The organism is Lentzea nigeriaca (assembly GCF_016907955.1).
Classification (GTDB): Bacteria; Actinomycetota; Actinomycetes; order Mycobacteriales; family Pseudonocardiaceae; genus Lentzea; species Lentzea nigeriaca.
Genome location: NZ_JAFBCX010000008.1, coordinates 224486 through 279579, shown reverse-complemented (window position 1 = coordinate 279579; position 55094 = coordinate 224486). Strand labels below are relative to the sequence as shown.

The following is a 55094-nucleotide window of genomic DNA, read 5'->3' as shown; positions in this document are numbered from 1 at the left end:
CGCCAAGCTCTGCGACCGCGTCGGCATCGTCGACCACGGCAAGCTGCTCACGCTCGACACTCCGGTCGAGCTCACGAAGAGCCTGCCGGGCAGCAACACCGTCAGCGTCACGGTGGGGCTGAACGGGCACGAGCCCGCCAAGATCACCCAAGGTTTGTCCGAATTGGACGGTGTGCGGCGGGTCGAGGACGTGAACAACATGTTCCGCGTCTACACCGACGCCGACACCGCGGTCACGCTGCCCGCGGTGCTGAACATCCTCAGAGACCTCGACGTCGTCGTCAGCGACGTCGCGATCGGCAAGCCCAGCCTGGAAGACGTCTTCATCCACCTGACCGGCAGGGAGCTGCGGTGAGCCAGATCAGGACGTTCCAGGCGATCCTGTGGCGCGACGTCTTCGTCACGGGACGCGAGCTGCCGAGCTTCCTCGCGCAGGTGATCATCCAGCCGTTCTTCATCCTCTTCATCTTCGCGAAGGTGCTGGGGGACATCGGCTACGTGCAGAACGACTTCGCGCAGGTGCTGCTGCCCGGCATCATCGCGATGAACGGGTTCCTCGGCGCGCTGCAGAACACCACCCTGCCGCTGGTGCTCGACTTCTCGTGGACGCGGGAGATCGAGGACCGGCTCCTCGCGCCGATCTCCATCCCGCTCGTCGCGGTCGAGAAGATCGTGTTCGGTGCGATCCGCGGGTTCTTCGCGGCGGTGCTGATGGTGCCGGTCGGGTTCGTGATGCTCGACGTCTCCTGGGCGTGGGAAGGCATTCCCGGCGCGCTCCTGGTGATCATCCTCGGCTGCCTGGCCGGTGGCAGCGTCGGCATGGTCATCGGCACGTCGGTGCCCGCGCGCCGGGTCAACGTGATGTTCGCGGTGATCCTGACCCCGTTGCTGTTCACGGGTTCGTCGCAGTTCCCGTGGCGCTCGCTGAGCGACGATCTGCTGTGGTTCAAGGTGATCTGCGCGCTCAACCCGCTGACGTACGTGAGCGAGGGCATGCGGGCGGAGCTGGTGCCGAACGTGCCGCACATCCCGTTGCCGATCGTGTTGGTGGTGCTCGTGATCGCGATCGCGGGCTTCGGCGGACTCGGTCTGCGCGGCTTCATGAAACGGGCCCTGGACTGATGCGAAACGGCCCCGCGCAACGAAGCGCGGGGCCGTTCCACTCACGACACTGCTATGAGGCGTAGTCCTCCAGCATCTCGGTGACGAGAGCCGCGATCGGCGAACGCTCCGAGCGGGTCAGGGTGACGTGCGCGAAGAGCGGGTGGCCCTTCAGCTTCTCGATCACCGCCGCCACGCCGTCGTGCCGGCCCACCCGCAGGTTGTCGCGCTGCGCAACGTCGTGCGTCAGCACCACCCGCGAGTTGCTGCCCAGGCGGGACAGCACGGTCAGCAACACGTTGCGCTCCAGCGACTGCGCCTCGTCCACGATCACGAAGGAGTCGTGCAGCGAGCGGCCGCGGATGTGGGTGAGCGGCAGGACCTCGAGCATCCCGCGGTCCAGCACCTCCTCCAGCACCGCCTGGCTCACCAGCGCGCCGAGGGTGTCGAACACCGCCTGCGCCCACGGCCCCATCTTCTCGTTCTCGGTGCCCGGCAGGTAGCCGAGCTCCTGGCCACCGACCGCGTAGAGCGGCCGGAACACCACGACCTTGCGGTGCTGCCTGCGTTCCATCACCGCTTCGAGGCCCGCGCACAACGCGAGAGCCGACTTGCCGGTGCCCGCACGTCCGCCCAGCGAGACGATGCCGACATCGGCGTCCAGCAACAGGTCCAGCGCGATCCGCTGTTCGGCGGACCGGCCGTGCAGTCCGAAGGCCTCCCGATCTCCGCGCACCAGCCTGATCTGCTTGTCCGCGGTCACCCGGCCCAGAGCGCTCGACGTGCCCGCCAGCAACCGGAGTCCGGTGTGGCAGGGCAGTTCCGCGATGTGCTCCAGGTCCTCGTACTGGGTGGGGTCGACGACGTTCTCCTTGAACAGGCTGTCCACCAGGGACTGCGGAACGTCCAGATCGGACATTCCCGTCCAGCCTGACAGGGTGACGTCGTGCGCCCGATATTCCTCCGCCTTGAGCCCGACCGATCCGGCCTTGACTCGAAGCGGCATGTCCTTGGTCACCAGGGTGACGTTTCGCCCCTCAGCAGCGAGATTGAGGGAGCAAGCGAGGATTCGGGCGTCGTTGGAGTCCGTTCGGAAACCTGATGGCAACACCTCCGGGTCGGAGTGGTTGAGCTCGACGTGCAAGGTGCCTCCCAGATCCCCGATGGGGATCGGCGAATCGAGGCGACCATGCCGCAAGCGCAGGTCGTCGAGCAGACGCAGTGCTTCCCTCGCGAACCAGCCCAGTTCGGGGTGGTGGCGCTTGCCCTCCAGCTCGCTGATCACCACGAGCGGGAGCACGACCTCGTGCTCCGCGAACCTGGTGGGGGCGAGAGGATCGGACAGCAGGACCGACGTGTCCAGCACATATGTCGAGATGGCTGGGGCGGCGGACTTGCGCCTGGGGGAGGAACTGCGCGATGAGCCTGAGGAACGGCTCGCGGGACGTCGTGCGTTCACGGCAACTCCCTCACGAACGCGGCACCCGCGTCCGCTCCTCGCTGGGCCAGGCACAACCCTGATTGATCGTCTTGCCATCCGCCGGTGTGGCGTCAGGCAGGTCGACCACGAGGGCCGGGTGCCGGCCCCCTCGCGACGTTGTCTGCCACGATCAGAGCCTCCCTGCGCGGTCCGCAGTGGTCGCGTCCCGCCGCTTCCGAAGTTACCTTCGGAAGTACCCCGTCTGCATGAAGCCACACAGGTGAATCCCGACTTGTCATCTGCCGGAAAACAGCCCGAAACGTGACCACAGCCGTGTTTTCGCTGGTCAGATGCCATTTTCCTGGGTGTTTCGAGCCAGCCACGAGAGACCGTCCCGCACCTGGCTTTCGAGTGATTTCGGCACCAGGGGCTCGTCGAGAAGCCTGAGGTAGCGGGCGTCGAGCGACTCGCCGGGCGCGCGGACGTCGAGCCACGCCCGCACAAGGCGCACTCCTTCGACGTACGTGGTCGTGTACGCGCGCCACAGCGGGTCTGCCAGAAAACGAACCATCTGCCGTGCGCGACGCTCCGGCACCAGCAGCCACCTGCGAAGATGCGCAACCACGTCATCCTGATCCGCACCACGATCGTGTAGCAGCAGAGCGGCGTCCTGGCGCACGGTGAGCAGGCCGGACGCCGCTGATTCGACCTTTTCGGACAGTTCGCCGTCCATCTGCATCCCGAGGTCGCGGAAGATCTGTTCGGTCCACACGCCCCAGCCCGGCCCGACCACCGCGTGCAGGCCGAGGTCCGCCATACCCTCGGCCATCAGGCACTGCGGCGTGTTGATCAGGAAGATCGACTGCTCGGCGTGGCCGCGCTTGGCGATGAGGCCCGCGTCCTTGCGGCAGTGCTCGGTGTGGTGGCCCGGATACGACTCGTGCGCGACCAGGTGCGGGAGGTTCGACATGCGGTGGTTCAGGTCGGCGTTGATCGCGACGCGGGAGCGGTAGCCGCCGAGGTAGTAGTTGAAGCCGCTCCACGGCTTGTTCGTGACGATCTGGTACTCGACGATCTCCTGCTCCGGCAGCGCGTACCTGTGCCGCACACGGTCCCTCAGGGCGCTGGAGAGGGCGTGCACGGCGCCCTGGAGCCTGCGTGCGGGCACCTCCTCGGCCGTGCGGAAGGCGTGGAGGCGTTCTGGCAGCGAACCGGCTCCTGGGAGCAGCGCGTCGATGTTGCGGTGGGCCTGCGCGTACGCGTCCTCGTCGCCGGGGCGGATGCGGACCTGGAAGTACTGCTCGACCTCGTCGACGAACGAGATGCGCTCGCCGGCGAGCTTGCGCGCGGTGCACTCCAACGCGGTGAGGTGCCCGTCGAGGAACTGTTTGCGCTGGTCGGCGAGGTCGGTGTTGCCGAGCTCCCGCCGCAGCTGCCGCGCGTGGTCCGCCAGCGCCTTGGGGGCGAGCCGCGGCTCGTTGTCCACGGCGCGACTCAGCGCGGGGTCGCCCGTGAACGAGTCGACGAACCCGGACACGAGGCGCCCGAGCCGCAGCCCAAGAACCAGATATCCGCGCACGAGCTCATTGGCGTCCATGAGTCGGAGAGCGTAGAGCGTCTACCACGGTGCCTTACCTGCGACCGAATGGTGAATCGAAGATCACCTGATGGGGGAATGTTGTTGATCTTGATGTCACACAATGGGGTAATGGGGGACGCCGATCGAGATCAACGGCGATAGGTTTCCGCCCGGAGACCCCACCCTCCGGAGATCCCCGAAGACTCCGGAAATGACGGGGATAACCCGACATGAAGGAGAATGACGTGAAGAAGGCTTGTGCCGCGGTTGCCGCCGCAGCTGCGCTGTCGCTCGCGTTCGCCCCGGCCGCCATGGCCGGCGAGGGCCACGGTGGACACCACTGGAAGAACGGCCCGCTGCTGGTTGCCCTGAACGGCAACAACCTCAACGGCACGATCGGTGCCTGCGGCAACAACGTCGGTGTCTTCGGCGGTGCCGTGCCGATCAACTCGCCGTCGATCACCGAGACCTGCGCCGCCGGCGGCATCGTCGACGAGGGCTGATCTCCCTCATTTGCACCACGTCTGGGGACGTCATTCATGGCGTCCCCAGACGCGTTTTTGCGACACACACACTTTCAAGGAGAGAAATCGTGCTGAAGAAGGCAGGCGCCGTTTTCGGCGCGGCGGCGAGCTTCCTGATGGTTGCCAGCTCCCCGGCGATGGCCGTGAACCACGACTGGGAGAACGCCCCGCTGCTGATCGTCGGCAACGCCAACAACCTCAACCTCGTTGGCGGCGCGTGCGGCAACAACGTCGGTGTCTTCGGCGGTGCCGTGCCGATCAACTCGCCGTCGATCACCGAGACCTGCGCCGCCGGCGGCATCGAGGACGGCGTCGAGTGGGGCCACGACGGCGAGTGATCTCGTCTTCGCTCTGACGCACAGGGGCGCTCACCTCCGAGGTGAGCGCCCCTGTGCGTCAGCTTCCGTACCTGCGGTGGCGCTTGGCGTACTCGCGCATGGCGCGCAGGAAGTCGGTGCGCCGGAAGCCGGGCCAGTAGGCCTCGCAGAACCAGAACTCCGAGTGCGCCGACTGCCACAGCATGAACCCGGAAAGCCGCTGCTCACCGGACGTGCGGATGATCAGGTCCGGATCCGGCTGCCCGGACGTGTAGAGGTGCTCCGCGATGTGGTCGACGTCGAGCACCTCGGCCAGCTCCTCGATGGTGCCGCCGCGCTCGGCGTGCGCCTGCAGGAGCTTGCGGACCGCGTCCGCGATCTCCTGCCTGCCTCCGTACGCCACCGCGACGTTGACCTGGATGCCGGTGCGGTCCTTGGTGCGCGCCGCGGCGTTCGTGAGCCGCTCGGCGTGCTCGGGCGGCAACATGTCGATGGCACCGACGTGCCGGACGCGCCACGGCTTGCCGTCCTCGGCGAGCTCGTCGGTGATGTCGGCGATGATGTCGAGCAACGGAGCCAGCTCTTCGGTGGGCCGGTTCAGGTTGTCGGTGCTGAGCATCCAGAGCGTGACGACCTCGACCCCCGCGTCACCGCACCAGTCGAGCAGCTCGAGGATCTTGCGCGCACCGGCCCGGTGCCCGTGCGCGACGTCCGTGAACCCGGCCTCGCGCGCCCACCGCCGGTTGCCGTCGAGGACGACGCCGACGTGTTTGGGCACCTGTGTCCCGCTCAGCTCGCGACGGAGAATCCACTCGTAGAGGTGGATGGCGACGTCTTTCACACGGGTGCGGAGTGCCACGTCCGAACAGCGTACGCCGTGCAAGCTTCATCACTGATCCGCGGTCGGTAACCTACGGTCGCGTAACCTAGGGTCCTGTGACCACTGCGACCATTCCTCCACAGCCCGGACTGCGGCCGCGCCTTCGTGGGTGGCTGCACTTCTGGTCCTTCATCACCTCGGTGGCGACCGGCGCGACACTGATCGCGCTGGCGGCGTCCACAGTGTCCGGCCTGGCCGCCCTGGCCACCTCGGTCTACGGAGCCACCGTTCTCGGCCTGTTCGGCGTTTCAGCGCTCTACCACCGCGTCACGTGGAAGTCGGACCGCGTGCGCACGTGGATGAAGCGCCTCGACCACTCGATGATCTTCGTGTTCATCGCGGGCACGTACACACCGTTCGCCTTGCTGGCGATGAATCCCGGCACCGGGCACGTGGTGCTGTGGGTGGTGTGGACCGGGGCGCTGGCCGGCGTGACGCTGAAGCTGGCCTGGCCGCACGCGCCGCGGTGGCTCGGGGTGCCGATCTACATCGCGCTGGGCTGGGTGGCGGTGTTCGTGCTGCCCGAACTGTTGCACCACGCCGGAGTGGCGGCGCTCGTGCTGCTGTTGGTGGGTGGGGCGCTCTACACCGTTGGGGCGGTCTTCTACGCGACCCGGTGGCCGAATCCCTGGCCGCAGGTGTTCGGCTATCACGAGTTCTTCCACGCCGCGACCGTGGTGGCGGCGATCTGCCACTACATCGCCATCTGGCTCGCGATGTACTCCTGAAATCCCGGTCGCCGAGGCGTGATCCTCGGCGACCGGATTCGGCTCAACGGCCGCCGCGGGCCATCCGCAGCACGTCCAGGGCCTCGTCCAGCTGCTCCTCGGTCAGCTTCGACGGCACGTGCCCGCGCTCCAGCACGACGGCGCGGATGGTCTTGCGCTCCTTCAACGACTGCTTGGCGATCGACGCAGCCTCCTCGTAGCCGAGGTAGCGGTTCAGCGGCGTGACGATCGAGGGTGACGACTCCGCGTACTCGCGCATCTGGTCGGCCTGGGCCTCGGTGCCCGCCAGCACCTTGTCGGCCAGCAGGCGGGCCACGGCGGCGAGCAGGCGGGACGACTCCAGGACGTTGCGGGCGATGACCGGGAGCATCACGTTGAGCTGGAAGTTGCCCTGGGAGCCGGCGAAGGCCACGGCGGCGTCGTTGCCGATGACCTGGGCCACCACCATCATCGTGGCTTCGGAGATCACCGGGTTGACCTTGCCCGGCATGATCGAGCTGCCCGGCTGCAGGTCGGGCAGGGCCAGTTCGCCCAGGCCCGTGCGGGGGCCGGAGCCGAGCCAGCGGAGGTCGTTGGCGATCTTGAACAACGCCACGGCGCATGCGCGGAGCTGGCCGGAGATCTCGACCACGCCGTCCTGGGTGGCCTGGGCCTCGAAGTGGTCGCGGGCCTCTACCAGGGGAAGACCGGTCGCGGCGGCCAGTTCGGCGGCCACGCGAGCGCCGAAGTCGGCTGGAGCGTTCAGGCCCGAGCCGACCGCGGTGCCGCCGATCGGCAGTTCGGCCAGGCGTGGCACGGAGGACTGGAGGCGTTCCGCGGAGTAGCGGACCTGGGACGCCCAGGCGCCCGCTTCCTGGCCCAGCGTGATGGGCACGGCGTCCATCAGGTGCGTGCGGCCGGACTTGACCAGGTCGGCCCATTCCGTGGCCTTCGACGACAGGACCTGTTCGAGGTGTTCCAGCGCCGGGATGACGTCCGTCACGACGGCCTCGGTGGCGGCCACACGCAGGGTCGTGGGGAAGGTGTCGTTGGACGACTGCGAGGCGTTGACGTGGTCGTTCGGGTGGACGTCGCGGCCCAGTGCGCGGGTGGCCAGGGTGGCGATGACCTCGTTGGCGTTCATGTTCGACGACGTGCCCGAACCGGTTTGGAAGACGTCGACCGGGAAGTGGGCGTCCCACTGGCCGGCGGCCACCTCGTCGGCGGCGGAGGCGATGGCCGCGGCGAGGTCGGCGTCGAGGACGCCCAGCTGGGCGTTCACTCGGGCGGCGGCGGCCTTGAGGAGGCCGAGGGCCCTGATCTGGGCGCGTTCCAGGCCTCGACCGGAAATCGGGAAGTTCTCGACCGCGCGTTGTGTTTGGGCGCGCCACAATGCGTCGATCGGCACGCGGACCTCACCCATCGTGTCGTGCTCGACGCGGTACTCCTGTTCAGACATGCTTCCGAGTCTCTATGGTCGATCACAGCACTGCCACCCACCACTGGCAGAAGGGCACCACTCATGGAGCTTGACGTCGACCTCCTCGTCGTGGGCGCCGGCCCGACGGGGTTGTTCGCCGCGTACTACGCAGGCTTCCGGGAACTCAAGGTCGCGCTCGTCGACGCGCTGCCCGAACCGGGCGGCCAGGTCACCGCGATGTATCCGGAGAAGATGATTTTCGACGTGGCCGGCTTTCCCGCGATCCGCGGGCGCGACCTCGTCAACGGTCTGGTGGAGCAGGCAGGGCAGTACAAGCCGACCTACCTGCTCGGGCGCCAGGCGCGCACGCTGGAGTCCACTGAGGACGGTCTGGTGGTCGGTCTCGCGGACGGCAGCACGATCAGGACCGGTGCGGTGCTGATCACGGCGGGCATGGGTGAGTTCAACCCGCGGCCGCTGCCCGCAGGCGACGGCTGGCTGGGGCGCGGCATGGTGCACTTCGTGCCGGTGCTGGCCGAACACGCCGGGCAGCACGTCGTGATCGTGGGCGGCGGCGACTCGGCGTTCGACTGGGCGCTCGCACTGCACCCGCTCGCCGCGAGTGTCACGTTGGTGCACCGCAGGGCCAACTTCCGCGCGCACGCCGCGACCGTGCGGCAGGTGCGGGAGCTCGGGGTCGAGATCATCACCGACGCCGAGGTGCTGGAGTTGCGGGGCGACCCTCTGTCCGAAGTGGACGTCAAGGTCAAGGGTGAGGACGTGAAGACGTTGCCCGCGCAGACGGTTGTCGCGGCGCTCGGGTTCACGGCCGACCTCGGGCCGATCGAGTCGTGGGGGCTCGAGCTCGACCACCGCGCGGTGGTCGTCGACACCACGATGAAGACCAGGCTCGACCGGGTCTACGCGGCGGGGGACGTCGCGCAGTACCCCGGCAAGGTCAAGCTCATCGCGACCGGGTTCGGGGAGGCGGCGACGGCGGTCAACAACATCGCGGTCGCGCTCAACCCGTCGGCCCACCTCTTCCCAGGGCATTCCAGCAACGCCGGCTGACCAGGGCCTGGCAGGATCCGCGAGCATGGGGAGACCTCTGGCCGTGCTCGCGGCCTGCCTGCTGCTGGCCGGATGTTCGCCTGCCCCGACGAGAGCGGTCCGGCTCGGGGATTCCGGGCTGCCGGAGATCGTCGACACCTCCTGCGACTCGCGCATGCTCACGCTGGTCGAGATCCGGGCGATGAACGCCGACGACGTGATCGACGAGCGGGACACGGTGGTCTGGCGGATCGAGTTCGCAGAACCCAGGCAGCACTACAAGATCACCATTGGCCGACTGCCGGAAGGCGCCGAGGAGAAGGTCGCGTGGCAGCCGCCCGCCGACGATCAGCGCCTCGAAGTGCACCTGCAGAACGGCGACCTGTTCGAACCGGGAGCCGGCTTCACGCTCGACCAGGTGAAGGACCGGAAGGTCGTGCTCGGGTACCAGGCCTTCACGGCCGAGGAGTTCGCCAAGAAGCACCGCAGCTGCTAGCCGAAAGCCGTAGAATGGGCTCAAACGGGTTGTGTGTGTCAGGGGGACGCGCAGCGATACAACCCTTGGGGGCTTTCGTGATTCACGTTTACTGGGCCGACGTGGTGCGCGGCACGCCCTGGTGGGCGGGGCCGGTCACGCGGGAGAGGCCGCGCATCGTCTACTGGCAGCCGTTGTCCGATCTCGTCGAGCGGCGGGTCAACGCGGAGGTCGACACGTCGGGGTGGGGCTCCGACGTGCTGGTCGAGCTCACCGTGCCGAGCCGTCTGACCTCGGACATCGCGGTGATGCCGGGGTATGCCGTGGTGCGGCTGGCGTTGCCCGACGTGCTCAACAGCAGCCGGGACGTCGAGCTGGTCGTGGCCGCGCTCGAGGACGGGGTGCACGCCGCGGTCGAGCGGGTCGCGCGACGGCTGGACGTCACCTACGCGCGAGTCGAAGCAGAGCCGAAGAGCCTTGAGCATCCGCTGCGGCTGAGCACGCTGGCCGGGCGGTTCGGCGGGACGATCGCGCTCGTGTCGCCACGCACCTCGTCGGACGAGTTCATGGCTTTGCTGCCGGCGGAGGAAGTCCGGTGGGAGGGGCACGACGGCTGGCGGATCGTCCGGGTGACGAAGGAGTCCTCCGGCAGGCCTGTGTCCGATGTGGACTTCAGCGCGGTGGACGTGCCCGTGGTGCTGGACAACCTGTCCGCCGACGCGGGCAACGCGCTCATCGTCGTGGGCAAGGAGTTCGAGCGGCTCACCGGATGGCTGCCCACGGGTCTCGCAGGGCGCGTGTCCGTGATGGGACGCGACGACGGGTGCTGGTGGGCAGCCATCGGTTAGGGCAGCACCTGGACCTTCTCGCCGATCGCCAGGTTGTCGTAGAACACCAGCGACGCGTCGACGTTCAGCCGGACGCAGCCGTGCGACTGGATCCTGATGTCACCCTGGTGGAACGCGATGCCGGTCGTCGTGAAGTACACGGCGTTCGGCATCGGGCCGTTGTAGGGGACGCTCCAGTCGTTCTTCACCTTGCGCAGCACCGAGAACGTGCCGACCGGGGTCTCGTAGCCCGGCTTGCCGTGGCTGACCGGCACCGGGCCGTAGCTCGTCTTGCCGTTGTACACGAGCCATGCGGTGTTGGAGTGCTTCTCCAGGCACGCTCCGTTGTAGACGGTGCACCCCGCCTGCGCCTGCGCGGGGACCGCGAAACCGAGGGTCAGGAGCACCGTCGCGATGAGAACTCGCATCTCACATCACCCCTCGGTAGTGGAGTAACCACTACCCGGTGATCTGAATCATCTGCTTATGCGACCACCTGAACCGTCTCGCCGATCGAGAGGGTCTGGAAGTAGTGCTTCGCCGCCTGCGGGTCCAGGTGGATGCAGCCGTGCGACGGGACGGTCAGCGAGCCCTCGTGGAACGCGATGCCGCTGTTGGTGAAGTACGTCGACCACGGCATGGCCGCGTTGTACGGGCGGCTCCACTCGTCCTTCACCTTGCGCAGCACCGGGAACTTGCCGACCGGGGTCTCGTAACCCTTGCGGCCGCTGGTGATCTGCACGGGACCGTAGACGATCTTGTCGCCGCGCACGATCCACGACTGGTTGGTGGAGAGCTTGATGCACGCGCCGTCGCTGATGTCACACGGCGTCGGCTTCACGACCGGAGCGGGAGGCGGTGGCGGCGGCGGGGGAGGAGTCTCCGACGACGGCGCGGGCGAAGACGAAGGCGCGGAAGACGGGGAAGCAGAAGAAGACGGGGGAGCAGAAGACGATGACGACGAAGGTGGTGGCGCTGTTGGAGTTTCCGCGTGCACGGCCCCTTGTGCACACCCCGCCACCGACAACAACGCGATCGCCGCGAGCAGCATCCGCATCGCGCACCCCCTCAGTGATTCATCCTGTGCCGAAGTAGACGGCGGGAGGATCACTCAGGTTGCAACGCGGAGGGCCCGCCTCCCATAACGGTTGGGAGACGGGCCCTCGGAATGCGTTTACCGGACTACAGGCCACCGACGTTCGTGCTGACCCAGGAGCGGTAGTACGCGACGTCCACGTAGATGGACGGCGCGGTCGCGCAGGTCGCGCCGCCACCGGAGCGGCTGGTCGCGCCGATGAGCTCCCAGCGGCCGTTCACGGACTTCACCTGTGGGCCACCCGAGTCGCCGTAGCAGGCGCCCTTGTTGCCACCGGTGTTGTTCGTGCAGATCTCCGACGCGGCGCTGATGCCGGAGCAACGGCTGTCCGCGACGATCGACGTGTTGAGCTCCTGCAGGGTGATCGGAGCGCTGCCACAGCCGCGGGTCGGGCAGGTCTGGCCCCAGCCGATGATGCGGGTGGCGGTGCCGACCGGGCCGGACGCCGTCGACACCGGAGCGGGCGTCTGGGACACCGACGTGCCGAGCTGCAGCAGCGCGAGGTCGGCGGACGGGTGCGTGATGATCCGCGAACCGCGTGCCGTCGAGCCACCGCTGGTGCGGTTGGTGGTGCCCACCCGCGCGGTGATCGACGACGCGGACGAGCCCTGGACGCAGTGCTTCGCCGTGACGACCCAGTTGGCCTTGACCAGCGTGCCACCGCAGAAGTGGCTGCCATTGCTCTGCAGGGAGACCATCCAGGAGTAGACCTGGGTGGCGTTGGTCCCGCCGACGATCATCGTGCCCATGTCGCCATCGGCGGTCGGTGCGGGAGCCGCGGTGGCCGCGGCGGCCGAGGCGAGCAGGGCGCCGGCGGCCACGGCGATTGCGGAGAACAACGAACGTGCCCTCATCGTTGAGCTTCCTTCCTGAACCCGGCGCAGGGTTGCCGGGGTCAGTTCGGAAACTAGGGACGAAAGTCACTCCGTCACTAGGGTCACTCGTCTGGTTACCCAGTGTTCACAATTCACCTTTTACGGCAGCGGCTGCTGCACGTCCTCCGGCAGGTCGAAGTCGACCGAGGCGTATTCGCGCAGCTTGTGAAGGCTGTGGAAGCCGTCGATCATGCGGACGGTGCCGGACTTCGATCGCATGACGATGGACTGCGTGGTGCAGCCACCTGCCCGATAGTGCACACCGCGCAGAAGGTCGCCGTCGGTCACGCCCGTGGCGCAGAAGAAGACGTTGTCGCCCGCCACGAGGTCGTTCGTCGTGAGCACGCGGGACAGGTCGTGGCCCGCGCCGATCGCCTTCTCGCGCTCCTCGTCGTCCTTGGGCCACAGCCGGCCCTGGATGGCGCCACCTACGCACTTCAGCGCCGCCGCCGCGATGATGCCCTCCGGCGTGCCACCGATGCCCACGAGCATGTCCACACCCGACGTGGGACGTGCCGCCGCGATCGCGCCCGCGACGTCGCCGTCGGAGATGAAGTGGATGCGGGCGCCGGCCTTGCGCACCTCCTGCACGATCGACTCGTGCCGCGGGCGGTCCAGGATGCACACGTTCACGTCCGAGACGTCGCTGTGCTTGGCCTTCGCGACCCGGCGGATGTTCTCCACGAGCGGCGCGGTGATGTCGATGACGTCGGCCGCCTCCGGGCCCACGGCGAGCTTCTCCATGTAGAACACGGCGGACGGGTCGAACATCGCTCCGCGCTCGGCCACGGCCAGCACGGCCAGCGCGTTCGGCATGCCCTTGGACATGAGCGTGGTGCCGTCGATCGGGTCGACGGCGACGTCGCACTCGGGGCCTTCGCCGTTGCCGACCTCCTCGCCGTTGTACAGCATGGGCGCCTCGTCCTTCTCGCCCTCGCCGATCACGACGACACCGCGCATCGAGACGGTGTGGATCAGCTTGCGCATCGCGTCGACCGCGGCGCCGTCACCACCGTTCTTGTCGCCACGCCCCACCCACCGGCCGGCGGCCATGGCCGCGGCCTCGGTGACGCGCACGAGCTCCAATGCCAGGTTCCGGTCGGGGGCTTCGCGACGTCGTTCCGCGGGGGTGTTCACCATTGCGCGCCTCCATGCGACTACTCAGCGTGCCGGATTTTGTGATCGGCAACTGAATCCTTGCACGGGATCACGCCTCGGAAACGTCCTCCTCGACCACAGCGAGAGCTGCATCGATTCGCTCACGCGCACCGGCGAGATGCTGCTCACACGTCTTGGCGAGCGCCTCACCGCGTTCCCACAGCGCGAGTGAGTCCTCCAGCGACAGACCGCCGGCCTCCAGCTTGCGGACCACCTCGACCAGTTCGTCACGGGCGGCTTCGTAACCCAGAGGAGTTTCATTCTGGGTGGTTTCCGAACTCACGCGGATTGGCTCCTCAGACGGCTCAACACGGTCGCGACGGCCAGGTCGTAGCCGACCAGCGCCTCCGCGAACTCCTCGCCGTCACCCTCTCGCACCGCCTCGTCGATGAGCGCCTCGGCCTCCGCGACGCGCCGGTACTGCACGGTGCCCGCCGTGGCCTCGCTCAGGTCGTGCAACGTGAGGATCAGCGTGCGGCGGCTCGGCGTGTCGCAGTCGCCCACCAACGCCGTCCAGCACTCCGCCGCGGCCCTGTTCGCCGCCTCAGCCTTCGTCCGCAGCCCCGAGGCGCACTCGCCGGCCGCCTCCATGGTGAGGGGCAGGAACACGGCATCACGCATCATCGGTACCTCCCCCTTCCACCCTGGTCACGACTGCTTCCACTGCTCCGTCAACGACGCGTACCCGCAGCTGTGTTCCGCTGGGGGCGTCCGTCACAGACCGCACCACTCCGTCGGGTCCGTCAGGTGTGACGAGTTGCACAACGGCGTATCCGCGGGCCAGCGTGGCGGCTGGTCCGAGGGTCGTCAAGCGGGCTTTCGTCCCTGAAAGGTGGACGTCTTCCCGATCGAGACGTTGCGTGACGGCCCTACGGCCCTGGTCGCGAAGACGATTCACTTCTTCTGCGCGTCGTTCGAGCGGACCGTACGGATCCGAAAGTACTGGTCGGGAGCGCAGGGAGTCGAGCAGTTTGCGTTCCCGGTCGACCCAGCCGTGCAGCGCGCGCCGCCCGCGATCGCGCATCTGGCGGACGCGTTCACTCTCTTCGGCGACATCCGGAACCACCCGTTTGCCCGCGTCGGTCGGCGTCGAACAGCGCAGGTCCGCGACGTGGTCGAGGAGCGGGGTGTCGGGCTCGTGGCCGATCGCGGACAGCACCGGCGTGCGGCACGCGGACACCGCCCGGCACAGCGCCTCGTCGGAGAACGGCAGCAGGTCCTCCACGCTGCCGCCGCCGCGGGCGATGATGATGACGTCGCACTCGGGGTCGCGTTCCAAAGTGGACAGCGCCGTCATCACCTGGGTGACCGCCATCGGGCCCTGCACGGCGACGTTGATGACGCGGAAGTGCGCTGCGGGCCAACGGTTCCGTGCGTTCGTCAGCACGTCCCGCTCCGCCGCCGACGCGCGACCGGTGATGAGACCGATCTTGTTCGGCAGGAACGGCGGGCGGCGCTTGCGGCGCGGGTCGAACAGACCCTCCGCGTGCAGCAGCTTGCGCAGGCGCTCGATGCGGGCGAGCAGCTCACCGATGCCGACCGCGCGGATCTCGTCCGCGCGCAACGACAGCGTGCCCCGGTTCGGGTAGAAGCTGATCTTCCCGTGCACGATCACGCGGCTGCCCTCGTTCAGCTGCAGCTCGCGGATCATCCCGGCGTTGCAGGTGATCGACATCGACATGTCGACGCTCGGGTCGCGCAGCGTCAGGAACGCCGTCGAGCTGCGCGCGTTGAGCTGCGTGACCTGGCCCTCGACCCAGACGTCTCCGAGCCGGTTGATCCAGTCGAGCAGCTTGCGGGCGACCGTCCGCACCGGCCACGGGTTCTCCGGCGTGGACTTTCCCTCGCTCACTGTGCCGGATCATTTGGACGCTTGACCGTGGCGATCCGCCGGTTGAGCATGCCCACGAACTCAGGCCGTGACTCGTGCGCCTTCTCGTAGTTCAGCAGCTCCTCCAGCTGCTCGACGCTCAGGTTGCGCAGGCGGGCGCGCAGCTGCGCGATCGACAGCTCGTCGTAGCTCGGGAGGAAATCCGGAACCTCGGCGATCGCGCGCTCTTCCTCTTCCCACGGGTCGTCCACCCCGACCTCGGTGGTGACCGGCGTCTCGTCCTCGTCGAACGTCGCCCACTCCGGTTCTTCCTCCGCGGGCCTCAGTCCGGAGAGGACGTCGTCACCTTTGATGGCGAGTTCGGTCACATGCTGCTGCACTCGCATGGACAACTGCATGGCCTCGCTGACCACCGTGAGGGGGAGTCCGGCGAGCTGCTGCGGCAGCTTGCGCGCCTGTTCGAGGGCGGTCGCCGCGAGTCCGGCGGCGACGCGGACACCCAGAGGCAGTGGCTTCATGGTCGTAAGCCTGCCGCAACTGCGCGCTGAATGCACTGGCCTGCGCCCTGGGTACCCTGATGGCATGCCCAAGCGAGTCCTGTTGGCGAAGCCGCGTGGTTACTGCGCGGGCGTTGATCGTGCCGTCGAGACGGTCGAGCGCGCTCTCGAGCAGTACGGCGCCCCCGTCTACGTGCGCAAGGAGATCGTCCACAACAAGTACGTCGTGGAGACCCTGTCCGACCGCGGTGCCATCTTCGTCAACGAGACCGACGAGGTTCCTGAGGGCGCACTCGTGGTGTTCTCAGCACACGGCGTGTCGCCTGCCGTGCACGAGGAGGCGGCGCAGCGGTCGTTGCGCACCATCGACGCCACGTGCCCGCTGGTGACCAAGGTGCACAAGGAAGCCGTGCGCTTCGCCAAGGAGGACTACGACATCCTCCTGATCGGCCACGAGGGCCACGAGGAGGTCGAGGGCACCGCCGGTGAGGCCCCCGACCACGTGCAGCTCGTCGACACCGCCGAGGACGCCGCGAAGGTCGAGGTGCGCGACCCGTCGAAGGTCATCTGGCTGTCGCAGACGACGCTCTCGGTCGACGAGACCATGGTGCGGGTCCGGCAGCTCAAGGAGCGCTTCCCGGAGATGCAGGACCCGCCGTCCGACGACATCTGCTACGCCACGTCGAACCGCCAGACCGCGGTGAAGACGATGGCGCCGTCGTGCGACCTGGTGCTCGTCGTGGGCTCGAAGAACTCCTCCAACTCGGTCCGGCTGGTCGAGGTCGCGCTGCAGAACGGCGCCAAGGCCTCGTACCTGATCGACTACGCCAAGGAGGTCGACCTGGCGTGGCTCGAAGGCGTCGAGACCGTCGGCGTCACGTCGGGCGCGTCGGTGCCGGACATCCTGGTGATGGAGCTGCTGAAGTTCCTCGAGTCGCACGGCTTCGGCGAGGTCGAGGAGATCACGACGGCCAACGAGAAGATCGCCTTCGCGCTGCCGCGTGAGCTCCGCAAGGACCTCGTCCGCTGACGGATCTGCTCCAGGGCCCGGTCCACGTCGAGGCCCCACACCGCGACCCGGCCGGCACCCGCTGACACCAGCGAGGTGCCGTCCGGCCGCCACGCCAGGTGCGTGACCGGTTGGCTGTGCCCGCGCAGCGCCGCCCAGAGCGTGCGCGAACCCGGGTCCCACACGATGACGTCCCGGTCCCGGCCGCCGCTCGCGAGCCGGGACGAGTCAGGGCTGAACTCCAGCGCGCACACGGCCTGGGTGTGGCCTCGCAGTTCGCCGGTCTGCTGCCACGTCGAGGTGTCCCAGAGCGCGATCACGCCGCTGTCGTCACCGGTCGCGAGCAGCTTGCGGTCCGGCGAGACCGCCACGTGCGCACGGGGCTCTTGTGCGGGCTCTGCAACGCCAGGCAAGCCCGCCGATCAGCGTGGGCTGGGCCGCGTCGGAGGCCTGCCACACGCCGTCCGGCACCTCGCCGCCGATCGAGTTCGCGGGTCCGATCACGAACAACGATCAACTGGCGCTAGCGGTCCTCGCGTGGGGGCCTCGGCCTGCGCTGGCCTGCCGGACGTTCGCCGCGGGCCGCGCCTTCCGGCCGTGGACGGCGTGCCGGCGCTCCCTCGGGACGCGGGCGACGGGCCGGGGCGCCTTCCGGACGGGGACGGCGCGGACGGTCCTCCGCGGCCTCCTCGCGGGCGGGCTTGCGGGCCGCGGGCTTGCTGCGGGCCTTCAGCTCGGCCTTGGCCTCGCGGACCTCGTCCTTGGACGGCCGGTTCGGGTTCTTCTGGATGAAGATCCGCACGATGCCCAGCACGACCGTGACGCCGGTGGTGATCGCCATGACCGGGAAGCTGTCGATCAGCGGCTTGCCCAGACCGAGCGCCATGGAGGACAGACCGCCCTTCTGCACACCCCCGGTGAGCAGCACGAGCGTCGGCACGGTGGCGGCGAGGACGAGCGGCGGCTGCACCATCGGCGCGAACAGGCTGCGGCGCTGGACCAGCAGGATCCCGGCGAGCGCGCCGACGAAGAACACCGCGTTGAACGTCCAGCCGACGGTCTTGCTGGAGTTGATGTCGATGAACGCGCCGATGAACGCCGGGATCAGGGAGCACAGGATCGCGGCCCACCACGGGATGCCCTTGAACGACCCGAAGATGGCCTTGTAGTTCCACGGAACGGCGTCATGGTCCTCGACGTCGTCGAGGGCAGCCGAACGGTCGCGCACGTCACTCACGCCGCACACGGTAGCCGTTCGGCCATTCGGTGTTCGTCAGTCCGCTGCTTTCTCACCAAGAAGCAACCTGTTGGCACGCTCCGTGCGTTTTATGCGGACTGTTCGTCCGCCCTTCGGACGAGAGGCAGGGGCGTGGGGGTGGCGGAGGCCTCGGTCAGCGGTTCGACACTCGCCCGGAAACCCTCCAGGGCGTCCAGCTCGCGACGCCGCGCACTCAGGAAGCGCTGCAGGTGGGTCGTGGAGAGGTTGACGGCCTCGATGGCGGTGTCGGCGGCCCGGTTCGCGCGGCCCGCCTGCAGCCTGACCTGCTCCACGTCGTCGGCCAGCGCTCGTTCGGTGACCGCGAACATGGCACTCGACGCGATCACCGCGAACCCGGTGGGGCCGCACAGGAAGACCCGCCGGTCCAGCAGCCAGCGCAGCAGTTCGGGGTCGGTGTCCAGGGCGGCGACGACGGCGCCGTCGTTGGGCACGAACATGATCGTGCCGTAGATCGCGTCGGCCCAGCGCTGGTAGCCCTTGCCCGCCAGCTCGGCCGCGCGGGAGCGGATGTTGCGGACGTGGACCCGCAGCGCGTCCTGACGTTCCTGTGGATCGTCCGTTTCGACCGCTTCCGCCCACGTTGCCATGGACATCTTCGAGTCGACCGGGACCATGCGGCCGCCACCGACGTTCAGCACCATGTCCGGTCGCACGGCGCCACCGCCGGCCACGTCGGTCTGCAGTGTGTAGTGGAGGTTCTCCCTCAGGCCGAGTGCGCGCGCTGTTTCGACGAGAACCTGTTCGCCGAGCTCGCCGCGGCCGCTGACGCTGGAGAACGCCACCTCGTACCGCTGCAGGGCCTGCTGCTGCGCGTCGTAGCGCGCGCGTTCGGCGGTGATGGCCTGCAGCGCCTCGTCGGTGCGGCGGACGCTGTCCTGGTAGAGGCGGTAGACGAACACCAGCGCCCCGGCACAGACGAGCGCCAGGACGAGCGAGGCGGTGATGATCACTGCGGTCACGGCACCGATCATGCTCCCCCAGAGATGTTGAACTCGATCGGGTGACACGCCGGGAACCCTCCCGGAGTTTTGTCGGACCCCGTCTCTACGGTTGGTGCCATGCGGATCCTGCACACCTCCGACTGGCACGTGGGGCGCACCTTCCACGGCCGCGACCTGCTCGTCGAGCAGGAGTCGGTGCTGAGCGGCCTCGCTGACCTGGTGTCTTCCGAGAAGGTCGACGTCGTGGTCATCTCCGGCGACCTCTACGACCGCGCGGTGCCGTCCGCCGACGCGGTGGCGTTGTGCGCGCGGGTGCTGATGCGGATCCGCGCGGCCGGGGCGCGGATCGTGATCACGCCGGGCAACCATGACTCGGCGGCGCGGATCGGCGTGTTCGGGGAGTTCGCGGCGGCGGGCGGGCTCTTCCTGCGCACGCAGATCTCGTTGCTGGACAAGCCGGTCGAGCTGGAGGACGAGCACGGACCCGTCGCGGTGTACGGGATTCCGTTCCTGGAGCCGGAACCCGCGCGGCACGTCCTCGGGATCGCGGACAAGGGGCATGCGCCCGTGCTCGGCGAGGCGATGCGGCGGATCCGGGCCGATCTTGCCGGGCGCGGGGCGCGGTCGGTGGTGCTGGCGCACGCCTTCGTGACCGGTGGTGCGCCGTCGGAGTCCGAGCGCACCATCGCCGTCGGTGGCGTGCAGGACGTGTCGATGCAGGTGTTCTCGGGTGTCGACTACGTAGCTCTCGGACATCTGCACGGGCCGCAGACCCTGGCGGAGAACCTGCGTTATTCGGGAAGTCCGCTGGCGTACTCGTTCTCCGAGGCGCGCCACCGCAAGTCGGTGTGGCTGGTGGAGCTGGACGCGGGCGGGCTCGTCGGCGTCGAACGGCGTGAGCTGCCGGTGCCGCGTCAGCTCGCGACGGTGACGGGAACGCTCGCCGACGTGCTGGAAGATCCGGCGCACACACCGCTGGAAGACCACTTCCTGTCCGTCGTGCTGACCGACCAGGTGCGGCCGATGGACGCGTTGCGGCAGCTGCAGAAGCGGTTCGAGCACGCGGTGCACGTGGAGTGGCGGCCGGAGCAGGGCCCGCAGCACACCATGACCTACGCGGACCGGGTGCGTGGCCGCACAGACGAGGAAGTGGCCTGCTGCTTCGTGTCCGACGCCCGCGGCTCCGAGCCGACCGCCGCGGAGATGGCATTGCTGCGTGAGGCTTTCGCTTCGGTGGCGAGGGAGCAGGAGCAATGAGACTGCACCGCCTGGAGCTGACGGCGTTCGGGCCCTACCCGAAGCCCGAGACCGTCGACTTCGACGAACTGGGCGCCGACGGCCTGTTCCTGCTGCACGGCGACACGGGCGCGGGCAAGACGACGCTGCTCGACGCGGTGGCGTTCGCCCTGTTCGGCCGCGTGCCGGGCGCGCGCGGCGACGTGAAGAAGCTGCGCTGCGAGTACGCCGACCCCGAAGTCCCCACGTCGGTGTCGCTCGAACTGACGGTGCAGAGCCGCCGGTTCCGCATCGTGCGTTCACCGGAGTTCGACCGCCCGAAGAAACGCGGCGGCGGCTACACCACCCAGCCGGCGAAGTGCTCGCTGACGTGGCTCGAAGGCTGGGACGGCGAGGGAATCACCCGCATCGACGACGTGGCCCGTGCCGTCGAAGACCTGCTGGGCATGTCTTACGAGCAGTTCTTCCAGGTGGTCCTGCTGCCGCAGGGCGAGTTCGCTCGTTTTCTGCGCTCCGACACGGCGGAACGCGAGGTGCTGCTCGAAAAGCTCTTCGGGACCGAGCGCTTCCTCGACGTGGAGAAGTGGTTCCGCGACAAGCGCGTGGCGGCCGGTCGGGTGCTGGAGGAACGCCGTCAGGGCGCGTCCGAGCTGATGCACCGCGTCGCCGAGGCGGCCTCGGAGGAACCGTCGTCCGAGCCGGGTTGGCTGGAATCGGTGCTGGAGCGGCTCTCCCAGGCCGTGCGGGAGGCCGAGGAGCTGTCGGTGGAGACGGCGGGCGTGGCCGACGGCGCCGACGCGCTGCTGGCTCAGGCGCGCGTGCAGGCCGACCAGATCCGCCGCGTCCGCGAGGCCCGCGACATGCTGGCCCGCGTGGAGGCCGCCGACTCGGCGTCGTGGTTCGCCGAACGTGACGCCGCCCGTCGCGCGATGCCCGTCAAGCCGGCGTTCAACGAGATCGCCAAGCTCCAGCAGTCGTACGAGTTCGCGGTCCGTGACGAGACCCGTGCCGCGGAAGCCTTGGCGTGCTTGGGTTATTCCGGCTCGTCGTTGCGGGAGGACGCCGAGCGCTGCCGCGAGGAGGCGGGCGGCCTGGCCGAACTGGCGGCAGAGGCGGAACGCCAGAAGGCCGACGAGCGCAGGCTTTCCGAGCTCAAGCACGCCTCGCACCAGGTGGAGCGCCGCCTGCTCGCGCTGAACGCCGAACTGGAGGTGCTCCCCGAACGCCTGGCCCAGTGCCGTGCCCAGCTGGACGCCGCCGCGGAGGCGTCCGCACGGTTGGAGTCCCTGAAGGCTCGCGCGGATGCGGCGGAGGCGTTGCCCGGCGCCACGGAAGCGTTGGAGCGCACGAAGAACGAACTGCGCCAGGCGATCGACGTTCACCAGAAGGCGAAGGACGTGCTGCAGCAGGTCCGCCACCAACGCCTCGAGAACATGGCCATCGAGCTGGCGGCGGCCCTGCAACGCGGCAAGCCCTGCGCCGTCTGCGGGTCTCCGAGTCACCCCGCGCCGGCGCAGCCGATGCTGGGCGGCGTCGACGCGGCCGACGAGGAAGAGGCCGCCCGCGACGAGCAGACCGCACTGGACCGCCGCAACGAGGCCGAACGAGCCGCCCACGCCGCCGAGCTGCGCATCCAGGCCTGCTGGGAGGCCCTGGGGTCGGAGGAGCCGGCCGTCGCGCTGGCCGAGTACCGCGCGGCGGTGGAACTGGCCCGCACGCGGTCGCAGCGGCAGAACGAGTTCGTCGGCCTGGAGGCCAAGACCCGCGATCTGGGGTCGGAGAAGGAGAAGGTCGAACAGGACCTGGTCAGGCTGCGCACCGAGCACACGTCTCTCGTTGCCGTGGTCGAGGATCGCGGTGCCCGGCTGGAGAAGGCGCGCGGCGAGCACGAGGACGTGCTGACGCGCCGCGATCACCTGTTGCGCCTGGCGAAGGCGTTGGTGGAGCTGGCCGATCGGCGTTCGGCGCGGGACAGCGCGCTCGCCAGGGTCGAGGAACAGCAGGCTTCGGTCGCGGCGTTGGCGGCCGAGGCGGGCTTCCCGGACGTCGAGGCGGCGCTCGCGGCTGCCAGGCCCGCGGCGGCGTTGCAGGCGTTGGACGATCGGATCGCTGCCTGGGAACGCGCGCGTGCCAGTGCCATGGCGACGCTGGAGGAACTGGCCGAGGTCGATCCGGCCTCCGCCGTGGACCTGAACGAGGTCACCGCCGCGGCCTCCGCTGCGCGGGCGGCTGCCTCGGAGGCGGCCACTCGGCTGGCGAGGGCCCGTGCGGCGTTGGAGCGGGTCGGTGAGCTGGCGGCCCGGTTGCGCGCCGAGTGGAAGTCGTTGGAGCCGTTGGAGGCTGCGTACGCGGAGCTGGACGGGCTCACCGACGTGATCAACGGGCGTGGGCAGAACTCCAAGAAGATGACGCTGCGGTCGTATGTGCTCGCGGCTCGGCTCGAAGAGGTCGCTGTCGCTGCTTCCGCTCGGCTGCATCGGATGAGTCAGGGGCGGTACAGCTTCGTGCACTCCGACTCGGCCGGGGCTCGGGGGACTCGGGGTGGGCTCAGTCTCGACGTGCTGGACGACTACTCGGGGCGGGCTAGGCCTGCCAAGACGTTGTCGGGTGGGGAGTCGTTCCTTGCCTCGTTGTCGCTGGCGCTTGGGTTGGCTGATGTGGTGGCCAACGAGACCGGTGGGGCGTTGCTGGACACGCTGTTCGTGGATGAAGGGTTTGGGACGCTCGACTCGGACACGTTGGACATCGTGATGAACACGTTGGACGAGTTGCGGGCTGGAGGGAGGGTTGTCGGGCTGGTGTCGCATGTGGAGGAACTGCGGCAGCGGATCCCTACCCGGTTGAGGGTTCGGAAGGCTCGGACCGGGTCCACGCTCGAGGTTTCGCTGGGCTGACGGTGGTCTGGTTCGGTGGACGGGTGCCGGTTTCCAGCGCTGGGGTCGGTGATGCGGGTTGGTCGCGTTCCAGCGTGGTTGCGTTTGTGCGATCGGGTTCCGGAAATCACCGCTACCCAGTGGGGCAGAGGTCTGTACGGCTCGCTTGGCATCGCGGTTGGGACGGCTCGGTTCGCATCGCCACGCGGGGTGCTTCGCCTTCGGCCAGGGCGCGTTCCGAGGGTGGTGGCGCGGTTTGTCGCATGTGGACGAACCAGGTGGTCGGCTCTAATCTCGTTCTGTGCTGTCCCACGTGGAAATCAACGCGCGTGTCACTGTCGCTTCCAGTGCCCAGTTCGTGTGGTCGAACCGGCTCGAGTACTCCCATGATTGCTTCGTGTGTCGTCGGGTGGGGCGGACCGTTGCGTTGCATCACGGTGCGACTCATGGGGTCTGCCACTCGTCTCGGCGGCAGTTGGAGTGGCAGGACGACCTGGACGATTTCGGAGTGCACCCCGCGCCGGTCAGGATCACCGGGTTCGACACCGGGTCTGATGGTGAGGTTGACGTGCTTCGGTGTCGGCTGTCGTTCTGGTGGTCGCCGTTCGCTGACCTCAAGCGGCCCAGTGAGCACGGGAGTGAGCTCGGGGTGCGGCGGCCTTGGGTTCGCGTGCACTACCGCGTGGGATGTCACACGTGTCGTGACTCTGGGGTGGACGACTGGTTTGGCGAGCAGAAGTCCTTCCAGACCAACACGGTGTGGCCGGTCACCGGCTCGTGTCCGCACTGCCGGACCGAGCTGGTGACGATGGCCGGGCCGCCGGAGATCAACCTGGTTTAGGCCTCTTCGTGGGCCAGCAGCCAGCGCTTGACCGCCAGGCCCCAGCGGAAGCCGCCGAGGTCGCCGCCGATGCGGATCACGCGATGGCACGGCACGAAGAGCGCTGCCGAGTTGCGGGCGCAGGCCGATGCCGCGGCGCGGACCGCTGCTGGACGGCCGGAGAGTTCCGCGTACTCGGTGTACGTGACGGGGGCGCCGGCGCGGACGGTGCGCAGGACGTCCCACGCGTGCTGGAGGAACGGGCCCGACTTCTGGCGCACCTCGATCGAGTCGATCACGTCCAGGTCGCCCTCGTGGTAGGCGATGACGGCCTTGGTGACGTCACCCAGGTCGCGCTTCGGCGTGATCTCCGACGGTGCCAGGGTGGCGTGGATCTGGGGCGTCAGCAGGGCGATGTCGGCCGTCCAGCCGCTCGCCAGCACTGCTCCGTCCTGCGCGACGATCGCGGTGAACGGCCCCGCCGGGGTGTCCACAGTGGACGTGTGGGCGACGCTCATGATGTTGCTGCCTTCCTCGTCAGGTGTGCTCCTGCGTAGGAGCGCCACGGGCGCCAGTCGGGGCCGTGGGGAGCCAGGTCTTGCAGGGACTGCGGGAGCACCAGCACGTCTGGGGCGCCCAGTACTCGCATGGCCACCTCGTCGGCCACCTGCCGGCCTGCGAGAGGGGTCAGTTCTTCGGTCAGGTCCTCGATCGAGCGGCCCACGTCCACCACGAGTCTGCCGGTGGCCACCGCCTCGGTGATCGGGTGGTCGGCTGCCGAGTAGAGGTGGGTGAGGGTGCCGTCCGGGACCTTCAGGGGCACGCCGGCGTAGGGCGCTACCAGGCGCAGGAGGGTTTCGGCTCCGTCGACGCTGCCGGGGACGCGGATGCCCGGTGTCTTGCGGACCAGCGGGCCGATGATCGCGTCCTTGCCCAGGAACTCGTCGACGGACGTCGGGTCGGCGTCCAGATCCAGCAGGCGGCGGACCCTGGAGACCGCCGCGCCCAGATCGCGCATGTCGGCCAGGCGCAGCGAGCAGAGCACGTGGTCGGCCGGGAAGGTCAGGCGGACCGTTGCCTCGCCGTGGGGGAGCGACAGCGTTCGGGCGTAGGAGTCGGCCGTGACCTCTTCGACGCCGGGTAGCGCGTGTCGGCGGAAGTGGGCGAGCAGGCCCGTGGCGTCGAACGGCGGGCGGTACGGCAGGCGCAGGACGATGCGGCCGGGGGTGCCGACCGGGGCCTTGCCGCGGCCGCGCATGTCGGACGGTGTCGAGGCGAACACCATGCGGATGGTGTCGTTGAACTGGCGGACCGACGCGAAGCCCGCGGCGAAGGCGATGTCGGCGAACGGGAGCTCGGTCGTCTCGATGAGCAGGCGGGCGGCGTGGGCGCGGTGGGCGCGGGCCAGTGCGAGCGGGCCCGCTCCCAGTTCGGCGGTCAGCACGCGGGTGAGGTGGCGTTCCGAGTAGCCGAGGCGGGAGGCGAGGCCCGTCACGCCGTCGCGTTCGACCACGCCGTCGCTGATCAGGCGCATCGCGCGGGCGGCCAGGTCGGCGCGGAGGTTCCACTCGGGTGAGCCAGGCACTGCGTCCGGCAGGCAGCGGCGGCAGGCGCGGAAGCCCGCGGACTGGGCGGCGGCCGCCGTCAGGAAGAACTGGCTGTTGCGGCGCTTCGGGGTCACCGCGGGGCACGACGGGCGGCAGTAGATGCCGGTCGTGCGGACCGCGTGGATGAAGCAGCCGTCGAAACGGGCGTCACGTGCGGCGCACACCCGGTACGCGTGCTCTTCGTCAATGACCATGCCAACGATCCTGCCAGCGGGAACGGGTAAAGGCTCGCGGGAATCGGACATGACCGTGGCCTGCCGTAGACTCGTCACCCGTGAGTTTGACCCTCGGTATCGTCGGCCTGCCCAACGTCGGCAAGTCCACCCTGTTCAACGCGCTCACGCGCAACGACGTGCTCGCCGCGAACTACCCGTTCGCGACCATCGAGCCGAACGTCGGCGTCGTGCCGTTGCCGGACGCGCGCCTCACCAAGCTCGCCGAGATCTTCGGTTCGGAGCGCGAGGTGCCGGCCGTTGTGTCGTTCGTCGACATCGCGGGCATCGTGAAGGGCGCGTCGGAGGGTGAGGGCCTCGGCAACAAGTTCCTCGCCAACATCCGCGAGGCCAACGCGATCTGCCAGGTGATCCGCGTCTTCGACGACCCGGACGTCGTGCACGTCGACGGCCGCGTCGACCCGGCCTCCGACATGGAGACGATCAACACCGAGCTGATCCTCGCCGACCTCCAGACCCTGGAGAAGGCCATTCCGCGGCTCGAGAAGGAGGCGCGGACGCAGAAGGACCGCCGCCCCGCCCTCGAAGCGGCGCAGAAGGCCAAGGAGATCCTCGACTCCGGCCGCACCCTGTTCTCGGCGCAGTCCGAAGTGGACTACGCGCTGATCCGTGAGCTGTCCCTGCTCACCACGAAGCCGTTCCTCTACGTCTTCAACGCCGACGAGGGTGTCCTGGGCAACGAGACCCGTATGAAGGAGCTCCGCGAGCTCGTCGCCCCTGCCGACGCGGTGTTCCTCGACGCCAAGGTCGAGTCCGAGCTGCTGGAGCTGGACGAGGAGTCGGCCCGCGAGCTGCTGGAGTCCATCGGTCAGCACGAGCCGGGCCTGCACTCCCTGGCCCGGGCCGGTTTCCACACCCTCGGCCTGCAGACCTACCTGACCGCGGGTCCTAAGGAAGCGCGCGCCTGGACCATCCCGCAGGGCGCGACCGCCCCGCAGGCCGCCGGCGTCATCCACACGGACTTCGAGAAGGGCTTCATCAAGGCCGAGGTCGTGTCGTTCGACGACCTGGTCGCGGCGGGCTCGAAGGCCGAGGCGAAGGCGGCGGGCAAGGTTCGTATGGAGGGCAAGGACTACGTCATGGCCGACGGCGACGTGGTCGAGTTCCGACACGGAGGCACATCTAAGTCGAAGGCGTGACCGTGTCGGAAGCCTGCGCGGCTTCCTGCACGTAGCCAGACAGCCGGACTGCGCGGGCCCGACCACAGGTCGGCCCCGCCCGGTGCGGACACACCACGGCGGGGCCTAGAACGGACTTCGGAGGTCCGTCCGTGCCCTCATCCTGCCGTATCTCCTGTTCACCGGCGGTGGCCTGGTGAGCATCGAAGCCCTCAACTGGGTATTCAACGTCGCGCCCGTCCCGACTGATCGCAAGGACGCCAGCGCGCTCGCCTTCACGCTGACCGCGCTCGCCAATCACGCCGCGCCCGATGGCACCGAGGCGTTTCCCTCGGTCGAGCGGCTCATGGCGTACACGCGTCTCTCACGCCGCACCGTGCAACGCTCGCTGCGCGCTCTCGAAGAGCTGGGCCTGATCAGGCGGGGTAACCCTCGTTACCGTGACGCGAAGATCGAGCGCGCCGACCTGCGTCCGCAGGTGTACGACCTCGTCATGATGGCCGGGTTGTCCACAGGCCCGACAGCGGGGCGCCAGCATGACGCGCCGCTGACCAGCACGGGGCGTCAGCACAGCCCGAACGGGGCGCCAGCAGCGACACGACGGGGCGCCAGCATGACGCCCGAACAATCCTTTAAACCATCCAAGAACCGTCCCGCGCCGAGCGCGCCCACGGGGCGCTCGACGGTCCCGCCGGTGTGCGGCCAGTGCGACGCCCGCGACTCCGACCCAGTCAGTGCCCGCGTCGTGTGGCTCGACACCGACCGCACCCGCTCGAACCTCTGCCAGAACTGCCACCCGGCGGTGACGCGATGAGCACCCAGACACCCAACCCCGAACCGCGCCCCGAGGACCTGGAGAGAACCGTGGACGAGATCGTGCGGTACGTCGCCGACCAGGCCCCGGCCGTGCCCGTCCAGACCGCCGAGCCGGTCGACACCCGCCGCGTGCGGGAGCTGCGCGCCGAGGTCTCCGAGGCGCACGCCCTGCTCGACCTCCAGGCCGACGCGGCGCCGCTGCTGGTCGACACCGACCGGGTGCGCCGTTCCCGCAAGCGTGCCGCCGAGGCCGCCCGGCTGCACGAGCTGGCCCAGGACCCGGCCGCACGCGCCTACCAAGCCGCACGGGTGCGCCTGCTCCTCACGGCCGTGGCCCTGACGGCGCTCGTGGGGGCGCTGGGCTGGTCCACGACGGGCGTGCACCACACGCTCACCGTGGACATGGTCGAGCGCACGGCCGCGTGGTGGGGCGCGTGGGCGGTCGAGCCGGTGATCTCGGCCGTGCTGCTCGTCGTGATCGCCGCGAAGGCGTTCCTCGCGACCAGGGGCCGCACGCTGCACCACCGGCACCTGAGCGTCGTGGAGTACGGCGCGCTGGGCGTCACGCTGACGCTCAACGTCTGGCCGTACACGCCGTGGCAGGTCGAGCGGTTCGACCCGATGCAACTCCTCGCGCACGCGATCGGGCCGCTGATCGCGGTCGGCGCGGTGGCCGTGCTGCCGATCATCTGGAGCGCGTTCGCGGACCTGGACCACGGTCTGACGGCTGCTCCTACCGGCGTGCCCTACTCCAGCCCTACTGCGCCCGAGTACAGGCAAAACGTCTCCGGCGAGGACACCGCGCAGGACGCCTCTACTGTCCGTCCGGCCGCCCTACTGGTGGACCGAGCACGGCAGATGATCGCCTCCGGCACGCTGCCCGCCGACCCGTCCGCGACCCGCCTGCGCGAGGCGCTCGGATGCGGCACCGACGCCGCCCGCGAGGTCCGCGACGCCCTGCGCGGAGGTGCCGCGTGAGCGCTCCCCAGAGGAAGGACAGCGACGTGGGCGGCGAGATCATCCCGTTCCCGAACACGACCGCCGACGTGCCGGAGCCGGTCACCCCGGCCCCGGCCGCCGGGCCGGTGCTGGACGGCGAGCTGATCACCGACGAGGAGTACCGGCGCTCCAAGGCCCGGCAGCTCGCCGAGTCCGCCGTCTCCCGTCTCCCGGCCCAGTGGCAGACCCGCGAGTCCGCGCGCCAGGCCGGGGCCGAGCTGGCGAGCCGCGCCGTCCTGGCGCCGGTGCGGTTCCCGGCCGCCGTCGGCCGGGGCCTGGCCGTCTCCGCGCGCGCCTGGTGGGCATGGGTGCGGGTCTCGGACTTCTACGACGCCTCGAAGGCGGCAGACCGGCTGGCGGACAAGTGGCAGGAGATCGCGGTGATCCGGCGCCGACGCGGCGTGATCACCGTCGTGGCCAGCAGCGCGACCGCGCTCGGCTGCCTGATCACCGAACTGGCCGCCGGGTCCCTGCCGCTGATCGTCACCGGCGGCGCGGTCTCCACCGCGCTCGCCGTGGCCGGTCGCCGCAAGGACGGCGCCGGTGGCCGGTCGCCGCAGCTCGGTTCCCGGTCGCTCGCGTGGCTGATGAATGGCGATCACCTCGTGGTCGCGTTCCGCGACGCGAAGCTGATCGGCAAGGACGAGCGCCTGATGCTGGTCAAGCAGCCCCGCCACGACGGCAGCGGCTGGGCTCTGACGATCGACCTGCCGCCGTCCCGCAAGGCCTCCGACGTGATCAGCAAGCGCGAGTCGCTCGCGTCCGCGCTCGCCGTGGACGAGGTGCGGCTGATCGTGGAGCGTGTCCGGGGCGATGCTGGCCACGCCGGACGGCTCGCACTGTGGGTCGGCGACGCGGACCCGTACGCGGCGGCCCCGATCGCGAGCCCGCTCGGCTCGGCCGGGTCCTGGGACCTGTGGAACCCGGTGCCGTTCGGCACCACGGCCCGGGGCACGGACGTGCGCCTGCCGGTCGTGTGGACGTCGCTGCTGATCGGCGCGATCCCACGCCAGGGCAAGACGTTCGTCGCGCGCCTGCCGCTCACGGCCGCCGCGCTGGATCCGCACGTGCGGATCATCATCGCGGACGGCAAGGGAGGCAAGGACTTCCGCCCGTTCGAGCAGGTGGCACACCGGTTCATCCGGGGTGCTCGGGAAAGTGACGCACGTCGGCTGATCCGCGTGCTGGAGGAGTGCGCGGCCGACGTCGCTGACCGGTTCGACCGGCTGTCCGAAATGGACGACGAACTGTGCCCGGAGTCGAAGGTGACGCCGGAGATCACGCGCGACCCCGCGCACTCGATGCCGCTCACGGTGATCGGCATCGACGAGGTGCAGAACTTCCTCGGCATGGACGTGCCGCTGGACGAGGAGGAGCCGAAGGGCAAGAAGATCGGCGCGCGCATCTGCGAGCTGCTCACGTACATCGCGAAGACCGGCCCGGCCGCCGGGTACTCGCTCGTGCTCGCCACGCAGAAGCCGGACGCCAAGGTCATCCCGGACGGGCTGCGCGGGCAGCTCGGCACGCGCTTCGCGCTGAAGGTCATGACCTATCAAGCGTCGGAGACAATCCTCGGCGCGGGCACCTACAAGGCCGGGATGGACGCCTCACGGCTGCTCACCTCGCACAAGGGCGTCGGGCTGCTGCTCGGCGCAGACGGTGAGACGGAGTTGGACGCGGGCACGGCGACGATCGTGCGCACGCACCTGCTGCACATCCGCGAGATCCGCCAGGCGTGCGAGCGCGGCCGGGCGCTGCGCGAGCAGGCCGGGACGCTCACCGGCGACGCGGCCGGGCAGCGCGAGCTGTCCGAGATGGACGCGAACATGGCCGCGCGCCTGGCGGACGAGGTCGTGAACACGCGCGACGAGAACGAGCCCGTGGACGCGGAGATGGTGGAGCTGCCCGAGGTGCTCGCGCTGCTGGTCGAGGTGATCGAGGACCAGGAGCACGGCGTCATCGCGACGGCCGAGCTGGCGGCGCGCATCGGGTGGGACGCGAAGACGCTCGGGGAGGCGCTGCGCCGGGCCGGAGTGTCCGCGCCGACTCCCTCCAGGCAGCGGGTCGGCGGGTCGGCGAACCCGGTCAGCGTCACTGACCTGGACGCGATCCGGGCGGCCGTGGTGGAGCTGTACGGCGGCTAGGAGGTCCACACACGAAACGAGCGGGGTCCGCACAGCGCGTGCGGACCCCGCTCGCGTGTTTGTGCGGACCTAACTCCGCCTCTGAGCTGCGGAGAGGGTCACTGCGGCTTGCTGTGCCGACCGCCTCGGCTAGGTGCCCACAGGCCCGCACAGCCGCCGCGCTCGCGGGTGCGCTCGAACTGTCGGTGCCCGGTCGTACTCTGCTCGGCGACTCACAGGTGCGCCGACCTGGCTCGGCGAGACAAGGAACTGCCGTGGACAAGGGAGACGTAGCAACGTGGCTCGCCGTCGCCGTCGCGCTGATCGCCGCGGTCATCGCGCTGGGCAACGCCAACTCAGCGAAGCGGCAAGCAAGCGCTGCCGAGAAAGCGGTCCTACACGCGGAGCGCAGCGCGAAGGCGGCAGAAGACCAAGCAGCAGCCGCACGTGAACAGGTAGAGCTGACACGAAGGCAGCTTCACCTGGACGAGGAGGACCGCAAAGACCAGGAGGCCCCTCAGTTCAAGATCGAGTGGTGGCCGGACCCAGATGACAGCTGGGGCATCGTGAAGGACTTCACCCTGACCTACGTGTCCGGGCCTCCGGTTCTCGCCGAACTGGAACTGTGTCTCCCGGCGGATTCAGACATCAAGGCGTTCCTGGCCATGAAGTGGACCGAGGACGACAACGGCGAGCTGGTCGCAACCCATGAGTCACCTCCACTCCGATCGACACTGACCTACGCCCAGGTCACACGCGGTACGTCCAGAAGATTCCGCGCGCAGCTGAAGCGGGGCGCGATTTCTGTGACCATCGCGACCAAGGCCTCCACGGGAACGGATTCATGGCCGCCTACACCTGCCGTGATGGTCGCCAGAACGCGATGGTGATCTCGGCTACGTACCCGGTCGAACCCTGTCGATGTGCGGCCGTACCCTTGCTCGCCAACGCAGAGATGCGCCGAGTTGGCTCGGTGAGATAAGGGAGGGCCAGTGGGCGCAGCAGAGTGGATCGCGGGCGCAGCCGCATTGATCGCGGCAGCGTCGATGGTCATGGCCTTCCTACAGGCGCGAGAAGCGCGCGAGTCACGGCACGCGGCACAAGCACAGGCAGCCGCCGCCAGAGACGCAGCGGAGATCGCGGAGGCAGCCATCAAGCAGGCACAGCGCAGTGCAGCGGCGGCCGAACAACAGGTAGCCATCATGCGTGAACAGCTTGCAGCGGCCGATGCCGAGCACCACGAACGTGACGCTCCCCAGTTCACCTACGAAGTAGAAGGCAGCTCGAACAGCGTGTGCCCGTTGAAGGTCACACTGCACGGCGGGCCCTCGAAGCTCGATGTCGAAGTGCCGTGGCTGGGAATCCGACGGGCAGCTGAAGGCAACGCCGGGACGTTCATCGAGAAGCCGAAGACCGGTCAGATCCACCAGATCACGACAGGCGGCACGTTCGTGATCGACATAGACACCCGTGGATACGAAGAGCCCATGAGCGCAACGCTTGAGCTGAGGTGCACCGAGCCTGGCACCGAGCGGAAGTGGGAACTTTCGCACACTGTGCAGATCCCGGGGTCGTACCGGGTTGAGGACAGCGTGTTCTGACACTGAGCGTGTCCGCCGTCAACATGGCTGCGGCCCCCGGCCCTTCGCCAGACGCGGCGCCAATCGGTCGCCGGGGTGGGGCAACACCATGAACTCGTGCACCACCTCGGCGAGCGACCCGGCGAACTCCCACGTGATCGCGTTGTCCCGGTCGGTGCGGATGCCAAGCGCGTCGTCCTCATCCTTGAGCCGGAGTGAGTCCGTCCAGCCACCGGGCCACTTGTGGAAGCCGTCGAGGTACTCCTGCCCCGGCTCCATCGGCAGGAACCGCCACCCACCGTCCTTGAGGTCGAGCAGGTGTTGCAGGACCGGGTAGATCGCGACGGGCGAGGCGCTGGGAACGATCAGGCTCACGACGCACGCCCCGCGTGTGCGGTGGAACCGCGCTCGGCGGCCGGGTCGGGGGCGCCGACCGCCGTGCGCGGAGACGGGAAGCGCGGCAGGGGATCCGCACCGCAACGGGCGCGCGGCTCGGCCACGGAGGTTTTGCCGGCCAACGCCGCGCGGACGCGTTCGACCTGGCGGCGGCGCCGCATCTCGCGGTGCACGTGGAAGGCGAGCCAGCAGACCAGGCCGACGACGACGGCCCCGAGCATCATCACGATCGCGATCTCACCCATATGCCCAGAGTCGACCGATTCCAGCACCGACAGCAGGGCATCGCACGGGGCAGACCGGGGCAGACCGGGGCACACAGCGCCATGACTCACCGCGTCATGACGGTTACCCTCGGAGCCGTGCCGGAGCCGAACAGCCTCCTCCGGGCGGTGCGCGAGGCCACGGCGTCCCGCCAGGTGGCCGGTGCGCGGATGAGCCGCCGCGAGTTGGCGGAGGCCGCGTGCGCGTGGCTCTGGGAGACCACGCGCAAGCGCTATCCCCTCGATGCGCACTACATCGCACGGATCGAGCGCGGCGCAGTCGGGGTGCCTTCCGACCACTATCGGGCCGCGCTGCGCGCCGTGCTCGGCGTCGCGTCGGATGCCGACATCGGCTTCGCCGTCAACAACGCGGCGCCCGTGCACACCGTTGTGATGCCGCACCCGGCGAGCGCGAACACGGTCGAGGAGGTGCTGATGAGCGCGGCCGACGAGTCCGCCGAGTTTCTCGCGTGGGCCGAGTCCACCAACGTGGGCGAGATGACGATCGAGCAGATGCACGCCGAAGTGCGGCGCATCGCGCAGTCCTACCTCAAGGCACCGACGCTGCCCCTGTTCGCGAGAACGAAGGCGTTGCGGGACAGGGCCTTCACGCTGCTGTCCGGACACCAGGCCCCGCAGTTGTCGCGAGAGCTGTACGCGGCGGCGGGCTGGTCGCTCACGGTGCTCGCCTGGATGTCCGTCGACCTCGGCCGACCGGACGCCGCCGAGGACCACGCCCGCGCGGCGTGGTTGTGCGCCGAGCGCGCCGACTACAACCCGCTTCGCGCCTGGGTGCGGGCGACGCAGCACACGGCCGCGCTCTGGCAGGACGACTACATCGCAGCGGCCAACTACGCCGCCGACGGCTTGCGGTACGCCGCCATCGGCTCGGCCGAGCTTTACCTGGCCAGCGCGCTCGCGCTCGACCTGGCACGCGCCGGAGACGAAGACCGTGCCAGGCAGGCGCTGCAACGCGCACAGGACGCGGCGAACCGCGTCGTCCGCGCGGAGGACGAGCTGACCGGCCCCTTCACGTGCACCGTCGGCCGCGCGGGTTCTCTGTGGGCGGACGCCCACCTCGCGCTCGGCAACACCGAGGAGGCGCTGTCCTACGCGGACCGCGCCGTGGCCACGTTCGAGGCGACACCGGCGGCCCTGCGCAACTTCGGCTCAGAGCGCATGACGCGGCTCGTCCAGGTCAAGGCGCACGTGGTGCGCGGTGACATGGGCGCGGCCGAGCACACCCTCGGGCCGGTGTTGGAGACCGCGCCGCAGCACCGCGTCCGGCCGCTTCTGCACCGCATCGCCGAGGTCGACGTGATCGCGGCGCAGACCGCGAAGCCACGTGACCCGATCGCGCGCCGCGTGCGGGGTTCCATCGCCGAGTTCCAGCGTGAGACGGTGATCAAGGAGCTGTCCGCCTAGAACTGGGAGGCGTGCCCGTGGCCGAGCTGGAACCTATGCGTAACCACTGGTGGTGGCGGCCAGGTTGGGAGGTCGGCCGGAGTTTTTTCACCTGGCACGTCACGTTCGCCGACCAGCCGCAGGCGCACGCGCTGGTGGAGAACTACGCGCCCGTTCTCGCGCAGCTCCCCCAACTCGACCCCGTGCCGGTGAAGTGGCTGCACCTCACGCTCCAGGGGATTGGCTTCACCGACGAGGTAAGCCGCGGTGACGTGGACCGGATCGTGGAGGCCGCGCGCAGCAGGTGCGCGGCGTTGAAGCCGTTCACGCTCACCATCGGCCCCGCGCACGTGGACCCCGAGACGATCCAAATGCCCGGTCGGCCACTGGAGCCGGTGGCCGAGCTGCGCCTCGCCATCCGGGCCGCGATCGGGGACGTGTGGGGCGTGGAGAACGTGCCAGAGCGAGAAGACGGGTTCCGCGCTCACGTCAGCCTCGGGTACTCGAACGCGGCCGGTCCTGCCGAGCCGGTGCGGGACGCGCTGGCGGCGCACCCCGGCGCCACGGCCGAGGTGACGGTCTCGTCGGTGTCGCTGATCGACCTCAACCGAGACCACAAGGCGTACGAGTGGACCGATGTCGCTCTTGTACGACTGGGCAGATAGCAGAAATACGAATCAAAACAGAAGGCGCTTGCAGTGACCACACAGGAAAGCACGTCCGTACCCTCTGGAGAGAAATTGCAGGAGATACTGGAATCGATGCTCGAAGCCTGGGAGGGCAGACAGCCCGAGATCCGAAAGGACTCGACAGCCGACACCAACCAACTTCTAACCGTATTTGGCTTGGCCGCCAACGCGCATAGGCTAGGCCGGGCAGCGCTGACCTTGTTCAGGGCAGGACACCGCAGCGAAGCGCTCCCCACAGTTCGAGCGATCTACGAGCACGCCCTCACGACGCAGTGGCTTGCCCTGCATGCTGCCGCCACAACCGCACTGGTCAACGAGTACGGCCGCAACCGAGCCAACATGGCGAGGACGCTACGCCAGGCCGGGACGAAAGACATGGTCGAGGCGGCGGAGCACCTGGAAAACGATGCCTGGGAGAAGATCCCCACTGACTCCGATCAGCAGGCACGTCAGTTCCAGGAGCTGTGCGACGACCTTGAACCAGCGGGATCAGAGGCGTACTTCTATTACCGCCTGATGTCCTCACTTTCGCACCCCACCGGAAAAGTGGTGGATGAGTATTTGACCGACAACCCGATTACCCTGCACCTGGAGCCCAAGAACGACACACTTGGCGGTCACTGGATTTTCTTTACATGCGTCGGCATCCTCTTGTGCGCCACTGCCGTTGATCTCCTGGAGGACGGAAACCCACGCCAGGAGGAGTTAAGCCAGGTCGGCCAGACCCTCGGGACTCCGCACATGCTCCGGCTGAGCACGAAGTACTACACGCGGACCGGCAAGACCCCCTGATCCTGCCCTGGGCAGCCTCGCCGATGGGCTACATCCCGATCCCGGCCACCGCGTTGTCCGCCCACTGGTCCACTGTGCGCATGTAGTCGTAGAGCACCGGCGAGTTGGGGGCGTGGCCGGTGTGCTGGCTGATCGTCTTGGCGTCGTGCCCTGCCCGCCGCGCCTCGGTGGCCAGGCCCGCGCGGGCGGAGTGGCCGGTGAAGCGCACGGTGACGCCCGCCCGCTCTCCCGCCGTGGTGATGATGGTCCCGACCGACTGGGCGGCCAGGCCGCCGAGGATGCGCCCGTGCCGGTCGATGCGACGGAAGGCCGGACCCTCGGTGATGCCGGACGCGTCGAGCCACGCGCGCCAGGCCTGGACGGGACAGGTGCTCTCGTGCGAGCCGTACGGGACGGCCACGGTGCGCCCGCCGGTCTTGCCGGACCTGATGGTGATCACCAGGCCCTCCGCGGCTTCCACCACGTCGGAGACGAGCAGAGCGGCCACCTCAGAGCGGCGACCCGCAATGGAGAACGCGATCAGCACCACGGCGCGGTCCCGGACGCCGGTGAGGGTCTCGGGACACGCGGCTGAGATGGCGCGCAGGTGCTTGACCTCCATCGCCGGGGCCTTCCCCCGGCCGCGCTTCTCCCCCGCCTCGGCGAGCCGACGCCGGTAGCCGTTCAGTGCCGCCCTGGCGGCCTCCGTGGCGGCCTTGGGCGGCTCCGCGCCGCGCTGGCGGAGACCGACGACGGCACCGGCCAGGCGGCGGTCCACGGTCGTGGGAGCGGCGTCCTGGCGCTCCAGCCACACGACGAAGCCGACGAGCGCCCCGGCGGTCGCGGAATTCTCCGGGATGCCCAGCTCGGTGACGTACCTCGTCCACACCTTCCAGTCGGCGGCGTACGCGCGCTGGGTGTTCGCGGGCCGCTGGGTGCGGACGTACTCCTGGGCCGCCGTGTCGAGCGCGGCGAGACGCTCCTCCGGGGTGGCGGGGAGGGCGTCGGCGGGGGTGACGTGGACCAGATCCTGACTCACGATATGGGAGCTTATCGTGAGTCAGAGCTTCCAACTAGTGCCACGCGAGCATGCCGCTTAGCCTGTCCGTCATGGGCCACAACGTTCAGATGCGCGAGCTGGCTGGTATCCGGCGTCGCTGGGAAGAAGCAGGCTCGCCACCATGCGAGCACACGGACCGCGCCCGCGAGTACCACCTCGGCTCGCACACGGGGGACACCGCGTGTCTCAACTGCGGCAAGTCTTTTAGTCCGGCTCAGGAAGCAGCCCTCCTGGCCAAGGGCAAGTAGCCGGGACCGCGAGATGATCACGCTGCTGTGTTCTCAAAGCACTGGCGGCAGATCACCGACCGCCCGCGCTCCTGCCCCTCAGGCACAGCGCCCACCGTCTGACCGCAGACCCAGCACTGCTCGGTCTTCGCCGCCTCCACGAGTGCCTCGCGCCACAGCTCTTCCGGCGTGAGGCCGATCGCCTTGTTCTCGCGCACGCGCTGCACGCAGTGCGCGCACGCCAGCTTGCGGTTGTCCACGTGGTACCCGGCCTCCACATTGCCGCAGGCCGTGCACGTCCACACCCGCCACCGCGCATCCGCCGCAGCCGCCCGCGTGAACTGGTCCGCGACAGCGTCCGGCACGTGCACCACCGGCAGCGCCATGTCTTTTGTCTCGATCTTCACTTCGCTTCTTCTGCCCACACGAACTCAGCCTGAGGTCCCGCCAGCGGGAGCCTGCTGACGTCCATCTCGAACAGCTCGGCCGGGGTCGCGTCAGACGGCAGGTCATCGGCCGGGAGCCACGCCAGGCCGCCGTCCGCTTCTCCAGCATCGAAAATCACCATGGCCCCGATGATCGCCCCAACGGAGACGGGGTCTCGGCCGCCGCGCCGTCCAGCTCCGCGAGCGCGGAGCGCACAAGCGAGTCCACGGCCAACCGCGCACGCGCTCGACGCCGTCCGGCCCGGATCCCGGCGCGCAGCAGGATTTGGCCGGCCAGCGCTTCCAACTCCGCGTCAGTCGGCGTCGGCGCAGGCCAGCGGCTCCGTAGCTCACTCCCCCACTCAGTCACGTTGCTGCTCCAGCAGGTTCAGCAGGTGGTCCGTGTACGGGTCGCCCCCACTCGACCGGGCAGCAGCGAGCGTCCAGGCCTCCAACCGGTCCCGTCGCCGCCGCGTCCGGTCGGTGAACCCGCGAAGACTCTCCCCGGCCGCCTGTTGCAGCTCGACGTCCAACGCGAGCACCGCGCGCTCGCCGTGCCGAGCACGAAGCGCACGCGCCAGCCGCGCGCACATCGTCGTCGTCGGCCGCACCCGGCCCGCCTCCAACCTGCTGATCGCCGTGCGGTCCGTCACGACCAGCTCGGCGAGGTCGGCTTGCAGCAGCCCGGCAGCGAGACGCTCACGGCGCACAAGACGACCGAACCCGCCGCGCAGGTGCTCGCGTTCCGCGCCGACGACCTCACCGCGGCGAGGTGCCGGATCTGGCCTGGTAGGTGGCGTTACGTCACGTTTTTCCATGCGCATAGGTTGCGGCTCAACGGCTCCAACACGGGCCAGGCACGCCGGACACGACGACGCCCGGCCCGCGCATGGGCCGAGCGTCGGGTAGCGGCGGGAAGTCGCCAGTTCGCCGTATCACTCCTCCGACTTGGGAACCTCGATGAGCGTGAGTTCCCACTGGCGGCCATGAATCGGCAACGTCAGGACCCAGCGGACGCAGCAGTCGTAGACGCGCACGTTCTGGTGCAGGACGGAGCGGTGCCAGTTCGTCCCCTGAAACGGCACCTCGTCGGTGTGCGTGGTAAACGTGGAGCACGCCGGGCAGGTGAGCAGCTGCGAGTTGCGCGCGGCGATCCACTTGTCGATGCGCGGGGCGTGCGCGCGGGCCCACTTCTCGACCCCGGAACGGCAGGGCTGGTTCACGTCCGCCTTGCACGTCCGGCACGGGTAGTCGAGCAGAGACGGGCGGCGGATGCGTTCGGTCCACCCGTCCAAGTTTGTGGGGTCAGGACCCAGTACCCAACGGCCTGGAACGTCCGCACGCCAGTGCTTCACCAACTCGCGTCGGCCGAAGTGCACTTCCTGTTCCGTGACCACCTTCATGCGCATCCCGTCTCTAGGTGAACAGCACACCGTACCTGGTTCGCCGGGCCACCTCGGAGCGAGAAACCCTTCTGCACAAACGCTTTGCACACCCCGCGTCCCTGTCCGTGTCCGGCCTCCCCCTCTATAGAGGGGGAGGCGGACGGACACGTCCGGCGGCTGGGCGGACACGGCGGACACGGCGGACACGTGCAAGATCTTTCTAGGTCGTTCCGAGGCGGTAGAACGGCCGTGCATCCGTGCCGACATCAACGAGCTTTCCACCATCTACCAGGCGATTCAGGGTCCGATGGAAGGATGAGGGAACCAGGCCCGCTTCCTTGCGGAGCTGGTCCTTCGTGCATCCGGTAGCGCTGAACGCGGACATGAAGGCGGACATCAGCCGCTGGTCGTTGTCGGGCGCCATGTCCGGGGGGCGGACATGGTCCAAGACCCCGGATTCACGGACCTGGCGAAGCCTGAGCGTCAGCTCGTCATCGGCCGCCCCGTCCTTGCGCTTGGTCCTCGCGAGGGTGACAGCGGCGGCGTTCCCCTTGGTCGTGTAGATCGTGTCCATGCCCGCGCCGAGGCTGGTCGAGCCCCGGATCGTGCCGTCCTTGCCCGCGTGGTGCACCACGAACACGGAGCCACCGGCCGTGGCTTGCTGGATCGCGTACATCGCGTTGACGACGCGCCCCATATCGGTCGCAGAGTTCTCCTCCATGCCGACGGCGCAGCGGTTGAGGGTCTCCAGGATCACGAGCACGGGCTTGTGTTCGGCGACCAGCTCGCAGAACTCGGCGACCTCCGTCGCGCGGCCGAAGTTCACCGGCATCGGCAGCGTGAGCAGGTTCGTGTCCGGGATGTCCACGCCCGTGTCCGCCTCCCATGCGGCGAGCCGTCCGTTCAGGCCGGAGGCGCCCTCACCCGCGACGTAGATGACAGGCCCTGGGGCCATGACCTCGCGTCCGAACCACGGATGCCCGGTCGCGATGGAGGCCGCCCAGGACAGCCCGACGAACGACTTGCATGAGCCGTACGGCCCGGCGAGCATTCCGAGCGTGCCCATCTCGATCGTGTCCGCGATCAGAGGACGCAGCGCGGGGAGCGAGGCAAGCCCCGTGCGCGTGAGGATCCGGTCCCGCAGCGGGACGCTTCCGGCGGAATCCTCGGACGCGACGAGCGCGGCGGCTTCCTTACGGGCGCGGAGCCGATCAGCTTCTCGCTGCACTTCGCTCTTGTGCCGCTCGGCCTTGCTCCGCTCGTCGACCGCGTGCTGAACGCGCTTGTACATCTGCGCGACGCCCGTGCACAGGTATTCCTGGTGTCGCACGTGCTGCGTGGCCGGATAGTCGCGGCGCAGCACCGCGCACGTCTGCTCGGCGGTGAACCCCGCGCGGACGCATTCCTTCAGGACTGTTCCGGCACCTTTGAGTTTGTCGGTTTCGTCCACACGAGCGACGACGGCAAGCACATTCGGCGGGAGTACATCCGGCAGAACCACGGTGCTGTGCGCGCACAGCGTGACCTGTGGCAGGGCAGTCACCGAAGGCGGATGGACCTTCGTGCCGTTGACCATCAGGAAGTGCCCCCTGCCACTGAGGCCACGATGGCTTCGCCGCGCAGCGTCAACGCCACGTCGTTCGCCATCTCGGTTGTGATGACGGTGTCGCGACCGAAGACGTCGCCCTCATTGGCGAGAGCCGCGATCAGCTCGGCCGTGATCTCGACCTGGGCGCCCTTGTACGGCACAGGGCGGCCGTCGTCATCGAGCACGGGCGCCCACCCGAGGCCGTAGGAGGGAACGCGGAAGTAGCGGAGTAGCTGCGCGGACTGTTCGCGTCGGCGCTCGTCAGTTCGAGTTACCATTGGCGTGGTTTCTTTCTCGCGTGCGCGACGCCTCCCAGGGCACTTACCGCCGCGCGAGCTGTTCAGGATCGACAGCGGCCCGGTGGTGACGCACCGGGCCATCGTCGTTTCAGTGGTTCTTGCGCCAGCTGCGCTTCGGTGGCGTCGGCACCGGCCGAGTGACTACGGCCGGAGCCGGGACAGCGTCCAGTTCGGACAGAGCGCGAAGCAGTTGCGCCCGACGCTGCGCGAGGTCCGCTCCTTCCGCACGACCGCGCCGTTCGTGATCGGCTCGCGCATCGTCGGCGACGGCCTGGCGTTCGGCTTCGGCACGTGCGCGGCGGGCGACGATCGGCAGCGCGCCCGTGATCGCCTCGTCCGTGATTTGGACGCCGAGCTGCGTGACGACTCCCGCCGTCCGGACGTGCGCCCGGATCGTCGGCAGGGTGAGCTGCACGGTGGCGCCGTCGAGGCGTCCGAGCAGAGAACCGTCGTCACCTGCGGTTACGGGCGCGAACCACGACCCCAGCAGGTCGGCGAGCGTCGCCGCGAACGGCACCGCGGAGGCTTTGCCGGCCACGGCTTCGATGCTGGCCCGGAAGGCGCGATCGGACTCCTCGCCCATCCAGTCGGGGCGGTCGCAGTGACCGAAGGCCGCGTCAGCGCGGACCTGGATTGCTGGCTGATTCGCAGAGAAGGCGCTCATGCCGCCACCTCGGAGCCGATCGCGACGGTGACGACCGGCTTCAGGATCGCCGCGAGGCGGGAGCGCTGCTCGGCGGTGAGCGGCGGGGCCGCTGCGACGGACGCGGCGACGGCGGCGAGGTACCGCTCGCTCCGGAATGCCGCTCGCGCCTGTTCGGTGCGCGGGTCGTCTGGGCCGAAGAGCGCGGTGCGGCGGGCGAGGGTGCCTCGCGCTGACAGCGTCTCGGGTGTGGCTTGGGCCCTGGGCATTGAATGGTCCTCCGCACATGACGAAGAGGATCCGACCTACGACATCTTCTGTGCCGTAAGGGATCTGACCATCCGTCTCGGCGGAAGTACCCGGAGCCAAGATCTGCTCAACGACAAACTACACGTCGGTAGTCGCTCTAGCGAGCGGCACGCCGCAGCAACTCGGCAACATCGAACTCGGGAATTCCTTGGAGCGCCAAGGCATCGAGTGCGGGCGTGAGGATGCTGAAGGGCAAGCTGTAGACGCCGCGCCGCGCGTCGCTGTGCCGCCTCCAGCACTCCAGCTCGACACCACGCTTCGTCCGGCGCACACCACCGCGAACCCTGTAGCGACGCTCCCCGTCCACGTCGGTGACGAAGTGGTGGCCTTCAAGGCAGTCCCAGTCCGCTCCGGCGTACAGGAGCGCGTTCACCTGGTTGCGCGGATCCGTGTCGTGTTCTCCAAGCGCTTCGAGGTGCAATGACTCCCATCGGCCGGACAGGCTGCGGTCGAAGATGAACTCGGCCCGGTGCGGGGCCGCCGTTTCGCCTTGGCATACCAGGACAACTCGGTTCAGCATCAGCGGTTCTCCTTGCGGTGCCAGCGAACGTCTACGGAGTTCGGGTCGAACCCTTTGCGTCCTCGCGGCGCGGGGGAGACCACTACGACGCACATCGCGTCGATCGCTGTGCGGCGCATCATCAACGGTGCGGCATCGAATGCGGCCACCGGATCGGAGGCCAGCAGGATCCCAGCCGCGCCCTTCCTTGTAGTCAGGCGTGCCTGCACCCGCTGCGCTTCGGCAAGCTCGGCCTCGACCTTTGACGTCGCCACCTTGTAACGATGGCCGTCGATCAGCTCGGCGTCATAATCGTCGGAGATCCGTCGGAGCCTTGCTCGCAATCGCTTGACCTCCTTGCCGACAGTGCGTGCTTCCTCGGACTCTTCTGGGGCAAGCAGATCGGCTAGATCGGGGCGTGCGAGCCGTCCACGCACCACGTCAAGGACGAACTGGTCGATGCCGTCCTGCGCGCGGGTCAGGCAGCCACGAGGACAGCGGTAGCGGTTCCCGGAGAACGCCCGGACCGGGTCAGAGCAGACACCACACCGAAACAGTCCTGAACCGAGGTGCTTGCGGTCGGTGCCTTGCTGCGTGCGTCGGCGCGGATCGTTGAGGCGGGTCTGGACGTCGTCGAACGTGTCCTCATCCACGATCGCGGACCAGATCCCTTTGCAGCCGTTGGCTTTCCCCATGTACACCGCCAGTCCCGCGTACCGGGGGTTCGTCAGCATCGTCCGCACGCTGGACGGGTTCCACGGCTTCCCGTGTCTCGTGGGGATGCCGGTTGAGGTGAGCCAGGCCGCCAGGCTGCGCAACGAGTCCCCGGCGGCGAAGCGCTCGAACACCTGCTTCACGATGACGGCCTCGTGCTCGATCGTCTCGCCCTTGGGCGTGTAGCCGGTCAGGCGCACTCCCAACGGTGGCCGTCCCAGTTCCGCGCGCTGGACGGCCGCGCGGCGCTGTCGCTCGCCCTTGCGCTTAACCTCGGACCGGGCGACGGCCGCCTTCATCCGCGCGAACAACTGACCGCCCTCGGTGGCAAGGTCCGCGTCACCGTTCGCGGTGACGAGCAGCAGGCCGCGATCTTCGGCCGCGTCAATCCAGTCCTCAAGCTGACGCGGCTGACGAGTGAGCCGGTCGAGGTCCCAACAGACGATCGCGTCGAACTCGCCCGCCTCGTACCCGGCCACGAGCCCGTCATAGCCCGGTCTGACCTTCGACTTGTCCGTGGCGGAGATCGAGTTGTCCGCGAACTCGGCCACCACCACCCACCCGCGTTGCGCGGCGATGCGGAGGCAGTCCTCCCTCTGGCGCTGGATGGCCAGTTCCTCGCCGGTGGGGTCGAGCGAAACGCGCAGGTAAACGGCGCAGCGGACGGTTGCCGTGTCGGTCATGGCTCTAGTGTTGCATTGCGTGGTAATTTGGTGGAGTTCCGCTTCAACGTCTGACGGGCAGGGTGCCGGGTCGGGTGTCCCGGCATCTGACGCATAGACGTGATGTTTGCGTCAACCTATCGTTGACGCATGCTGTACCCACGCCTGCGCTCAAGGCTGCGGATCAGCGGGTTCTGCGCGAGATCGAGGGTCTTCGGGAGTCGCTGCGCCAACAGGTCCGGTCCACTCCGACGAAGTGGACCGAAGGGTTGCGCAAATTCCTGACCGCCGACGCGGTGGCGGCCTCCAACTCGATCGAGGGCTTCAAGGTGCCCACGGTCGACGTCGAGGACCTTCTCGAGGGCGAGCGGGATGTCGATGTCTCCGAGGAAGACCGCGACGAGACGCTCGCCTATCAGCGGATGACGACCTACATCCAGACGCTGCACGATGTCGAGGACTTCCGCTACGGCAAGGAGTTCCTCAACGCGCTCCACTGGATGCTGCAAGGGCACCGGAACACGCGGCGCAAGCCTGCGGGGCAATGGCGGCGCGGTCCGGTGTACGTGACGGACGCCCGGGACCCCAGCATCGCGGTGTACACGGCGCCCGACATGGCTGGTGTGCCCGCGTTGATGGGTGAACTGGTCGAGTGGCTGAACACGGAGGACGGCAGTCACCCGCTGGTGCGAGCCGCGATGGCGCACCTGCACCTCGTTTCCATCCGCCCGTGGGGGATGGAAACGGCCGTATGTCCAGGTCCCTCCAGACCCTCATGATCGCGAGAGAGGGAGAACTGGCGCCCGAGTTCTCCTCGATCGAGGCTTGGCTGGGGCGGCCGGGCAACACCTGGGAGTACTTCCGCGAACTGCAGCGCCGCGGAGCCACCTACCATCCGGACCAGGACGTTTCTGGCTGGATCCGGTTCAACCTCACCGCGTATCACCAGCAGGGCGCAGACCGTGCGGGAGCTGCTCACCGAGGCGCTGGTCACGTACGAGAAGCAGCGTCCATCGGAAGCGGATGAGGTTCGGGACCTGCTGGTCTACTCGACTAGTAGAGCGTCGCGGCTTGGTTGTGCTCCGTTGAGTCGGGCTGGGGGCTGGGCGGTCTGGTGCTCGTCACCGAAAGCCCGGATGGTCGCGTTCTCATGCAGGTCGCTGCCGAGATGGCGGTAGAGAAATGCTGACGCAAACGTTTGCTGATCATCCCAACTGCTGCCAACCGTGCAGTTGGCAGCCAGGAGAGCGCAATCTTCATGATCGAAGCCGGCTGCCTGCCGGCATCACCCTCACTGTCACATCCCAAGAGACAGCTGCGACACGCTACTAGGTTTGTGCCGACCTCTGTGGGGTAGTCCAGAGAAGGATTCCCCACCTGGAGGTGTCATGATCGTTCTCGGTCTGATCCTGCTCGTCGTCGGATGGCTGGCCGGTATCAGCATTCTGACGACCATCGGAGTGGTGCTTCTGGTGATCGGCGCGATCCTCGCCGTCCTCGGCGCAGTGGGCAAGCCGGTCGGCGGTCGTGCGCACTACTTCTGACGCCCTAGGCGTCGTCAAATAGCGAAAAGAGAAAGAAAGAGGGAGTCTCCACAGTGTCCAATCACTGGGGAGGCTCCCTCTTTCGGTTGTGTCGCAACGGTTACGCGTTGTTCCTGGTGCGAGCCGCGGCGGCGAAGACTCCGAACGCGACCCCCAGCATGCCCAGAGCGGCGACAGCGGCAACGACAAGATCAACAGACATGATCAGCAATACTCCCTCTAGCGATCTCTCCCGTGTTGATGACGCTCGGATACCCCCCGACGTTGCCTCGGGTAACGTTTTCGGGGTGAAACTCCGTGCTGTGGAAGCGCGTGTGCTCTCCGTAGCGCCGTGGCTGCTCGCGTTGTCCGTCTTCGGACACCTACTGATGGTCGCCTTCCAGGCGAAGATGACCATGATCGACCTGCTGGTGTACCGCAACGGCTCGCCGCACCTGTTCTCCGGCGACCTGTACGAGTGGCGGCTCGACCAGTACGCGGACGTGTTCCCGCTGCCGTTCACCTACCCGCCGTTCGCGGCCGCGATCTTCACGCCGATGAGCTGGATCCCGTGGGAGGCCTCGCGGTGGGTCTGGCAGCTGGTCTGCCTCGGCTGCCTGTACTTCATCGTGCGCACCAGCCTCAAGCTGCTGAAGCTCGACGACCCGCGCCGCGCGATGCTGTGGACCGCGCTGGTGCTGTGGATCGAGCCGGTGCGCACCACGCTCAACTACGGCCAGATCAACCTGGTGCTGTGCGCGATCCTCATCGGCACGCTCGCGAGCGCGCGCAACTGGGTCGGCGGCGCCGGTGTGGGTTTCACCGCGGGCATCAAGCTCACGCCCGCTATTTCCGGTTTGTACTTCCTCATCCAACGTCGGTGGATGGCTGCCGTCTGGTCGTTCGTGGCGTTCGTCGCCGTGTACGGCATCGGCTGGGCCATCTCGCCCGCGCAGTCGAACAAGTTCTGGTTCGAGCTGCTCGGTGACGCGAGCCGGGTCGGGCCGGTCGGCAGCGCGATCAACCAGTCGTTGCGCGGGGCGTTGAGCCGCACGGTCGGTTACGACGTCAAGACCGGGCCGATCTACCTCCTGGGTGTGCTCGTCGCCGCCGCGCTGACGTGGTTCGCGGTCAGCAGGACCAAGGACACGCTGGCGCTGATCATCGGCGTCCAGATGCTCGGCCTGCTGGTCTCGCCGATCTCCTGGAGCCACCACTGGGTGTGGATGGTGCCCGCCCTCCTGTGGCTGATCTACGAGGGCGGACACCTCCTGTGCAAGATCACCGCCGGTCTGTGGGTGTTGCTGACCGGCGGGTACCTGATCTCGTTCCTGCTGCTCGCCCAGCCGAACATCTGGGACTTCCCGCGTCCCTGGATCTTCACGCTGCTCGGCTGGGGTTATCCGGCCGCCGGCATGCTGACGCTGGTCGCGATCGGCCTAGCAGCCCGGAGTAAGAGGAACGAGCTGCTGCCCGGCGAGGAGGAAGCTGCCGACGGCGAACCCAGCCGAGTCGCCGGCTGAGGCGGGCTTCCAGGAGTTGCGGGCCGCCGTCCAGCCGAGCAGGCCGTCGGCGTCCAGCGCGGTCTGCAGTGCCTGCCAGCCCTTACGCACGTGCGGCAGGTAGGTGTCCTGGTCGAGCACGCCCGCGTTGATGCCGGCCGCGAACGCGTAGGTGATCATCGCGGTGGCCGCCGAGTCCTTGCCGGTCGCGCCCCAGAAGCCGTCGTGGCGTTGCAGGTACCGCAACGTCTGCGCGGTCTTGCGCAGCGTCCTGGCGTAGTCGGCGCGGTACGGGTTGTCCCTCGGCAGCGAGAGCATCGCCTTGGCGAGGCCCTGGACGGCCCAGCCGTTGGTCTGCACGTTCGGGCCCCACAGGCCCGTGACCTGGTTGAACGTGCGCCGCTTGAGGCTGCGGTAGGACTGGTAGGAGTAGTCGAGCAGGTCCTGGTCGAGGTCGCGCACGGCGACCTCGGTGAAGGACGGCAGCGACATGTTCAACGCGTCCGGCGACTTCCAGTAGTCGAACCTCCCGGTCTTCGCCTGGGCCCGCAGGTTGTCCCGCAACGGCTGGAGCACCGCGGGTTCCGGGTGGAAGAACGACACAGCCAGGTAGGCCTCGCCGCTCGACTGCGGGTCCGGGGCGTACGGGTTCGCCGGGTCGACGGGCAGCAGGTACTTGTTCGCCTGCACCCACGGCCAGGTCTTGTGGTTGCTGATCCCGGTCGTCCTGACCTGCGCGATGTTGCCGGTGTGGAAGTTCGCGTTGGACCAGTTGTTCGCCTTGAGGTCGGTGCCCTTGGTGACCCACGCCGTGCTGGCCTTGATCATCACGTCCGTCACGGCGCACGGCACGGCCTGAGCGGCCGCGGGTGCGATCAGAAGGCTGCCTGCCAGCGCCACGACGAAAAGAGGTGTGCGCAACCGCATGAGGGTGTTCCCTCTCATATCCGCGGGCGGCGGCAGCGCACATCTTGACCGAATCAGGCCAGTGCGTCCAGGACTCCGTCGATTTCCTCGGCGAGAGACACGTCGAGCGCGGTGATTCCTCCCTTGTAGTGGGTGCTCAGGCGGAAGGTGAGGGTCTTGTAGCGGATGTCGATGTCGGGATGGTGGTTGTCGTTCTCCGCGATCTCGGCGATCCGGTTCACGACCATGATCGCCTGCGCGAAGCTCTCCAGCTCGGCGGTCCTGACCAGCGCCGCGTCCTGGGCGGCCCAGTTCGGCAGCTTGGGCAGCACGTCGTTCAACTGATCGTCGCTCAACAGCTCGGCCATGTCCTGATCGTCCCACCACGTCACGTAAGCTGCGCGTTTGCCACGGGAGTCCGGTGAAGCGCCGGGCTGAGAGGAGGGCTCGCAAGCCCTCGACCGTCCACCTGATCCGGGTCATACCGGCGTAGGGAGAGATTTCGATGAGAAGGATTTGCGCTGTTCTGGCCGCGTTGGCCCTGACCGGTTGTTCGACCGGTACCTCCACCGCGCCGCAAACGCACGAGGTCACTTTGGTGACGCACGACTCGTTCGCGGTGAAGGAAGGCCTCTTCGACGAGTTCCAGAAGGCCACCGGAATCACCGTGAAGCAGATCGCGAACGGTGACGCGGGCGAACTCACGAACAAGCTGGTGCTCACCAAGTCGAACCCGATCGGCGACCTCGCGTTCGGCGTCGACTCGACGTTCGCGTCGCGGGCGCTGTCCGAGGGCGTGTTCGCCGAGTACGCGTCGCCGGAGGCTTCGAAGGGCGCTCAGCGGTACAAGGTCGACGACACCGGGCGGCTGCACGCCGTCGACGTCGGTGACGTGTGCCTGAACATCGACCCGGCCAAGCTCAGCGGGGTCGAGCCCGCCTCGTACGAGGACCTGGTAGACCCGAAGTTCAAGGACAAGCTGGTCGTGGAGAACCCGGCCACGTCCTCGCCAGGGCTCGCGTTCCTGCTCGGCACGATCGCGAAGTTCGGCGAGAACGGCTGGCAGGACTACTGGACCAAGCTCAAGGCCAACGGCGTCAAGGTCGTGAGCGGCTGGGAAGAGGCCTACAACCAGGAGTTCTCCGCCACCAAGGGCGACCGGCCGATCGTCGTCTCCTACGCCGCGTCGCCGTCGGCGGAGGGCGGGAAGACCAAGGCGGTGCTGGGCACCTGCTACCGGCAGGTCGAGTACGCGGGCGTGCTGGCCGGTGCCAAGAACGCCGCGGACGCGCAGAAGGTGCTCGACTTCCTGCTGAGCGAGAAGTTCCAGGCGCAGGTGGCCGAGAACATGTACGTCTACCCGTCGCGTGAGGGTGTCGCGCTGCCCGAGTCGTGGACGAAGGACGCGCCCTTGCCGGCGAACCCGCAGACGCTGCCCGCGGACAAGGTCAAGGACAACCGCGAAGCGTGGGTCGAACAGTGGCGCAAGCTCGTGCAGGGCTGATCTCGGCACGTTCCGGCTGGTCGGCGGCGGCGCTGCTGCCGCTGGCCTTCCTCGGGCTGTTCTTCGCGTGGCCCGTGCTGGCGATCGTGTCGCTGGGACTGCGCGAGGGCGGGGTGGTCGTCGCGCTGGTCAGCGGCGAGACGTGGGAGCTCGTCGGGTTCACGCTCGGGCAGGCCGCCGCGTCGACGCTCGTGGCCGTCGTCGCCGGGCTGCCCGTGGCGTTCGTGCTGGCGCGGTGCCGTCTTCGCGGGCTCGGTGTGATCCGGGCCGCCGTGATGGTGCCGTTCGTGCTGCCGACCGTGGTGGTGGGCCTCGCGTTCCGGACGTTCTGGCCGGACGGCGGGGTGCTGCCGATCGTGCTGGCGAACGCGTTCTTCAACGTCGCCGTGGTCGCGCGAACCGTTGGTGGGCTGTGGGCGCACACGGATCGGCGGGCTGAGGACGCTGCCAGGGCGCTCGGGGCCTCTCGGCCGCGGGCGTTCCTGTCGGTCGTGCTGCCGGCGTTGGCGCCCGCGATCGGGTCGGCCGCCGCGGTCGTTTTCCTGTTCTGCGCCACCAGTTTCGGTGTGGTCCTGGTGCTGGGCGGGTCGCGCTACCGGACGCTGGAGACCGAGATCTACCTGCGGACCGTCGAGCTGTTCGACCTGTCCGGGGCGGCCGCGCTGTCGTTGCTGCAGTTCACCGCCGTGCTCGCCGTGCTGGTGCTGGGCGGGGTGGCCCGGCGCCGGCGCGAGACGGCGCTGTCGTTGCGCGGCAGGGAAGAGCTGGCGAGACGGCCGTCCGGCGGTGAGTGGTACGTCGTGTTCGCGGCCTTCGCCGTCGTGGCGGCGTTGCTGACGCCGGTGGTCGGGCTGATCACGCGGTCACTGTCCACTCGGGACGGATGGAGCTTCGCCGGGTACGCGGCTCTGGCGACGCGCGGTGACCGCGGGACGCTGGCGGTGACCGGTCTCGACGCGGCCGTGAACTCGGTGCGGACGGCCTTCGACGCGACCGTGGTGGCGTTGGTGGTCGGGGTGTTCTCGGCTGTCGTGCTGATCGGGTTGCGGCGGTCCGGCGGCCGGATCGCCGAGGTGCTGGACACCGCGTTGATGCTGCCTCTCGGGGTGTCCGCGGTGACGGTCGGTTTCGGCTACCTGGTGACGATGGACGCCTTGCCGGGCGACTTCCGGACTTCGCCGTTGCTGGTGCCGCTGGCGCAGGCGCTGGTGGTGACGCCGTTGATCGTGCGGATGGTGCTCCCGGTGTTGCGCGCGGTCGACGAACGGCTGCGGCAGGCGGCGGCGACGCTCGGGGCCTCGCCGCTGCGCGTGTGGCGTGAAGTGGATCTGCCGCTGGCCGGACGGTCGCTGGCGGCGGCCGCCGGGTTCGGGTACGTGGTGGCGCTGGGGGAGTTCGGGGCCACGAGCTTCCTGGCGCGGCCGGACGCGCCGACGTTGCCGGTGGTGATCGCGCGGCTGATGTCGCGGCCGGGGGAGTTGAACAGCCAGATGGCCTACGCGGCGTGTGCGCTGCTGATGGTCGTCACGGTCGGGTGCGTGCTGCTGATCGAGCGGTTGCGCGTGCCGAGCAGCGGGGAGTTCTGATGGCGCTGGAGCTGGACTCGATCACCGTCCGTTATGGACAGACGGCGGCCGTGTCGGACGTGTCGCTCTCGGTGGCGGACGGCGAGATCGTGGCGTTGCTCGGGCCGTCCGGGTGCGGGAAGTCGACGTTGCTGCGCACGATCGCGGGCCTGGAGAAGCCGTCTTCCGGCGCGGTGCGGTGGGATTCGGCCGATCTCGACGGAGTGCCGGTGCACCGGCGCGAGTTCGGGCTGGTCTTCCAGGACGGGCAGCTGTTCCCGCACCGGTCGGTGGCGGGCAACGTGGCGTTCGGGCTGCGGATGCGGGCAGTGGACCGCGAAGAGCGGGACAAGCGGGTGCTGTCGCTGCTGGAGCTCGTCGGGCTCGAGGGCTACGCGGACCGGCGTGTGACGCAGCTGTCCGGTGGTGAGCAGCAACGGGTCGCTTTGGCGCGGGCGCTGGCGCCTTCGCCGCGGTTGTTGCTGCTGGACGAGCCGTTGTCGGCGCTGGACAGGGCGTTACGCGAACAGCTGGCCGTCGATCTGGCACGGCTGCTGCGGGAGGCGGCCACGACGGCGCTGGTGGTGACGCACGACCACGACGAGGCGTTCACGCTGGCCGACCGGGTGGCGATCATGTCGCGCGGCCGGATCGTGCAGGTCGGCCCGCCCGCCGAGGTGTGGTCGTCGCCGGTCGACGTGGAGACCGCGAAGTTCCTGGGATGCAACAAGTTCGTGCCCGGCTCGTTCGTGGGGCTGGATTCCGGACGGGTCGGGTTGCGTGCCACGGCGTTGCGGGTGGATCCGTCGGGGCCGCTCGAAGGCATTGTCCTGGAACGGGTGCATCGACGTGATCACGTGCGGTTGCTCGTGGAGATCGACGGCGAGGAGTACGAGGCGGTCGGGCCGATGACCGAGGTCGGCGACCGGGTGCGGCTCGAAATTGACTTGGACGGCGTCGCTCGCATCGGTTAGCTGGGCGTCCTATGGGATTTCTTGATGGACGAGTCGCGCTCGTCACCGGGGTGAGCAGGCGGCAGGGCATCGGGTACGCGATCGCGCGGCGGCTGGCGGGGCTGGGTGCGGATCTGTTCGTGCAGCACCATGTGGCGGCGGACGAGGCGCAGCCGTGGGGCGCGGACTCGATCGACGAGGTGATCGCGGGCATCGACGGCCGGGTGGAGCACCTGGGCGCCGACCTCACGGTGCCGGATGCGCCGGACCAGTTGATGGCGGCCGCGGTGGAGGCGTACGGACGCGTCGACATCCTGGTGTGCAACCACGCGATGAGCGGGTCGGACGGGCCGTTGGGCGAGCTGGACGCGGCCATGCTCGACCGGCACTACGCCGTGAACACGCGGTCGACGATCCTGCTGATGCAGGCGTTTGCGCGTCAGCATGACGGCGCGAAGGGCGGACGGGTCGTGTTCATGACGTCCGGGCAGAACCTCGGACCGATGCCGAACGAGGTCGCGTACGCGGCGTCGAAGGGTGCGCTGACCGGGATCATGTCGACGTTGTCGCACCACCTGATCAGGCAGGGGATCACGATCAACGCCGTGAACCCCGGCCCGACCGACACCGGCTACGCGTCGCCGGAGGCGCACGAGTGGGTGCGGGAGCGGATGCCGCTGGGCCGCTGGGGCCAGCCGGACGACGCCGCCCGGCTGGTCTCCTGGCTCTGCACCGACGACGCCGAGTGGATCACCGGTCAGGTGATCAACAGCGAGGGCGGGTTCCGCTAGCCGAAATCGATGAACGGCTCATCTGTCCACGTGAGGTGGACAGATGAGCCGTTCATCGAGAACTAGTAGTGTGTCGCAGCTATTTCTTGGGATGTGACAGAGAGAGTGATGCCGGCAGGCAGCCGCGTTTCGATCATGAAGATCGCGCTCTCATGGCTGCCAACTGCACGGTTGGCGGCAGTTGGGGTGATCAGCAAACGTTTGCGTCGGCATTTCTCTACCGCCATCTCGGCAGCGACGTGTGTGAGAGCGCGACCATCCGGGGTTTCGGTGATGAGCACCAGACCGCCCCCTGCCCGACTCAACGGAGCACAACCAAGCCGCGACGCTCTACTAGCTGTCCTTGGTGATCAGGCGCATCGCGGCGAGGCCCGTGCCGATCAGCAGGTAGCAGCCCGCGAGCAGCGTGCTGTCCCAGATCTGGCCGAGCGGGATCGGGTCTCGCATCACGTCGATCAGGCCGGGGAAGCCGGTCGTGATCAGGAACGGGTGCAGCCAGTCGAGCGACGAGAACTGCCCCAGCACCTGGAACACGATGATCGTCGTCATCGTCGCCGCCTGCACCACCAGCGGGTGCTCGGTGGTCGACGAGACGGCGAGGGCGACCGCGCCGATCGACACCATCTGGAACGTCACCAGCACGACGAACAAGGCGATGCGCAGCAGGCCCTGTCCGGTCGAGAGCGTGGTGCCGGACAACGTCATCATGCCGTTGGTGCCCAGGAACGCGGTGCCGGCGATGATGCCCACGACCGCCATCAGCGTGACGGCGAAGAGCGACATCGCGGTGAGGCCGAAGAGCTTCACGAACAGCAGCCGCACCCGTGACACCGGTGCGACGAGCAGCCCGCGCAACGTGCCGTGCTGCGCCTCGCCCGCGAGTCCGTCCGCAGCCCAGATCGACGCCACCAGCGGCAGCAGCAGGTTGAGCGACAGGAACAGGGTGAAGATCGGCACGACCATGCCGTTGCCCTGCAGGATCGCGGCGAGCCCTGGGCCGCCGCCTCCGTCGCCCGCGGTCCAGATGCCGAAGCTGATGATGATCGGCACGAGGACGAGCCCGAACAGGCCGATGATGGTCCGCGGCCTGCGCAGCATCCAGCGCACCTCGGAACCGAACTGACGCGTGATCATCGCGGCCCCCCGTCCAGCGTGTCCACAGCGGACATTCCGCGCTCGGCCTCCTCGGCCTCGGTGAGCCGCGCGAACAGCTCCTCCAGGCCCGTCTTCCACCGCGTCGCCTCGTAGACCCCGACGCCGGCCTGCACCAGCGTCTCGATCACCTGCGGCGCCGACGTTCCCGCTAGCTCGACCCGGAGGCCCTCGCCGAGCGGTCGTGCGGAGATCTTGGCCTGGCGCAGCGAGCTGAGCGCCTTCTCCACGTCCGGGGTGACGACCTGCAGCGCCGAGCCGCCCGCCTGCAGCAGCTCGGTCAGTTCACCTTGCGCCACAACGGTTCCGCGGTGCAGCACCGCGACGTGCGTGCAGGTGGCCTCGACCTCGCTCAGCAGGTGGCTGGAGACGAGCACCGTGGTGCCCCGGTCGTGCAGCTCCGCGATGATCCTGCGGATCTCCCTGGTGCCTGCCGGGTCGAGGCCGTTGGTCGGCTCGTCGAGCACGACCAGCTTGCGCGGCACGAGCAACGCCGCGGCCAGGCCGAGACGTTGCTTCATGCCGAGCGAGTACCCCCGGTACCTGCGGTGCGCGGCCTGCGCGAGCCCGACGCGTTCGAGCGCGTCCTCGACGGCCTGCTTGATCCGGCGCTTCTCGAGGAGCGGCTCGAACGCGGCGCACCTGATGAGGTTCTCCCGCCCCGACAGGAACGGGTGGAACCCCGGACCCTCGACCAGCGCGCCAACGTGCGGCAGCGCCTGCTCGGCACCGTCCGGCAACGGCCGGCCCAGCAGCTCGATCTCCCCCTGCGTGGGCCGCACCAACCCGAGCAGCATCCGGATCGTCGTCGTCTTGCCCGACCCGTTGGGGCCGAGCATGCCGAGCACGGCCCCCTCCGGCAGCTCGAGGTCGACGCGGTCGACGGCGACCGTGCTCCCGTACTCCTTGCGCAGACCCCTGGTCCGCGCGGCGACAGCCTGTTGCGTTGGTGCTGTCACCGGCGCGCTGGTCGAGGTGGTCACTTCACCTGTCCGATCGTGTCGAACAGCACCTGCTCGGGAACGGCACCCGCGACCACCCGGCCGTCGTCCGCGATCAGGATCGTGGCGACCTTCGTGGTGAACAGCTTGCCGCTACCCCAGCTGCCGCTGACCTTCTTCGTGAACCGGTCGACCAGCCCCTGCGCCTCTGTCGGCACCTGGGTCATGGCGTCCGCCGGGATCCGCGCACCGATCACCGAGTCCCAGCCGGTGCCGAAGATCTGCGGGTCCTTGCCCTGCAGGGCCGCTTCCAGTCCTGCTTCCGGCAGCTGCTCGCGGGCCTGCGCCTCCTTGGCCTCCGGGGTGGTGACCTTGGCGTTCGCCGGCGGGGTGAACTCGAACAGCTTCGCGTCCTGCGGGCCGACGTTGATCTGGGTGAAGCCGACCGTGCCCGCCGGTTCCGACGCGCCGTTGGTGAGGACCGCGACCCTCAGCGGCATCTTCAGCTCGGAGTCGACCGCGATCCTGACCT

65 protein-coding genes and 1 pseudogene (2 of these 66 running past the window's edge) are annotated in these 55094 nt (G+C 68.7%); 29 read left to right on the top strand and 37 right to left on the bottom strand.

The genetic code is table 11. The features are described 5' to 3' along the window. Together JOD27_RS27935 and JOD27_RS27930 are read left to right on the top strand one after the other, a co-directional pair. Positions 1-355, top strand: the end of a protein-coding gene (locus JOD27_RS27935; protein ID WP_204765248.1) for an ABC transporter ATP-binding protein. The gene continues 599 nt to the left of window position 1, outside the view; the window shows 355 of its 954 coding nt (coding positions 600-954); its start codon lies beyond the left edge, outside the window; it ends in the stop codon at positions 353-355. After that, positions 352-1122, top strand: a complete 771-nt coding sequence (locus JOD27_RS27930; protein ID WP_204765247.1) for an ABC transporter permease — start codon at positions 352-354, stop codon at positions 1120-1122. The genes JOD27_RS27935 and JOD27_RS27930 overlap by 4 nt, the downstream gene beginning before the upstream one ends. Before the next feature lie 52 nt (positions 1123-1174). Here the strand turns inward: JOD27_RS27930 and phoH2 are convergent, their stop codons facing one another. Continuing rightward, positions 1175-2467, bottom strand: coding sequence for an RNA 5'-3' helicase PhoH2 (phoH2, locus tag JOD27_RS27925; protein WP_307830367.1), 1293 nt, complete (start codon positions 2465-2467; stop codon positions 1175-1177). 400 nt (positions 2468-2867) lie between these two features. Further along, positions 2868-4118 carry a DUF885 domain-containing protein gene (locus tag JOD27_RS27920; protein ID WP_204765245.1) on the bottom strand — a complete coding sequence of 417 codons (1251 nt, stop codon included), beginning with the start codon at positions 4116-4118 and terminating at the stop codon, positions 2868-2870. A 227-nt stretch (positions 4119-4345) separates the two neighbouring features. On the opposite strand from JOD27_RS27920, the gene JOD27_RS27915 reads away from it, so the two are divergent. Both JOD27_RS27915 and JOD27_RS27910 read left to right on the top strand, forming a co-directional pair. Further along, the gene (locus tag JOD27_RS27915; RefSeq protein WP_229813557.1) at positions 4346-4603 is read left to right on the top strand and encodes a hypothetical protein; all 258 of its coding nucleotides are present in this window, start codon (positions 4346-4348) and stop codon (positions 4601-4603) included. 89 nt (positions 4604-4692) lie between these two features. Next, positions 4693-4962: a hypothetical protein gene (locus tag JOD27_RS27910; protein ID WP_204765244.1), complete on the top strand. Its 270-nt coding sequence runs from the start codon at positions 4693-4695 to the stop codon at positions 4960-4962. Between the two features lie 58 nt (positions 4963-5020). Here JOD27_RS27910 and JOD27_RS27905 read toward each other — a convergent pair whose 3' ends face one another. Then, the gene (locus JOD27_RS27905; RefSeq protein ID WP_204765243.1) at positions 5021-5800 is read right to left on the bottom strand and encodes an isoprenyl transferase; all 780 of its coding nucleotides are present in this window, start codon (positions 5798-5800) and stop codon (positions 5021-5023) included. Positions 5801-5877: 77 nt separating this feature from the next. Between JOD27_RS27905 and trhA the strand changes: the two genes are divergently transcribed. Beyond that, complete coding sequence (trhA, locus tag JOD27_RS27900) at positions 5878-6549, top strand: PAQR family membrane homeostasis protein TrhA (protein WP_204765242.1); 672 nt, start codon at positions 5878-5880, stop codon at positions 6547-6549. A 43-nt stretch (positions 6550-6592) separates the two neighbouring features. On the opposite strand, the gene JOD27_RS27895 is transcribed toward trhA, so the two are convergent. After that, a complete protein-coding gene (locus tag JOD27_RS27895; protein WP_204765241.1) occupies positions 6593-7987 on the bottom strand; it encodes a class II fumarate hydratase in 1395 nt (464 codons plus the stop codon). Between the two features lie 63 nt (positions 7988-8050). On the opposite strand from JOD27_RS27895, the gene JOD27_RS27890 reads away from it, so the two are divergent. From JOD27_RS27890 to JOD27_RS27880, 3 genes are all read left to right on the top strand, one after another. Continuing rightward, the gene (locus tag JOD27_RS27890) at positions 8051-9019 is read left to right on the top strand and encodes an NAD(P)/FAD-dependent oxidoreductase (RefSeq protein WP_204765240.1); all 969 of its coding nucleotides are present in this window, start codon (positions 8051-8053) and stop codon (positions 9017-9019) included. 25 nt (positions 9020-9044) lie between these two features. Then, a complete protein-coding gene (locus JOD27_RS27885; RefSeq protein WP_204765239.1) occupies positions 9045-9494 on the top strand; it encodes a hypothetical protein in 450 nt (149 codons plus the stop codon). Between the two features lie 77 nt (positions 9495-9571). After that, positions 9572-10321 carry a hypothetical protein gene (locus JOD27_RS27880; RefSeq protein WP_204765238.1) on the top strand — a complete coding sequence of 250 codons (750 nt, stop codon included), beginning with the start codon at positions 9572-9574 and terminating at the stop codon, positions 10319-10321. On the opposite strand, the gene JOD27_RS27875 is transcribed toward JOD27_RS27880, so the two are convergent. The 9 genes from JOD27_RS27875 to JOD27_RS27840 form a co-directional block, all read right to left on the bottom strand. Next, the gene (locus tag JOD27_RS27875) at positions 10318-10728 is read right to left on the bottom strand and encodes a L,D-transpeptidase (protein ID WP_204765237.1); all 411 of its coding nucleotides are present in this window, start codon (positions 10726-10728) and stop codon (positions 10318-10320) included. The genes JOD27_RS27880 and JOD27_RS27875 overlap by 4 nt on opposite strands. Positions 10729-10784: 56 nt before the next feature. Next, positions 10785-11141, bottom strand: coding sequence for a L,D-transpeptidase (locus tag JOD27_RS46825; RefSeq protein WP_307830351.1), 357 nt, complete (start codon positions 11139-11141; stop codon positions 10785-10787). Further along, a complete protein-coding gene (locus tag JOD27_RS46820) occupies positions 11122-11313 on the bottom strand; it encodes a hypothetical protein (protein WP_307830350.1) in 192 nt (63 codons plus the stop codon). The genes JOD27_RS46825 and JOD27_RS46820 overlap by 20 nt, the downstream gene beginning before the upstream one ends. 169 nt (positions 11314-11482) lie before the next feature. Continuing rightward, positions 11483-12250, bottom strand: coding sequence for a S1 family peptidase (locus JOD27_RS27865; protein WP_204765236.1), 768 nt, complete (start codon positions 12248-12250; stop codon positions 11483-11485). 120 nt (positions 12251-12370) lie between these two features. Further along, on the bottom strand, positions 12371-13411 hold the full coding sequence (gene glpX / locus JOD27_RS27860) for a class II fructose-bisphosphatase (RefSeq protein WP_204765235.1): 1041 nt from the start codon (positions 13409-13411) through the stop codon (positions 12371-12373). Positions 13412-13478: 67 nt separating this feature from the next. Next, complete coding sequence (locus JOD27_RS27855; protein ID WP_204765234.1) at positions 13479-13712, bottom strand: exodeoxyribonuclease VII small subunit; 234 nt, start codon at positions 13710-13712, stop codon at positions 13479-13481. Then, complete coding sequence (locus tag JOD27_RS27850) at positions 13709-14053, bottom strand: sugar ABC transporter substrate-binding protein (protein WP_229813097.1); 345 nt, start codon at positions 14051-14053, stop codon at positions 13709-13711. The genes JOD27_RS27855 and JOD27_RS27850 overlap by 4 nt, the downstream gene beginning before the upstream one ends. Beyond that, on the bottom strand, positions 14043-15281 hold the full coding sequence (gene xseA, locus JOD27_RS27845) for an exodeoxyribonuclease VII large subunit (protein WP_204765233.1): 1239 nt from the start codon (positions 15279-15281) through the stop codon (positions 14043-14045). The genes JOD27_RS27850 and xseA overlap by 11 nt, the downstream gene beginning before the upstream one ends. Continuing rightward, the gene (locus JOD27_RS27840; RefSeq protein WP_204765232.1) at positions 15278-15778 is read right to left on the bottom strand and encodes a lipid droplet-associated protein; all 501 of its coding nucleotides are present in this window, start codon (positions 15776-15778) and stop codon (positions 15278-15280) included. Before JOD27_RS27840 ends, xseA begins: the two co-directional genes overlap by 4 nt. Before the next feature lie 64 nt (positions 15779-15842). Here JOD27_RS27840 and JOD27_RS45290 point away from each other — a divergent pair, with 64 nt between their 5' ends. Beyond that, positions 15843-16787 (top strand): 4-hydroxy-3-methylbut-2-enyl diphosphate reductase, encoded by a 945-nt coding sequence (locus JOD27_RS45290; RefSeq protein WP_239569066.1) that lies wholly within the window; start codon positions 15843-15845, stop codon positions 16785-16787. A 47-nt stretch (positions 16788-16834) separates the two neighbouring features. Here JOD27_RS45290 and JOD27_RS47245 read toward each other — a convergent pair. From JOD27_RS47245 to JOD27_RS27825, 3 genes and pseudogenes are all read right to left on the bottom strand, one after another. Beyond that, positions 16835-17137, bottom strand: a pseudogene (locus tag JOD27_RS47245) (WD40 repeat domain-containing protein); the annotation flags it as partial. 152 nt (positions 17138-17289) lie between these two features. Continuing rightward, entirely contained in the window at positions 17290-18003 is a 714-nt protein-coding gene (locus JOD27_RS27830; RefSeq protein ID WP_204765230.1) for a DUF6542 domain-containing protein, read from the bottom strand. 89 nt (positions 18004-18092) lie between these two features. Then, positions 18093-19004: a DNA recombination protein RmuC gene (locus tag JOD27_RS27825; RefSeq protein ID WP_372441749.1), complete on the bottom strand. Its 912-nt coding sequence runs from the start codon at positions 19002-19004 to the stop codon at positions 18093-18095. Positions 19005-19103: 99 nt separating this feature from the next. Between JOD27_RS27825 and JOD27_RS27820 the strand changes: the two genes are divergently transcribed. From JOD27_RS27820 to JOD27_RS46165, 3 genes are all read left to right on the top strand, one after another. After that, positions 19104-20243: an exonuclease SbcCD subunit D gene (locus JOD27_RS27820; protein WP_204765228.1), complete on the top strand. Its 1140-nt coding sequence runs from the start codon at positions 19104-19106 to the stop codon at positions 20241-20243. Next, positions 20240-23116 (top strand): AAA family ATPase, encoded by a 2877-nt coding sequence (locus JOD27_RS27815; protein WP_204765227.1) that lies wholly within the window; start codon positions 20240-20242, stop codon positions 23114-23116. The genes JOD27_RS27820 and JOD27_RS27815 overlap by 4 nt, the downstream gene beginning before the upstream one ends. 691 nt (positions 23117-23807) lie before the next feature. Further along, positions 23808-23936 (top strand): hypothetical protein, encoded by a 129-nt coding sequence (locus JOD27_RS46165; RefSeq protein WP_275591805.1) that lies wholly within the window; start codon positions 23808-23810, stop codon positions 23934-23936. Here the strand turns inward: JOD27_RS46165 and JOD27_RS27810 are convergent. Continuing rightward, positions 23933-24433 carry a methylated-DNA--[protein]-cysteine S-methyltransferase gene (locus tag JOD27_RS27810; protein WP_204765226.1) on the bottom strand — a complete coding sequence of 167 codons (501 nt, stop codon included), beginning with the start codon at positions 24431-24433 and terminating at the stop codon, positions 23933-23935. The genes JOD27_RS46165 and JOD27_RS27810 overlap by 4 nt on opposite strands. Then, positions 24430-25716 (bottom strand): bifunctional transcriptional activator/DNA repair enzyme AdaA, encoded by a 1287-nt coding sequence (locus tag JOD27_RS27805; RefSeq protein ID WP_204765225.1) that lies wholly within the window; start codon positions 25714-25716, stop codon positions 24430-24432. The genes JOD27_RS27810 and JOD27_RS27805 overlap by 4 nt, the downstream gene beginning before the upstream one ends. A gap of 80 nt (positions 25717-25796) precedes the next feature. Between JOD27_RS27805 and ychF the strand changes: the two genes are divergently transcribed. The 6 genes from ychF (at position 25797) to JOD27_RS27775 (ending at position 32412) form a co-directional block, all read left to right on the top strand. After that, positions 25797-26894: a redox-regulated ATPase YchF gene (gene ychF / locus JOD27_RS27800; RefSeq protein ID WP_204765224.1), complete on the top strand. Its 1098-nt coding sequence runs from the start codon at positions 25797-25799 to the stop codon at positions 26892-26894. Between the two features lie 175 nt (positions 26895-27069). Then, positions 27070-27687: a helix-turn-helix domain-containing protein gene (locus JOD27_RS27795; RefSeq protein ID WP_204765223.1), complete on the top strand. Its 618-nt coding sequence runs from the start codon at positions 27070-27072 to the stop codon at positions 27685-27687. After that, positions 27684-28667, top strand: coding sequence for a hypothetical protein (locus JOD27_RS27790; protein ID WP_204765222.1), 984 nt, complete (start codon positions 27684-27686; stop codon positions 28665-28667). The genes JOD27_RS27795 and JOD27_RS27790 overlap by 4 nt, the downstream gene beginning before the upstream one ends. Then, positions 28664-30832 (top strand): cell division protein FtsK, encoded by a 2169-nt coding sequence (locus JOD27_RS27785; RefSeq protein WP_204765221.1) that lies wholly within the window; start codon positions 28664-28666, stop codon positions 30830-30832. The genes JOD27_RS27790 and JOD27_RS27785 overlap by 4 nt, the downstream gene beginning before the upstream one ends. A gap of 254 nt (positions 30833-31086) precedes the next feature. Beyond that, a complete protein-coding gene (locus JOD27_RS27780) occupies positions 31087-31701 on the top strand; it encodes a hypothetical protein (RefSeq protein ID WP_204765220.1) in 615 nt (204 codons plus the stop codon). A 102-nt stretch (positions 31702-31803) separates the two neighbouring features. Next, positions 31804-32412, top strand: a complete 609-nt coding sequence (locus tag JOD27_RS27775; RefSeq protein ID WP_204765219.1) for a hypothetical protein — start codon at positions 31804-31806, stop codon at positions 32410-32412. 18 nt (positions 32413-32430) lie between these two features. Here the strand turns inward: JOD27_RS27775 and JOD27_RS27770 are convergent, their stop codons facing one another. Together JOD27_RS27770 and JOD27_RS27765 are read right to left on the bottom strand one after the other, a co-directional pair. Continuing rightward, positions 32431-32766, bottom strand: coding sequence for a hypothetical protein (locus JOD27_RS27770; RefSeq protein WP_204765218.1), 336 nt, complete (start codon positions 32764-32766; stop codon positions 32431-32433). Continuing rightward, positions 32763-33032, bottom strand: coding sequence for a hypothetical protein (locus JOD27_RS27765; protein ID WP_204765217.1), 270 nt, complete (start codon positions 33030-33032; stop codon positions 32763-32765). The genes JOD27_RS27770 and JOD27_RS27765 overlap by 4 nt, the downstream gene beginning before the upstream one ends. A 117-nt stretch (positions 33033-33149) precedes the next feature. On the opposite strand from JOD27_RS27765, the gene JOD27_RS27760 reads away from it, so the two are divergent. Genes JOD27_RS27760 through JOD27_RS27750 form a run of 3 tightly spaced genes read left to right on the top strand, consistent with a single transcriptional unit; the run spans position 33150 to position 35935 of the window. Further along, positions 33150-34475: an NsdA family TPR-like regulatory protein gene (locus tag JOD27_RS27760; RefSeq protein WP_204765216.1), complete on the top strand. Its 1326-nt coding sequence runs from the start codon at positions 33150-33152 to the stop codon at positions 34473-34475. A 35-nt stretch (positions 34476-34510) separates the two neighbouring features. Then, entirely contained in the window at positions 34511-35119 is a 609-nt protein-coding gene (locus JOD27_RS27755; RefSeq protein WP_204765215.1) for a 2'-5' RNA ligase family protein, read from the top strand. A gap of 33 nt (positions 35120-35152) precedes the next feature. Continuing rightward, a complete protein-coding gene (locus tag JOD27_RS27750; RefSeq protein ID WP_204765214.1) occupies positions 35153-35935 on the top strand; it encodes a DUF5677 domain-containing protein in 783 nt (260 codons plus the stop codon). A gap of 28 nt (positions 35936-35963) precedes the next feature. On the opposite strand, the gene JOD27_RS27745 is transcribed toward JOD27_RS27750, so the two are convergent. After that, positions 35964-36953 carry a site-specific integrase gene (locus JOD27_RS27745; RefSeq protein ID WP_307830348.1) on the bottom strand — a complete coding sequence of 330 codons (990 nt, stop codon included), beginning with the start codon at positions 36951-36953 and terminating at the stop codon, positions 35964-35966. Between the two features lie 71 nt (positions 36954-37024). Here JOD27_RS27745 and JOD27_RS27740 point away from each other — a divergent pair, with 71 nt between their 5' ends. Further along, positions 37025-37222, top strand: a complete 198-nt coding sequence (locus JOD27_RS27740; RefSeq protein WP_204765213.1) for a hypothetical protein — start codon at positions 37025-37027, stop codon at positions 37220-37222. A gap of 17 nt (positions 37223-37239) precedes the next feature. Here JOD27_RS27740 and JOD27_RS27735 read toward each other — a convergent pair whose 3' ends face one another. The 10 genes from JOD27_RS27735 to JOD27_RS27690 form a co-directional block, all read right to left on the bottom strand. Further along, entirely contained in the window at positions 37240-37608 is a 369-nt protein-coding gene (locus JOD27_RS27735) for a hypothetical protein (protein ID WP_204765212.1), read from the bottom strand. Next, a complete protein-coding gene (locus JOD27_RS27730; RefSeq protein ID WP_204765211.1) occupies positions 37605-37769 on the bottom strand; it encodes a hypothetical protein in 165 nt (54 codons plus the stop codon). The genes JOD27_RS27735 and JOD27_RS27730 overlap by 4 nt, the downstream gene beginning before the upstream one ends. Positions 37770-37988: 219 nt before the next feature. Further along, positions 37989-38444 (bottom strand): helix-turn-helix transcriptional regulator, encoded by a 456-nt coding sequence (locus tag JOD27_RS27725; protein ID WP_204765210.1) that lies wholly within the window; start codon positions 38442-38444, stop codon positions 37989-37991. A 117-nt stretch (positions 38445-38561) separates the two neighbouring features. Continuing rightward, a complete protein-coding gene (locus JOD27_RS27720) occupies positions 38562-38921 on the bottom strand; it encodes a zinc finger domain-containing protein (protein ID WP_204765209.1) in 360 nt (119 codons plus the stop codon). Positions 38922-39231: 310 nt separating this feature from the next. Continuing rightward, complete coding sequence (locus JOD27_RS27715; RefSeq protein WP_204765208.1) at positions 39232-40587, bottom strand: AAA family ATPase; 1356 nt, start codon at positions 40585-40587, stop codon at positions 39232-39234. Next, a complete protein-coding gene (locus JOD27_RS27710) occupies positions 40587-40877 on the bottom strand; it encodes a hypothetical protein (protein ID WP_204765207.1) in 291 nt (96 codons plus the stop codon). The genes JOD27_RS27715 and JOD27_RS27710 overlap by 1 nt, the downstream gene beginning before the upstream one ends. Positions 40878-40986: 109 nt before the next feature. Then, complete coding sequence (locus JOD27_RS27705) at positions 40987-41562, bottom strand: hypothetical protein (RefSeq protein WP_204765206.1); 576 nt, start codon at positions 41560-41562, stop codon at positions 40987-40989. Beyond that, a complete protein-coding gene (locus JOD27_RS27700) occupies positions 41559-41810 on the bottom strand; it encodes a hypothetical protein (protein ID WP_204765205.1) in 252 nt (83 codons plus the stop codon). Before JOD27_RS27700 ends, JOD27_RS27705 begins: the two co-directional genes overlap by 4 nt. 137 nt (positions 41811-41947) lie before the next feature. Next, a complete protein-coding gene (locus JOD27_RS27695) occupies positions 41948-42370 on the bottom strand; it encodes a hypothetical protein (protein WP_204765204.1) in 423 nt (140 codons plus the stop codon). Continuing rightward, the gene (locus JOD27_RS27690) at positions 42370-43746 is read right to left on the bottom strand and encodes a recombinase family protein (RefSeq protein WP_204765203.1); all 1377 of its coding nucleotides are present in this window, start codon (positions 43744-43746) and stop codon (positions 42370-42372) included. Before JOD27_RS27690 ends, JOD27_RS27695 begins: the two co-directional genes overlap by 1 nt. A gap of 74 nt (positions 43747-43820) precedes the next feature. On the opposite strand from JOD27_RS27690, the gene JOD27_RS46815 reads away from it, so the two are divergent. The 3 genes from JOD27_RS46815 to JOD27_RS27675 all read left to right on the top strand — a co-directional run bounded on the left by JOD27_RS46815 (position 43821) and on the right by JOD27_RS27675 (position 46771). Next, positions 43821-44504 (top strand): Fic family protein, encoded by a 684-nt coding sequence (locus JOD27_RS46815; RefSeq protein WP_204765202.1) that lies wholly within the window; start codon positions 43821-43823, stop codon positions 44502-44504. 609 nt (positions 44505-45113) lie between these two features. Then, positions 45114-45269 carry a DUF6131 family protein gene (locus JOD27_RS27680; RefSeq protein ID WP_086662791.1) on the top strand — a complete coding sequence of 52 codons (156 nt, stop codon included), beginning with the start codon at positions 45114-45116 and terminating at the stop codon, positions 45267-45269. A 287-nt stretch (positions 45270-45556) separates the two neighbouring features. Then, positions 45557-46771: a mannosyltransferase gene (locus JOD27_RS27675; RefSeq protein WP_204765201.1), complete on the top strand. Its 1215-nt coding sequence runs from the start codon at positions 45557-45559 to the stop codon at positions 46769-46771. Here JOD27_RS27675 and JOD27_RS27670 read toward each other — a convergent pair. Beyond that, entirely contained in the window at positions 46688-47671 is a 984-nt protein-coding gene (locus tag JOD27_RS27670; RefSeq protein ID WP_204765200.1) for a glycoside hydrolase family 88 protein, read from the bottom strand. The two genes, JOD27_RS27675 and JOD27_RS27670, sit on opposite strands and share 84 nt — an antisense overlap. A 59-nt stretch (positions 47672-47730) precedes the next feature. Beyond that, a complete protein-coding gene (locus JOD27_RS27665) occupies positions 47731-48024 on the bottom strand; it encodes a 4a-hydroxytetrahydrobiopterin dehydratase (RefSeq protein WP_204765199.1) in 294 nt (97 codons plus the stop codon). 137 nt (positions 48025-48161) lie between these two features. Here JOD27_RS27665 and JOD27_RS27660 point away from each other — a divergent pair, with 137 nt between their 5' ends. From JOD27_RS27660 to JOD27_RS27645, 4 genes are read left to right on the top strand one after another with little or no spacing between them, the layout of a single operon-like run. Continuing rightward, positions 48162-49160 carry a thiamine ABC transporter substrate-binding protein gene (locus JOD27_RS27660; RefSeq protein ID WP_204765198.1) on the top strand — a complete coding sequence of 333 codons (999 nt, stop codon included), beginning with the start codon at positions 48162-48164 and terminating at the stop codon, positions 49158-49160. Positions 49161-49192: 32 nt separating this feature from the next. Further along, positions 49193-50746, top strand: a complete 1554-nt coding sequence (locus JOD27_RS27655) for an ABC transporter permease (RefSeq protein WP_204765337.1) — start codon at positions 49193-49195, stop codon at positions 50744-50746. Beyond that, the gene (locus JOD27_RS27650; protein ID WP_204765197.1) at positions 50746-51699 is read left to right on the top strand and encodes an ABC transporter ATP-binding protein; all 954 of its coding nucleotides are present in this window, start codon (positions 50746-50748) and stop codon (positions 51697-51699) included. The genes JOD27_RS27655 and JOD27_RS27650 overlap by 1 nt, the downstream gene beginning before the upstream one ends. An 11-nt stretch (positions 51700-51710) precedes the next feature. Further along, positions 51711-52469, top strand: coding sequence for an SDR family oxidoreductase (locus tag JOD27_RS27645; RefSeq protein ID WP_204765196.1), 759 nt, complete (start codon positions 51711-51713; stop codon positions 52467-52469). A 62-nt stretch (positions 52470-52531) separates the two neighbouring features. Here the strand turns inward: JOD27_RS27645 and JOD27_RS27640 are convergent, their stop codons facing one another. The 4 genes in view from JOD27_RS27640 to JOD27_RS27625 are tightly spaced (at most 52 nt apart) and all read right to left on the bottom strand, a layout consistent with a single transcriptional unit that may run on beyond the window. After that, positions 52532-52750, bottom strand: coding sequence for a hypothetical protein (locus tag JOD27_RS27640; RefSeq protein WP_204765195.1), 219 nt, complete (start codon positions 52748-52750; stop codon positions 52532-52534). A 52-nt stretch (positions 52751-52802) separates the two neighbouring features. After that, a complete protein-coding gene (locus JOD27_RS27635) occupies positions 52803-53603 on the bottom strand; it encodes an ABC transporter permease (RefSeq protein WP_204765194.1) in 801 nt (266 codons plus the stop codon). After that, positions 53600-54604: an ABC transporter ATP-binding protein gene (locus JOD27_RS27630; protein ID WP_204765193.1), complete on the bottom strand. Its 1005-nt coding sequence runs from the start codon at positions 54602-54604 to the stop codon at positions 53600-53602. The genes JOD27_RS27635 and JOD27_RS27630 overlap by 4 nt, the downstream gene beginning before the upstream one ends. Continuing rightward, positions 54601-55094: the 3' portion of a LolA family protein gene (locus JOD27_RS27625; protein ID WP_204765192.1), read on the bottom strand. The gene runs 580 nt beyond the window's last position; the window shows 494 of its 1074 coding nt (coding positions 581-1074); the start codon falls outside the window, past its right edge — the gene reads right to left on this strand; the stop codon is at positions 54601-54603. The genes JOD27_RS27630 and JOD27_RS27625 overlap by 4 nt, the downstream gene beginning before the upstream one ends.

Coding starts and splice junctions, on each gene's coding strand:
- JOD27_RS27920 (WP_204765245.1), bottom strand. CDS start 4,118: ATGGACGCCAATGAGCTCGTGCGCGGATATCTGGTTCTTGGGCTGCGG.
- JOD27_RS27895 (WP_204765241.1), bottom strand. CDS start 7,987: ATGTCTGAACAGGAGTACCGCGTCGAGCACGACACGATGGGTGAGGTC.
- JOD27_RS27890 (WP_204765240.1), top strand. CDS start 8,051: ATGGAGCTTGACGTCGACCTCCTCGTCGTGGGCGCCGGCCCGACGGGG.
- JOD27_RS27885 (WP_204765239.1), top strand. CDS start 9,045: ATGGGGAGACCTCTGGCCGTGCTCGCGGCCTGCCTGCTGCTGGCCGGA.
- JOD27_RS27875 (WP_204765237.1), bottom strand. CDS start 10,728: ATGCGAGTTCTCATCGCGACGGTGCTCCTGACCCTCGGTTTCGCGGTC.
- JOD27_RS27865 (WP_204765236.1), bottom strand. CDS start 12,250: ATGAGGGCACGTTCGTTGTTCTCCGCAATCGCCGTGGCCGCCGGCGCC.
- glpX (WP_204765235.1), bottom strand. CDS start 13,411: ATGGTGAACACCCCCGCGGAACGACGTCGCGAAGCCCCCGACCGGAAC.
- JOD27_RS27850 (WP_229813097.1), bottom strand. CDS start 14,053: ATGATGCGTGATGCCGTGTTCCTGCCCCTCACCATGGAGGCGGCCGGC.
- JOD27_RS27840 (WP_204765232.1), bottom strand. CDS start 15,778: ATGAAGCCACTGCCTCTGGGTGTCCGCGTCGCCGCCGGACTCGCGGCG.
- JOD27_RS45290 (WP_239569066.1), top strand. CDS start 15,843: ATGCCCAAGCGAGTCCTGTTGGCGAAGCCGCGTGGTTACTGCGCGGGC.
- JOD27_RS27820 (WP_204765228.1), top strand. CDS start 19,104: ATGCGGATCCTGCACACCTCCGACTGGCACGTGGGGCGCACCTTCCAC.
- JOD27_RS27815 (WP_204765227.1), top strand. CDS start 20,240: ATGAGACTGCACCGCCTGGAGCTGACGGCGTTCGGGCCCTACCCGAAG.
- JOD27_RS27810 (WP_204765226.1), bottom strand. CDS start 24,433: ATGAGCGTCGCCCACACGTCCACTGTGGACACCCCGGCGGGGCCGTTC.
- JOD27_RS27805 (WP_204765225.1), bottom strand. CDS start 25,716: ATGGTCATTGACGAAGAGCACGCGTACCGGGTGTGCGCCGCACGTGAC.
- JOD27_RS27790 (WP_204765222.1), top strand. CDS start 27,684: ATGAGCACCCAGACACCCAACCCCGAACCGCGCCCCGAGGACCTGGAG.
- JOD27_RS27765 (WP_204765217.1), bottom strand. CDS start 33,032: ATGGGTGAGATCGCGATCGTGATGATGCTCGGGGCCGTCGTCGTCGGC.
- JOD27_RS27755 (WP_204765215.1), top strand. CDS start 34,511: ATGCGTAACCACTGGTGGTGGCGGCCAGGTTGGGAGGTCGGCCGGAGT.
- JOD27_RS27740 (WP_204765213.1), top strand. CDS start 37,025: ATGGGCCACAACGTTCAGATGCGCGAGCTGGCTGGTATCCGGCGTCGC.
- JOD27_RS27730 (WP_204765211.1), bottom strand. CDS start 37,769: ATGGTGATTTTCGATGCTGGAGAAGCGGACGGCGGCCTGGCGTGGCTC.
- JOD27_RS27725 (WP_204765210.1), bottom strand. CDS start 38,444: ATGGAAAAACGTGACGTAACGCCACCTACCAGGCCAGATCCGGCACCT.
- JOD27_RS27715 (WP_204765208.1), bottom strand. CDS start 40,587: ATGGTCAACGGCACGAAGGTCCATCCGCCTTCGGTGACTGCCCTGCCA.
- JOD27_RS27710 (WP_204765207.1), bottom strand. CDS start 40,877: ATGGTAACTCGAACTGACGAGCGCCGACGCGAACAGTCCGCGCAGCTA.
- JOD27_RS27705 (WP_204765206.1), bottom strand. CDS start 41,562: ATGAGCGCCTTCTCTGCGAATCAGCCAGCAATCCAGGTCCGCGCTGAC.
- JOD27_RS27700 (WP_204765205.1), bottom strand. CDS start 41,810: ATGCCCAGGGCCCAAGCCACACCCGAGACGCTGTCAGCGCGAGGCACC.
- JOD27_RS27695 (WP_204765204.1), bottom strand. CDS start 42,370: ATGCTGAACCGAGTTGTCCTGGTATGCCAAGGCGAAACGGCGGCCCCG.
- JOD27_RS27690 (WP_204765203.1), bottom strand. CDS start 43,746: ATGACCGACACGGCAACCGTCCGCTGCGCCGTTTACCTGCGCGTTTCG.
- JOD27_RS27680 (WP_086662791.1), top strand. CDS start 45,114: ATGATCGTTCTCGGTCTGATCCTGCTCGTCGTCGGATGGCTGGCCGGT.
- JOD27_RS27665 (WP_204765199.1), bottom strand. CDS start 48,024: ATGGCCGAGCTGTTGAGCGACGATCAGTTGAACGACGTGCTGCCCAAG.
- JOD27_RS27660 (WP_204765198.1), top strand. CDS start 48,162: ATGAGAAGGATTTGCGCTGTTCTGGCCGCGTTGGCCCTGACCGGTTGT.
- JOD27_RS27650 (WP_204765197.1), top strand. CDS start 50,746: ATGGCGCTGGAGCTGGACTCGATCACCGTCCGTTATGGACAGACGGCG.
- JOD27_RS27645 (WP_204765196.1), top strand. CDS start 51,711: ATGGGATTTCTTGATGGACGAGTCGCGCTCGTCACCGGGGTGAGCAGG.
- JOD27_RS27635 (WP_204765194.1), bottom strand. CDS start 53,603: ATGATCACGCGTCAGTTCGGTTCCGAGGTGCGCTGGATGCTGCGCAGG.